Raw genomic sequence first — 56,407 nt, 5'->3', positions numbered from 1 at the left:
GTGCGGACGCCGGAAAATTCCTGCAAGGCCAGTTGACCTGCAATATCAATTACCTGAGTGACTCCCGCGCCAGCCTCGGCGCCCGCTGCACGCAGAAAGGCCGGATGCAGTCGAGCTTCCGTATCCTGCTGGAAGGTGACGGTGTGGTGATGGCGATGGCCAGCGCGTTGCTCGAGCCACAACTGGCCGACCTGAAAAAGTACGCAGTGTTCTCCAAATCGAAACTGACCGATGAAAGCGCCGCCTGGGTGCGCTTCGGCCTGGAGCATGGCGACGCAGCGCTGACAAGCCTCGGTCTATCCCTGCCCGCCGAAACCGACAGCGTTGTGCGCAATGAAGGCCTGATTGCAATTCGCGTCTCCCCCGAGCGCGCCGAACTCTGGGTGCCAGCCGCTCAGGCGCAAAACATCCAGAGCCAATTGTCCTCGACGCTGCCTGAGGCCGAGCTGAATCAATGGCTGCTGGGCCAGATCCGCGCCGGTATCGGTCAGGTCATGCCGAGCACTCGCGAGCTGTTCATCCCGCAGATGCTCAATCTGCAGGCGGTTGGCGGCGTGAGTTTCAAGAAAGGCTGCTACACCGGCCAGGAAATCGTTGCGCGCATGCAGTACCTGGGCAAGCTCAAGCGTCGCCTGTACCGCTTGCGCCTCGACGCGGCCGAATTGCCAGAGCCCGGCACTCAATTGTTCGCGCCCAGCCACAACAGCTCGATCGGCGAAGTGGTGCTGGCGGCCAATGCCGAGGGAAACATTGAACTCCTGGCCGTGTTGCAGGCCGAAGCTGCCGAAGCCGGTGATTTGCATCTGGGCGCCCCCGAAGGCCCCGCGTTGCACGTGCTCGACCTGCCTTACGAACTGGATCGCGACCGCGAAATCCAGCGCTGATCGCAGCATTGTTGCAACACCCTAGAGAGTCCAAATGAGCGAACTGGCGGAAAAGGTCCAACAGGATTTGGTTGCGGCCATCGATAACGATGACCTGGTTCTGCCAACGTTGCCGGAAGTGGCCCTGCAGATTCGCAAGGCCGCCGAGGATCCGGAAATCAGCGTCAGCGATCTGAGCAAAGTCATCGGCCGCGACACTGCACTCTCGGCGCGCCTGATCAAAGTGGTCAACAGCCCACTGCTGCGCGCCGCGCAGGAAGTCACCGACCTGCACACCGCCATCACTCGCCTGGGCATCAACTACAGCAGCAACCTGGCAATCGGTCTGGTCATGGAGCAGATCTTCAATGCCCGCTCCGAAGTAGTCGAACAGAAGATGCGCGACGTCTGGCGCAGCAGCCTGGAGATCGCCGGCGTCAGTTATGCCTTGTGCCGTCGTTACACCCAACTCAAGCCCGATCAGGCGGCACTCGGCGGGCTCGTGCATCAGATAGGTGTGTTGCCGATTCTGACTTACGCCGAAGATCACAATGAACTGCTCTCGGATGCGGTCAGCCTGACCCATGTGATCGAGCAGATTCATCCATTATTGGGCGAGAAGTTGCTGCGGGTCTGGGAGTTTCCCGAGCGCCTGGTGCAATTGCCATTGCTGTACGAGGACTTTCAGCGCGACTCGGCCAAAATCGATTACGTCGATTTGGTGCAAGTCGCGAACCTTTATTGCCGCAAGGGTACCGACCATCCCTTCGCGCGGATTGATCCGCTGAGTGTTCCGGCGTTCAGAAAGCTGGGGATTGATCCGGAGAACAAGCAATTTTGCGCCGATCTGGAAGAATCGCGGTCGATGTTTTACTGATCCGGGACCGCGAAGCGGCCCGCCCAGCCACCACAATCACCCCGCGATAAAACTCACCCGCACCTTCAACCCCGCCTGCTCGCCATCGTGCAAGGTGATCTGCGCCAGATGCGCCCGGCAGATCTCGCCGACAATCGCCAGGCCCAGGCCTGAACCGGCGACTTGCTGATTGCGCCGATAAAACCGCTCGAACACCCGGTCGCGCTCTTCCAGCGGAATACCCGGCCCGTCGTCCTCAACCTCAAGCACCGCCGGTGCCGTCACCCGCAAAATCACATTGCCCCCCGGTGGCGTATGCGCCAGCGCATTGTCGACCAGATTGCTCAGCAGCTCGTTGAGCAACGTCGGTTCCCCGCGCAGCCACACCGGCTCATCCGCCTCCAGGGCCAGCGCCACGCCACGCTTGTGCGCCAGTGGCGCCATGGCCATGCCTAGCTCTCGAGCCAACTGACTCAGATCGAGCAGCTGCGCGCCGCCCTCGGCAATCGCCCGCGCACCGTTTTCGACGCGGGCCAACGACAGCAACTGATTGGCCAGATGGGTCAGGCGATCGGTACTTTGCGCGGATGACTCCAGAGTCGTGCGCCAAGTCTCGGGCTCATTCGAACGCAAGCCCAGTTCCAGCCGCGCTTTTAGCGCCGCCAACGGTGTGCGCAATTCGTGGGCGGCATCGGCGATGAACTGCGCCTGGCGCTCGAACTGGCCCCGCAGGCGCTCGGTGAAATGGTTGAGCGCGCGAACCAACGGCCCCAGCTCATGCTGGACTTCCACCAGCGGCAGAGGCCGCAAGTCGTCCGGCTGACGCTCTTCGACGGCGGTGCGCAAGCGCTCCAGCGGGCGCAGCGCCGCGCTCACCGCAAACCACACCAGCAACAACGCACCGACGGCCAGCATGCCCAGACGCAGCAACGTATCCGCCGCCAGACTGCGCGCCATGCTGACGCGCGCTTCGTCGGTTTCGGCCACGCGAATCTCCGCCATGCCGTTCATGTTCGGCTCACTCACGGCTTTGAGCAGGCTGACCACGCGTACGTTCTGGCCGTTGTACTTCGCGTTATAAAAGCGCGCAAGGGCCGGATAGCTGTCAGTTCGCGGCGTACCGGGTGGTGGACCGGGGAGGTTTTCGTAGCCGGAAATCAGCTTCTGGTGGATGTCGTTGACCTGATAGTAAATGCGCCCGGCGCTGTCGTAGGCGAAGGTGTCCAGTGCCACGTAAGGCACGTCGGCGCTGAGGCTGCCATCGCGCTGCGACAACCCGGCCGCAATGGTCCGTGCCGAGGCCAACAGCGTGCGGTCATACGCGGTGTCGGCGGCTTCGCGACCATTCCAGTAAGCGCTCAAACCACTGGCGAGCATCAACACCACCAGCAACCAACCGAGGTTCCACAGCAACCGCCAGCGCAGGCTGCTGGGCTTATGCATCGCGGCTTTCCAGCAGGTAGCCGAGGCCGCGGAAGGTGACGATGGCCACGGGCTGGCCGTCGAGTTTTTTGCGCAAGCGGTGCACGTAGATTTCGATGGCGTCGGGGCTGGCTTCCTCGTCGAGGCCGAACACCTGCGCGGCCAATTGCTCTTTGCTCATCACCCGCCCCGGCCGCGCGATCAGCGCTTCGAGGACGGCTTGCTCGCGCGAGGTCAGAGTCAGCAGTTCTTCGCCAAGGGTGAAGCGTCGGGTGTCGAGGTCATAGGCCAACACGCCACAGCGCTGCTGGCGCTCGCCGCCCAGCACACTGCGGCGCAGCAAGGCTTTCACCCGTGCTTCCAGTTCCGTCAGTTCAAACGGCTTGGCCAGGTAATCGTCAGCACCGAGATTGAGGCCATGCACGCGGTCTTTCACGTCACTGCGCGCGGTCAGCATCAGCACTGGCAGATTTTTGCCGCGGGCACGCAGCCGCGCCAGCACCTCGAAACCGTCCAGGCGCGGCAGGCCGACATCGAGGATCGCCACGGCGTATTCCTCACTGCCCAGCGCCAGGTCGGCGGCCACGCCATCGTGCAACACATCCACGGTCAGACCGGTGCTCTTGAGCGCCTGAGCCACGCTTTCGGCCAGTTGCAAATGGTCTTCGACGAGCAGGACACGCATGGATTGTTACCTCGTTCAGGGTTGGCCGACGCCGCGCTTTGCCGCGGAGTTTACAGCCGCAACCGCCGCTGTGAAGCCTGAAAACCGTGAAAGACAACTGAAAGGTTGCTGAAAGGTTAGCCGGTTAGAGTCCGCCCACGGACAGTTTCGACTGTCATCGCTGCTGCCACACAGCGCAACGCAAAACGCCACGAAGCGTTTTCGACCAATAAGAACAATAATCGGAGTACATCCGCATGTCGTCCATGCACGCTCAGGCTTTCTCACAGGCCGACACCCTGCGCTACAACCCCGCCCTCGCCGGTTCTTCCGTGACGGGCCACGCCGTTTTTCCTTCCGATATTCCAGTCAATGCGTCCGCGCAACGAACACTTGCGCCCGCTGCTGAGCAAAGCGTTGCCCTTTGGTAATTCTGCACGTCCATAACAACAACTCCCAAGGAGACTCAGATGAACTTATCACTGCGTAAAGTTGCGCTCGCCGCTGGGGCGATGCTGTTTGCCGGCCAACTGATGGCCGAACCGAAACGCCCGGAATGTATTGCTCCGGCCTCCCCCGGCGGTGGTTTCGACCTGACCTGCAAACTGGTGCAGAGCGCACTGGTCAACCAGAAGCTGTTGAGCAAACCGATGCGCGTGACCTACATGCCCGGCGGTGTCGGCGCGGTGGCGTACAACGCAGTGGTTGCGCAACGTCCGGCGGATGCCGGCACACTGGTCGCCTGGTCCAGCGGTTCGCTGCTGAACCTGGCTCAGGGCAAGTTCGGTCGCTTCGATGAAACCAACGTGCGCTGGCTCGCGGCGGTCGGCACCAGCTACGGCGCCATCGCGGTGAAAAGCGATTCGCCCTACAAGACCCTCGACGATCTCGTTCAAGCACTGAAGAAAGATCCGGGCTCGGTGGTCATCGGCTCAGGCGGCACCGTCGGCAGTCAGGACTGGATGCAAACTGCATTGATCGCCAAGGCTGCCGGGATCAACCCGCGCGAACTGCGTTACGTGGCACTCGAAGGCGGCGGCGAAATCGCCACTGCCCTGCTCGGCGGTCATATCCAGGTCGGCAGTACCGACATTTCCGACTCCATGCCGCATATCCAGAGCGGCGACATGCGTCTGCTCGCAGTATTCGCCGACAAGCGTCTCGACGAGCCGGAAATGAAGGACATCCCGACCGCTCGCGAGCAAGGCTACGACATCGTCTGGCCGGTGGTGCGCGGCTTCTACCTCGGGCCAAAAGTCAGCGATGAAGACTACGCCTGGTGGAAAGACTCGTTCGACAAGCTGCTGGCCTCCGACGAGTTCGCCACGCTGCGCGATCAGCGTGAACTGTTCCCGTTCGCCATGACCGGCCCGGAACTCGACACCTATGTGAAGAAGCAGGTCGCGGACTACAAAGTGCTGGCCAAAGAGTTCGGCCTGATCCAGTGATCGTCTCTGTCTAGTGGCCGCGCTTCCCGCTTCGGGGGCGCGGCACAGGAGTTCTCATGCTTATTCAACGCATTTTCGCCTCGGTGTTGCTGCTGGTGTGTGCCGGTCTGGCACTGATGGCGTGGCCGTACCAGGCGGCTTTTTCCTATGAACCGGTCGGCCCGCGCGCCTTCCCGCTGCTGATGCTTGGCCTGATGGGCCTGGCGCTGCTGTACATGGTGTTTCGCCCGGCGCCGATCAAACACAGTGAAGACGAGCCGCCGCTGGACCGCGAAACCCTGACCAAGATTGCTATTTGCGTCGCGCTGTTGCTGGTGTTCGCCGGCCTGTTCGAACCACTGGGTTTCATCCTCAGCAGCATGGTCATCGGCATTCCGATGGCGCGTCTGTACGGCGGCCGCTGGGTGCCGAGCATCGTCGTCACGACGCTGATGGCCATTGGTCTGTACCTGTTGTTCGATCGGGTGATGGAAGTCCCGCTGCCCCTTGGCCTGCTCGACGTGCTGGAGAACTGATATGGATACCCTCGGTTATTTGGGTCAAGGCTTCGGCGTCGCGCTGAGCCCGTACAACCTGGTCACGGCGCTGACCGGCACCTTGATCGGCACCGTCGTCGGCCTGCTGCCGGGCCTCGGCCCGATCAACGGCGTGGCGCTGCTGATCCCGATTGCGTTCGCACTCGGTTTGCCGCCGGAGTCGGCGCTTATCCTGCTCGCGGCGGTGTATCTGGGCTGCGAATATGGCGGCCGGATCAGCTCGATCCTGCTGAACATTCCCGGCGAAGCTTCCACCGTAATGACCACGCTCGACGGCTACCCGATGGCCCGCAAAGGCATGGCCGGTGTCGCGTTGTCGCTGTCGGCGTGGAGTTCGTTCATCGGCGCGTTCATCGCCACCTGCGGCATGGTCTTGTTTGCGCCGCTGCTGGCGAAGTGGGCGATTGCCTTTGGACCTGCGGAATACTTCGTGTTGATGGTGTTTGCGATCGTCTGTCTCGGCGGCATGGCCGGTGATCGACCGTTGAAGACCTTTATTGCGGCGTTGATCGGTCTGTTCCTGTCCAGCGTCGGCATCGACGCCAACAGCGGCGTGTACCGTTTTACCGGCGACAACATTCACCTGACCGACGGCATTCAATTCGTGGTGCTGGTGCTGGGTCTGTTCTCGATCAGCGAAATCCTCCTGTTGCTGGAGAAAACCCATCGCGGCCAGGAAGCGGTAAAAGCGACCGGGCGCATGATGTTCAACTTCAAGGAAGCGGCTTCGGTGTTCGTGGTGAACATTCGTTGCGGCCTGCTCGGTTTCATCATGGGCGTGTTGCCGGGTGCGGGCGCGACACTGGCCAGTGCCGTGGCCTACATGACCGAGAAGCGCATCGCCGGGGCCAGCGGCAAGTTCGGCCAGGGCGACGCCCGTGGCCTGGCTGCACCGGAAACCGCCATTGGCGCTTCGGCCTGTGGCGCGCTGGTGCCGATGCTGACGCTGGGCGTACCGGGTTCGGGCACCACGGCGGTGATGATCGGCGCGCTGTCGCTGTACAACATCACCCCAGGCCCGCTGCTGTTCCAGCAACAACCTGACATCGTCTGGGGCCTGATCGCGTCGTTGTTCATCGCCAACATCATGCTGGTGATCCTCAACATCCCGATGATCCGCATTTTCACGCGCATCCTCGCCGTGCCGAACTGGGCACTGGTGCCGGTCATCGCGATCATCACCGGGATTGGCGTCTACGCCGTTCATGCCACCACTTTCGACCTGTTCCTGATGGTCGGCATCGGCATCTTCGGCTACATCCTGCGCAAGCTCGACTTCCCGTTGTCGCCAGTATTGCTGGGCTTCATCCTCGGCGGTCTGATGGAGCAGAACCTGCGTCGCGCGCTGTCGATCTCCAACGGTGCGCTGGAAATACTCTGGTCGAGCCCGATCACTTTCGGTGTGTGGGTGCTGACGGCGCTGATGCTGGTGTTCCCGCTGATTCGCATCTGGCGCAAACGCGCGGTCGCTCGTCGCGCCATCGCCGATGTCTGATCGCTCGTCCCTGAAAGCCTGGTGGGGCACCCCGCTGGTCGGTCTGCTTGGCGGTTTCATCGCCAGCCAGATCGGCTGGCCGCTGCCGTGGATGGTCGGCTCGCTGCTGGCGATCATCCTCGTGCGCTGCCTGACCCCGTGGCAACTGGCGGAAATCCCTGGCGGCCGCAAGTGCGGCCAGTGGATCGTCGGCATCGGTATCGGCCTGCACTTCACCCCGCTGGTGATGGAGCAGGTGCTCAGTCATTTCGGTCTGATCTTCTTCGGAGCGCTGGTCACCAGCCTGTCGGCGGTAGTTGGCGTGTGGCTGATGCGCCGCACCGGCGAGGATCGCGCCACTGCATTTTTCTCCAGCATGCCCGGTGGTTCCGGGGAGATGGTCAACCTCGGCGCGCGCAACGGTGCTTTGCTCAGCCATGTCGCGGCGGGGCAAAGTCTTCGCGTATTGGTGGTGGTGTTATGCGTGCCGGCGGCGTTCAAGTATCTGCTCGGTGACGGCACGCCGATTTCTCACGCCGGCAGCGTCGATTGGCGCTGGCTGGCGATTCTGTTTCCGGCGGGCGCCCTGCTCGCCTGGCTCTGGCAGCGTCTGCGCCAACCCAATCCGTGGCTGTTCGGGCCTTTGCTGGTGAGTGCGGCGGTGAGCATCACTTGGGATTTGCACATCGGCTTGCCCAATGGGGGCAGTCAGATCGGCCAGTGGCTGATCGGTAGCGGCCTGGGCTGTCACTTCAACCGGCAGTTCTTCCGCCGCGCGCCGTCGTTCATGGGGCGGACGTTGATCGGCACGGCGCTGACCATGTTGATCGCGTCACTGGCGGCGCTGGGCTTGAGTGCGCTGACCCATCTGGATCTGCGTTCGCTGACCCTGGGCATGATGCCGGGGGGGATTGCCGAGATGAGCCTGACGGCAGAGACCCTGCAATTGTCGGTGCCACTGGTGACGGCGATGCAGGTGATGCGGTTGTTGTTTGTGCTGTTTCTGGCAGAGCCGTTGTTCAGGTACTGGAATCGTAATCCAGCATGAGTCTTGAGACCGAGTCGCCCCTTTCGCGAGCAAGCTCGCTCCCACAGGGGGTTTGTGGCTTGCACACAATTCCTGTGGGAGCGAGCCTGCTCGCGAAGGGGCCAACCCAGTCGACACATCAAATCGATGGAAGGCGCCAGTCGATCGGTGTTTCGCCATTCTGTTCGAGAAACTTGTTGGTCCGGCTGAAATGCCCACAGCCCAAAAACCCGCGATAGGCCGACAACGGCGACGGATGCACCGACGTCAGCACCAGGTGCTTGGTGGCGTCAATCAGCTTCTGCTTGCTCTGCGCATGGGCGCCCCAGAGCATGAACACCAGATGCGGCTGCCGTTCGCTGACCACCTCGATGATGCGGTCGGTGAAGTGTTGCCAGCCTTTGTCCTTGTGCGCATTGGCGTTGGCGCGCTCGACGGTCATGGTGGTGTTGAGCAGCAGCACGCCCTGATCGGCCCAGCTCTGCAGGTAGCCGTGGTTGGGAATGTCGATGTTGAGGTCGCGCTTCAGCTCTTTATAGATGTTCACCAGCGACGGCGGCGCCGGCACGCCCGGTTGCACCGAGAAGCACAGACCGTGGGCCTGGCCCGGGCCGTGATACGGATCCTGACCGAGAATCACCACTTTCACCTTGTCCAGGGGCGTGGAGTTCAGCGCATTGAAAATCAACGGCCCGGGCGGGTAGATCTCCTTGCCGGCCGCCCGCTCCTGCTGCAGAAAGCTGCGCAACTCTGCCATATAAGGCTGGTCGAACTCAGCACGCAGTGCCTCCTTCCAGCTCGGTTCGAGTTTGATACGGTCGTCAGCAGTCATGGTCATATCCGGCAAAAGCAATGGGGCGAACCCTAGGAAAGCCGACCACGCTTGTCAATTGATCTGATGCAGATCCGGCACTTTCCCACGCAACGATCATACTGATCGTTCAAATTCCTGATCGAGGTCACGATGAATCTGCACTTCGAAGAACTCACCGGCACTGACGGCGCGCGCATCGGCATCGCCAGCCTGGATGCCGAAAAGTCGCTGAACTCGCTGTCCCTGCCGATGATCAACGCCCTCAGCGACAAATTGAAAGTCTGGGCCGATGATCCGCAAATCGTCTGCGTATTGCTGCGCGGCAACGGTGCCAAGGCCTTCTGCGCCGGTGGCGAGGTGCGCAGCCTGGTCGAAGCCTGCCGCGCTCATCCCGGCGAAGTACCGCCACTGGCTGCGCAGTTTTTCAGCGCGGAATATCGTCTGGATTACAGCCTGCATACCTATCCGAAACCGCTGATCTGCTGGGGCCACGGTTACGTGCTGGGCGGCGGCATGGGCCTGTTGCAAGGCGCGAGCACGCGGATCGTCACGCCGAGCAGCCGTCTGGCGATGCCGGAAATCGCCATCGGTCTGTATCCCGATGTTGGCGCCAGTTGGTTCCTCGCCCGGCTGCCGGGCAAGCTCGGCGTGTTCCTCGGCCTGACCGGCGCGCACATCAACGCTCGCGATGCGCTGGATCTGGATCTGGCCGACCGCTTCCTGCTCGACGAACAGCAACCGCAATTGATTGAAGGCTTGCTGCAACTCAACTGGCAGGAACAGACCGCCATGCAGCTCAACAGCCTGCTCAAGGCTCTGCAACAGGAAGCCATGGCCCAAATGCCCGAAGCGCAGTGGTTGCCGCGTCGCCAGCAGATCGACGAATTGCTCGATGTCAGCGACGTCACCTGCGCCTGGAAAGCCATCAGCCTGCACCGCGACAGCAGCGATCCGTTGATTGCCCGCGCGGCGAAAACCATGGCCGAGGGCTCACCGCTGACCGCGCATCTGGTCTGGGAACAGATCATCCGCGCGCGCCATATGTCGCTGGCCGAAGTATTTCAGATGGAATACACCCTGAGCCTCAACTGCTGCCGCCACCCGGAATTCAGCGAAGGCGTGCGCGCACGTTTGATCGACAAGGATCAGAAGCCACACTGGCACTGGCCGGATATCAATAACGTGCCGGATGCGGTGGTCGAAGCGCACTTTCATAAAGTCTGGGAGGGGCGACATCCGTTGGCGGATCTGACCCAGTATTGAGGTGGCGCGAGGCCCGCGATGGCGCCTGGATTTCATCGCGGGCCGGCTCAATCGGTCGTCTTATTACTCAGACGTTCAGTTCGTAGAACTCGATTATTTCCATCATCGCCCGCTGCGCTTCATCGTCCCCCTTTATCAAAATATCCTCGACATCCCTCAGTGGCGGAAGAGGATGCAGACGTTCAGCAATGTGCGTCGCGGTGTAGTCTTGAGTCGCTGTTCCTGCGCTGACTCTTATGAAGCCGATAGCGTTCTCACCTCCGGGAAAATGACTGGAAACCCGAATCTTCGGAGCCATACCGTAATCCACTACGATCACCAGATCATCGCGCTCACGATGAAATTTCAAGTTATCGATCGTCAGCCTGCGTGCGGAAAAATCGATTCCATCCAGGCCACCTCCGCTGTTGATGATCACATCTCTGCCGAGGCCATCGTATCGGTAGATATCATTTCCAGCGCCGCCGGATAGCGTGTCGTTGCCCGGCCCGCCCAACAGCAGATCATCACCGGGGCTGCCCGTGAGCAGGTCATCTCCTTGCATGCCTCGGATCTCCCCCGCGCCGCTTATCGTGTCATTGCCTCGACCACCGACTAACGGCAGCGCCCGTCCGTCTCGCAGAGACGTGAAACGCGTTGAATTGTTAACGGTTACGCCAGTATGAAAAGTGTCGGGCGCGGGGCTCAGCTGACTTGATTCCAAGAGTTGCTTCAAACTTACGACCGCCCCATCGGCGAACTTTACGAGCTCAATCCCGGCCCCCTCGAGTTCACCGTTGAGGGGCAAGACGATGCGGACTTTCTGCGTCCCGCCCCATTGGATATCGAGCGTTGGACAGAGCATTTTCGCCCTCGGCGGATTGCGGTAAGCCCCGCGATCTGGGTTGGGTTCCAGTTCGACATGGCTGGTTTCTATCAACGCAGCACCCCAGCTCAGTTGCAGTGCATCGCGCTGCGCTTGTGCTGGCAGGACGACGGTGTCCTGGTCTATCAGTCCGAACTCGTCCTTCCACCCCGCTGCGCCAACTTCTGCTCGGTGGAAAACCGGGTTCGGTACATCCGCAATCGTGGTGGTCGCTGCGGCGTGCGCCTGGACGATGTAGGTGTCGGCGCCGTCTTCGCCGTACAGCCAATCGTTGCCTGAGCCGCTGAGCAGATAGTCGGCGCCCTCGGAGCCCAGCAAGGTGTCGTCACCTGCCCCCGCGGATAAAAATGCGCCCGGTGTTCTGTCACCGACAGTGCCGTAGTCGAGTGGGGAACCTGCATAAGCGACGATCAGATCATCTCCCGCACCGCCGTGAAAAACGTTCTCCACTTCGATATTGACTCGCCCACCGACGTCGTCGTCTTGGACGATTTTGTTTTTGATCGTTGTGCTTTCGACATCCCAGCGCAATTCCTTGCGCACCGTTCCGGCCGAACCGAAGCTTGCCGCCGGATAGACGTACCAGCCTTCAAGCGCGCCGGATTCCTTTCGGTCTTCAACCAATACATCGCCCGTATTGAATGAAAACCCGTTGGCCGAGCCGGATCGATAATAGCGAGGCGCCTGACTTGAAGAGGCTATCGCTCCCTCGGCTTTCACCTGTTTATGTTCGACCCGCGTTGTGGTTTTCGACTGCCTTTCACTGACCACGGCTTGCCCGCCATCAGCTTTCATCCACTGCGGCGTTTCAGACAGTGTCCCTGCTTCGACGCTGTGATCGATCAGCTCAGTGTGGGTGGTGTAACCGGTGTCGCTGGTGGTGATATGACTGCGAACCCAGACCCCTTGCTCATTCAAGGTAAAACCAGTGGCGTGTTTGCGGGCGGAGCGCTTTGACTTGCTTTGCGCGAGGAATTCCTCGGTCCAGTCAACCGCTTGAACAGATGCCACTGCGCGTTGCGCCGAAGCGGTTACATCGTCTGGCTGAACCGGATCCTCAACTTTGCTTTCAGGGGTTCCTGGGGCGGTTTCAGGTTCAGGTACGGGTGACTCGGGCACATCCATCGGCGGCAATGTCTTGCGCAAGACATCGTCATAACCCAATACCACGCCGTCGCTGAAACTGAAGGTGGAGTCCTTCCACTTCTCGTGATTCTTGATGAGTATCGCGTCGCCCGAGCCATTGGCCAGTCGCAACACCGGGCCGACGGAAACTTCGATAACGTCGGCCTTCAGGCTTTGCGCGGAAAACCCTGCACCGAATCTGATGATGTTGCTGCCACCCGAATCGGTCACGATATCCAGGCCATCGCCAGCACCGAAATAATAGATGTCAGCACCGTCCAGCCCGTCCAACACGTCATCACCGGGTCCGCCATCAAACACGTTGTCGCCGGAATCGCCGCGAAGGTAGTCCGCCCCTTCCCCGCCCATCAAGGTGTCGTTGCCACCGCCTCCGAGCAGCGTGTCGTTGCCTGAACCACCGTCCAGATAATCGATATTTTGCTCGGTCTCAGCGCTGTTTTCGTAATCGCCGGCAAGAATGTCGTCCCCAGCGCCGCCGTACAGTGTGTCGGCACCGAAGCCACCCTGTAACGTATCGCTTCCTTCACCACCCTGAAGCACGTCATTGTTGATTCCGCCCGTTTGCAGGTCGGACACGTCGCCATCCAGAAAATCGGCCCCTGCGCCACCCGCCAGCGTATCCGCACCGCCCATGCCGCGCAGGGTGTCATCCCCCGCACCGCCATCGAGAAAGTCGTTACCGTGATAACCAACAGGATGGTCAGGGCTATCGCCAACCAGATCATCATTGCCTTCGCCGCCGAAGAGCAGATCATCGCCACCGCCGCCCCAGAGCCGGTCGTCGCCGGCACCACCGTCCAACAGATCATCGCCAAAAAAATGCGCGGCATTACCGTCGACGCCGTCCACTACGTCGTCATCACCCTGCAAGATGTCGTTGCCGGGGCCGCCATACAGTGCGTCACTGCCACCGTTACCGGCGAGCCAGTCGGCACCGTTGCCGCCGTCCAGCACATCGTTGCCATGGTGTCTGCTGGGCAGGCCACCGGCCCAATCGAGGTTGTCACCGAGCATCGTGTCGTTGCCGCTGCCACCGGCCAGGGTGTCGTTCCCTTGCTCGCCATTGAGCAAATCGTCATCAGCTCCACCGTCAAGCAGGTCTTCCCCCCAGCCGCCGTTGATGAAGTCCTTGCCGCCCTGCCCATACAGCACGTCATCACCGCCCTCGGACGCACTGTTTGTCGAGGCCTTTGAATAGACCGTTCGATGACTGGTGACACCGCCAGCTATGGGGACGTCAGCGCGCCTGACCGCCCAACCCTGCTCCAGCGCACCGGTGGTTTCATCTCCGGATAAAACGTCGTCGCCAGCGCCACCGATCAAGGTATCCCGGTCATTGCCACCGAGCAGAACGTCTCGCGATGCCGTGCCGATGAGCAAATCGTCACCTTGCCCGCCATCGAGCCAGTCGCCGCGACTTGCCTTGCCCTTGGCATCACCGTCGGCCATGGCCCTTTCGAGCGTCGTCTCTTTGTCGCCGAATAATCGATCGTCTCCAGCCTTGCCGAACAATCGATCAGAACCACCCAAGCCAAGAATGACGTCGTCGGCGGCGGAACCGTAAAGTAGGTCGGCCTTGTTGCGCTGTTTTACCTTGGGCAGCAGCACAACGTTGCCCAGCTCATCAAAGGAAGGTTGATCGCCTGGGACAGTGGGATCAGCGTCTTTGGCTTTCCAGTCGCCCTGGAGCGTGAGATTCGCAACGGTGAGCGGCTTTCCCTCATATTCAGGGAGGCGGATGCCAAGCATCCCCGGCTGGAAGTTCTTGATCACCACCAGATCGCTCTGGCCGTATTTGATGTTGAGCGTATTTTCAATAAGCGTCAGGGTGACGGACTGATCCTCGGTAGACCAGATATTGCTCAAAGGCGTACGGCGCTTTAGCGAGGGAATCGGCGCGCCGTTGATCCACAGCTGCCCGTTTACGTTGGCATCGAAAATCTCATCGATGCCATCGCCGCTGGAGAACTCGTAGCGATCGCTGCCCTCGCCTCCGAACAAAGTGTCGTTGCCCTTTCCTCCGATCAGCACATCATCACCGGCCATTGCGTACAGCGCATCATTGTCGTCGCCTCCGCTCAGCGAGTCATTACCGCGACCGCCTTCAATGACATCGTTACCCGCCAAGCCGTCGATCGAGTCGTTGCCCACGCCGCCATACAGATGATCGGCATTGGTGCCGCCGGCGAAAGAGCGCCCGCCGTCATCACCGAACATGGCCAACGGGTTCAACACTCCGGTGGTCATCGGCGCCTGTCTGCCTGAGGCGAGATCGGAGTAGGAAAACTTCTGCAGCGAGTGTTCGCCAAACGAGCCCTGGGTCCGGGCAATCAACCGCGCCAGCATCTGCGCACGATCCGCCAGCCACTGCGTGGTGATAAACCCTTCGCCAGTGTGCGAATCGTAAAGTTCGAGGTTGCGGTCGGGATAACCGTCGGCTCGTTCTATGACGACTTCACTGAGTTGCTGCAAAGAGTTGCGCAACGCCACGCCGAGCGGCGTCGCCTCGCCTGCCAGTTTCGCCCATGCATTGGCATTGCCGAACTCGCCTATTGTCCGGGTGACGATGCTTTGCGACTGCTCTGGGGAGAATGCCGAGAAGAAGGCGTAAGCGTTGCTGGCGAAGGTGTCGTTGGTGGTGGGTATCGCAGCAGAATTGCCGTCATAGGTGCGCCTGAACATGTCGAGAAATTCGTTCTGGCCGTAGCGCAAGATCAGCTCGACCACGGCGGCAACAGGCGTGCCTTTGACTACATGCTGAATCAGCGGATTCACACTGCCACTGGCCAGCGCGATGTTGATTTGTTCCGGCACCACTGAAAGCAGACTTTGCAGTGGATTGACGCCGAAATTGCTGATCGCCGCTCGCAGGCCGATGCTGTAGGAATCGATGGCGAAAAGAATGTTTTTATAGTCGTCGAGGCGGTTGGGTTTTACCTGAGGGGGTGGTCCGTCATCTTCCCCGTTCGAATCACCAGCGGAGATCAACCGCCAGGTTTCATAGGGAGGCTTTCCACCTAACAGGCTGAAACCGATCGTTCCAGACCAGCCGGCGTTACGACTCACGGCGGTATCGTCCTTTCCGCAATCACCACTGAACAGCGCCTTGCCAATTGCGCTGGCATCGATCTCTGCGATCTGGCTGATAGTGGGAACGGTCCAGGGCGCTAGTTGACCGGCGAGGGATCCGTCGACCAAAGTGTTGATGAAATTGGCGGCGACCTGATTGGATGAAAGCTGCATCAAGTCTTCACCGAAGATTTTATTGAGTCTGAGCTCGCCTTGACGCGAGGTGTAGCCGCGAATCAGCGCGGAGTAGGCGCCTTTCCCACCATTGGCGTCGATAGCCACAGCCAGCCAAAGCCTGGCGCTTTTCAAAATTTCCCCAGCCTCTTCGTCTACAGCAAAAACTTCGGAAACCTTTCCATCGATAATATCGAATAGCTTTTGATACAGGGGTGCGCAGCTAGCCCCCGCTAGCTCCAGCGCAAGATACTCGAGATCTTTTGAATTAAATGCCATACCTCTACACATATTGGCTGCATTTAAAATTTCTGACTTTTCAATATCACTAAAAACATGACTCATCGTTACTTCCTTGTAATAACAGAGTGTGAAAGGTAATTACCGAGAAACTTGAGCATCTCAGGTGCTTCGCGCAATGACGATGTATCGAGTCCTACACGACCGTGTCCCCCGGCAAAGTCAAAACTATGTAACTCCACAGTGCAAAAAAAATTCAAGCCGCCCAAATCCAGGTTTTCCAGTTCGGTTCTGCTGAACCTTGCCAGCTTCTCGCCATTCAATCCTTCCTCTGAAGCTGGGCGAATCAATCCGTCGCATTTTATCAATCGAGGAGTTCCATCACGCCGTGGCCAGCCCGTGAGGACAAACGTTCGAACCGAATCTCTATTCTTGAAATGCGGTGGCGGAGCATCCAGCCAGATTTCCAGCCCCGGATAATTCTTCAGCTTTACAATCAACTCATCCGGCCAGTTGACGTGCCGGTAACCCCGCTCATGGGGCTCGCTGGTTTCCTTTCTTGTATAGAGTCCGGCATTCAATTCATACAGACGCCAACTTCGCGGAATCGACTTCAGGCTTTGATCCTGATACCGGCGAAAACCCGTTCCGGTCCACCAGACAAGCCCCTTGAGCGTGTTGGCCAGACACGCTTTTTTATTCACCATTTCAGGCATGCCAACGTAAAACTCGGGGACAAGCGTCTTATCGACAGAGGCGCCGCCTAATATCGGCACTTGCTTCATGCTCGCCAGCTTGTTCTGACAGGCTTTCTCGTCTGCCTGGTGAATAGCCGCCGACTGGGCCGACTGTTCTTTGCGAATATAAAATTCCGCTACGCAATAACAGACGTAAATGAACAACCCATACGTCAATAACCTTTTAAACCACTTGATCGCCTGCTTACGCGACTTGCTGGACATTTCAAACCTCCCGACCAAGCTGCGGGACGGTTGATTTATCGCTATGCCCGGACATCGCGCTTTCAAAAATCTCAAAGTATCGGCTCACGCCCGATCGCACACTAAACCGACTTGCTGTCAACTTCGCAGCGTCGGCAAGAGCTTCGTACTCTCCCGCCGACTTCGAAACCTTGCATACACTTCTGGCAATTCCTTGATGGTCGAAGAAATCCACCAACACGCCATTAACTCCATCAACGACCACTTCCGTTACCGGAGCCGTATCCGACGCAACGACCACACATCCAGACGCCATCGCCTCCAGTAACGACCACGACAAGACAAACGGATACGTCAAATAAACATGGACTTTCGAGCACTCAAGAACCGCCCGGTAAGTCTGGTAAGGAAGTTTCCCCGTGAAATGCACGCTGGAGTGATCGAAACTGACCTCCGCCTCCATCCTGCTACGCCAATCCGGATACCCGATCGGCTTGCTGCCATAACTGACGTCATCACCGCCAACCACGATGATCTGCGCATCCGGGCACTCAGCCTGAATATGCGGGATCGCTCGCATAAAACTGTGAAACCCGCGATAAGGCTCGAGGTTTCTGGCGACATAGGTAACGATCGGTTGTCCGGCGCTCAGCTCGACTCCATTGGGCAACCTGACAGCCCCGATGTTCGTCAGGTCTGAACTTTGAATGACACCTTCGTGAATGACCCGGATTGCCGACCGGTAAGCCGCCGGGAAAAGGCTGCGCTGCCACTGCGTAGGCGCGATGGCGATATCGCATTGCTCAAGATTCAAAAGATGCAGCGAATTGAGCACTCGCAGCCTTGCTGACTCCCTCGTGGCTCGAGGGAATTCAGGGTCGAAGCCGGAATCGGCGCCCTGCGCTCGATAGTAATACTCACAATAGTGAATCAGCGGCGTATCGGGATAGACGTCCTTGGCGAACAACGTTTCTCCCCATCCGGGATGAGCAAGAATGACATCTGGCTGATACCCCGAACGTTTCAGCCTGCTCAGAATTTCAAAAACCTTCTGCCCGTCGATCACTGCTTGTTCGTAGCGGATCAGATAGGGGTGAATATTGCCGGGCGCTCGGCTTGTCGCTCGATATCGATGGATTTTCACCACGGCGACTCCCGGCGCCGCGTCCCGGCCTATCGCCACAACCTCGTCACGCCGGGCCAGCGCCGCCAGCACCACATGGCGGAACTGCCCCGGAAAATTTTGGTGAATAACCAGAAGCTTCATAGCGCTGACGTCCATTTTTCGCCGCTATTGAGCTGAGGTGTTCTCGCGTCGTTCGGCATCCACAAACGCTAACAAATGCCAGCAAATGAAAATGTAGGACGCTTCCGGGAATGTCTTGGGAGAAGGCAAACGGAACGACTTTTCGACGGGCAAAAAAAAGCGGCGCTCTAAGCGCCGCTTGTTCGTTGCGGTGATTTACCAGCGGTTGCCGCGGCCGTTGTAATCACGGCGACCGCTGTGGCGGTCGTAGTTGCCGCGACCGCGATGATCGTTGTCCCAACCGCCACGACGGTGGCCGTCCCAGCGTCCGCGATCGTTGCCGTGCCAGCGACGGCTTTCGTAATAACGCGGGGCCGGTTGATAGTGACGCGGTGCCTGGTAATAACGCGGTTGCTGGTAGTAGCGCGGCGCTGGCTGGTAGTAGCGCGGCTGGGTGTAATAGGTGCCGCCGCTGCGGTAATAAGAGCCGCCACCGCTGTAATAGGCCGGTGCGGGTGATGTGTAGACCTCTGACCTGTAGTAGCTGTCTCCGTATGAATAGGGGACGCATCCGCCAAGGGAAAAAAGCATCACGGCAAGCAGTACGATTCGGCGATACATGGCGGCCTCCTGGACCGCGGGTTGGCCAAACCAGCGACGCTGGCAGGCGACAGTCACTAATTCGGTGACTGTCGAAAAATCAGACAGCGATTTCCGAATCTGGTGCGTTCCTGCAACAAGTTGAAACAAGTGATTATGAAATCCTGTTTACCCCTCGAATGACCGCTCGGTTCGACACCCGCCACGCTGCATGACGGTGCAATCGCGCACCACTCCGATGCGTGGTCGACCGCCCCACTCGCGTCCGCAACCCGGCAGATCCCCGCGCCAGAGGGCTCGGCCCGACTTGGCACGCCTCTCGCTTTAACAAACCCGTGCAGGAGTCATCACAGGTTCGCGGCACCACAATTTGCAATGGCTGACTAGGGTTCCGGCTCGCAAGCGCGAGTGGCTGGTCCGAGAGTTGGCGACCTCCAGTTGAGGTTACACGGCGGGACAAAAGCCCGGGAGACAAGCCACCGTTCGCGGTGCCGCGTTGCCTTCCTGTCCGCCCTCGATCAACTGGAGAATCCGCAATGATCCGACTACGTTTCCCCGCCCTGCTCGCCGCCGCCTTCGCCGCGCTCATCAGCACGCAATCTTCCGCCGCTCAGAAAGACCACTTTAGCGTGTGCTGGACGATCTACGCCGGCTGGATGCCATGGGAATACGCCGGCAGCCAGGGCATCGTCGACAAATGGGCGCAAAAATACGGGATCAAGATCGACGTCGTGCAGCTCAACGATTACGTCGAATCGATCAACCAGTACACCGCCGGCCAGTTCGACGGCTGCACCATGACCAACATGGATGCGCTGACCATTCCCGCTGCCGGCGGGGTCGACAGCACCGCGCTGATCGTCAGCGACTTCTCCAACGGCAACGACGGCATCGTGCTCAAGGGCGAAGGTAAAAAAGTCGCCGATCTGAAAGGCATGGACGTCAATCTGGTCGAGCTGTCGGTCTCGCATTACCTGCTGGCTCGCGCGCTGGACTCGGTGGACCTGACCGAGAAAGACCTGAAAGTGGTCAACACCTCCGACGCCGACATTGCCGCCGCATTCAACACCGACGACGTCAACGCCGTGACCACCTGGAACCCGATGCTCTCGGATATCAAGGCCAGACCCGGCGTCACCGAAGTGTTCAATTCCAGCCAGATCCCTGGCGAGATCATGGACATGATGGTGGTCAACAGCGCCACCCTCAAAGACAACCCGGCACTGGGCAAAGCGCTGACCGGGGCGTGGTTCGAAGTGGTCGCTTTGATGAACGCGAAAAATGCCGCGAGCAAAGCTGCGCTGGAACACATGGCCAAGGCCTCTGGCACCGATCTCGCCGGCTTCCAGGCGCAACTGGACACCACAAAACTGTTCGCCACGCCGAGCGAAGCGCTGAGTTTCGCCACCAGCAAACAACTGCCCGACACCATGCGCAAGGTCGCCGAATTTTCCTTCGAACACGGCCTGCTCGGCGAAGGCGCGAAAGACCCGAGCGCGGTCGGCATGTCCTTCGCCAACGGCGTGACCAGCGGCGACACCGCCAATCTGAAGCTGCGTTTCGACCCGACTTACGTGCAGATGGCCGCCGACGCCAAGCTGTAAGCTACGGAGGATTTGGCCATGCGCCTGATCAATCGCCACCCCGATCGCCCGAGTCGCCTGTTGCTGGTGATCCTGCCGTTCGCGCTTGTGCTGTTCGCCTACTTCACCGGCTCGGCCGAGCGCCTGGCGGACAACCCCAACGACAAACTGCTGCCCAGCGCCGTACAGATGAGCGACGCAGTGAAACGCCTGGCCTTCAACGCCGACAGCCGCACCGGTGAATACCTGTTGTGGCAAGACACCGCGTCGAGTCTGCGCCGCTTGGCCATCGGCCTTGGCATCGCCGCGCTGGCGGGTCTTTGCCTCGGTATTGCGGCAGGCACCCTGCCGCTGTTCGGCGCGCCGTTGTCGCCACTGCTGACGGTGCTGTCGATGGTGCCGCCGCTGGCGATCCTGCCGATTCTGTTCATCGTCTTCGGCCTGGGCGAGTTGTCGAAGGTCATGCTGATCGTCATCGGCATCACCCCGGCGCTGGCGCGGGACCTGGAACAGCGTGCCCGCGACATTCCGGTCGAACTGTTGATCAAGGCGCAGACCCTCGGCGCCTCGACCTGGACGCTGATGCTGCGCGTGGTCCTGCCGCAGTTGTTGCCGCGCTTGCTGATCTCGCTGCGTTTGATGCTTGGCTCAGCGTGGCTGTTCCTGATTGCCGCCGAAGCGATCGCCTCGACCGACGGCCTCGGCTATCGAATTTTTCTGGTGCGGCGCTACCTGGCGATGGACGTGATCCTGCCCTACGTGGTGTGGATCACCCTGCTCGCCTGGCTGATGGACTGGGGTTTGAAACAGCTGACCCATCGCGCTTTCCCTTGGTACGAGGGAGCGGCGAAATGAGCTTCATCACGGTGAAAAACGTCTGGCAGCAATACGCCGATCAAGTGGTTCTGGAAGGCTTGAACCTGAGCGTCAACGAAGGCGAGTTCTGCACTTTGGTCGGCGCCTCCGGGTGTGGCAAATCGACCTTCCTGCGCCTGCTGCTCGGCCAGGAAACCGCCAGTCGCGGGGAGATTCTGCTCGACGGGCAGCCCTTGGCCGGCGAACCGGATGCCAGCCGAGGGGTAGTGTTCCAGCGCTACTCGGTGTTCCCGCATCTGAGCGTGCTCGACAACGTCGCCCTCGGTCTCGAATTGCCGCGGGCGCCGTTGCTTGGCCGGCTGTTCGGCAGCGCTAAACGCGAGGCCCGCGAACAGGCAGGGGCGCTGCTGAGCAAAGTCGGCCTCGGCCATGCGCTGGACAAGTATCCGGCGCAGCTGTCCGGCGGCATGCAGCAACGTTTGGCCATTGCCCAGGCGCTGATCATGAAGCCGCGCGTGTTGCTGCTCGACGAGCCGTTCGGCGCGCTCGATCCGGGCATTCGCAAAGACATGCACGCGCTGCTGCTGGAGCTCTGGCGCGAGACGCAACTGACGGTGTTCATGGTCACCCACGACCTGTCCGAAGGCTTCAGCCTGGGCACGCGCCTGCTGGTGTTCGACAAGGTGCGCCTCGACCCGCACGCCCCCGGCGCCTATGGCGCCCGCATCACCTACGACATTCCGTTGAACAGCGACCGCCGCGCCCAGCGCGCCGCCGTCGAGGCCTTGCCGCTGCCGCTGGCGGGCACCCTTCGCACTGCTTGAGAGGACTGCTTTGATGAACACGCCGATGACCGATTCGACCCAACTGTTTCCACCCTTCGCCGAAGAATTGCTGCCGGGCGGCGGCCACCGTTCGTTCGTGCTCAAGCGCGGCCAATTGCTGCGCCTGACCGACCTGCGCGGCGGCGCCAATGTCAGCCTGACCTTGCTCAATGCCAATGAAAAAACCGAACGGCTGAACCTGCCCGACAGCCTCAAATGCCAACACACCGCCAAGCTCACTGCCGGCCACTGCCTGTACTCGGACATGGGCCGCGTACTCGCCGCGATCACCGCCGACACCTGCGGTTGGAGCGACAGCCTCGGCGGTGTGCTCTGCGCACAGGAAGTCGCAGAAAAGTACGGTCAGGGCCGCTACCAGGAACTGCGCAACGGCTTCTTTCGCAATGGCACCGACAACCTGCTGGTGGAGCTCGGCAAGTGGGGCCTGGGCCTGTCCGACCTGCTGATGACCCTCAATCTGTTCAGCCGCGTGAGCGTCGATGAGGCCGGACGTTTCCACTTTGTCGAAGGCAATTCGAAGGCCGGCGACTACATCGAGTTGTACGCGCCGATGGACACCCTGGTGGTGCTCACCGCCCTGCAACATCCGATGGACCCGTCCCCTGAATACGCTCCGAAACCCTTGAAGCTGAGCTGGATGAACGCCGACGCCAGCGTCGCCGAACACTGCCGCACCTCGCGCCCGGAGAACGAGCGCGGCTTCATCAACACCGACCGTTTGTTCGCCTGAGGATCGCTGCCATGTCACTCGCAATCGCCACTTCGCATAAGCAACCCGACAGCGCGATCTACCGCGCGACCATTCCCGCCGGTGAACCCTGGCTGATGGAGGTCAAGGCCGGGCAGACCCTGCGCATTCTCGACCTGGAAGGCAATCAGGCGATCGATACCTTGTTCTATAGCCTCGACAACCCGAAGGAACGCTACGACGTGCAGCGCACCTTGCGCCGACAGAACAGCGTCTACCTGAGCACCGGCAGCGTGCTGTATTCCAACCTCGGCCAGCCGATGCTGACCATCGTCGCCGACACCTGCGGACGCCACGACACCCTCGGCGGCGCCTGCGCGCAGGAAAGCAACACCGTGCGCTACGCCCTGGAAAAACGCTACATGCACAGCTGCCGCGACAACTACCTGCGCGCCTGCGCCCACGACGGACGTTTGAGCAAGAGCGACATCGGCCCAAACATCAACTTCTTCATGAACGTGCCGGTGACGGCGGATGGCGGGCTGACCTTCGAGGACGGCATTTCCGCGCCGGGCAAGTACGTCGACTTGCGCGCGGAGATGGACGTGATCGTGCTGATTTCCAACTGCCCGCAGCTTAACAACCCGTGCAATGCCTACAACCCGACCCCGGCGGAGTTGCTGATATGGAACTGACCCTGAGCCGTTTACGCCGTTGGCTTTTTGCGCTGTGCCAGGCGCGTTCCGGGCAGTGCCTGAAATCCACCAGACAACCCTGAACTCTGTGGGAGCGAGCCTGCTCGCGAATGCGCAGTGTCATTCAGCATTGATGTGGCTGATCCAACGCCTTCGCGAGCAGGCTCGCTCCCACAGGGGGTTTGTGGTGGGTTGGAGTGAAGTGTGTTTTTTCCATCCGGGACGGCCCGGATGTCTGTCGAAAAACAGCGGGACGGCCCGCTCCCCCTTCAGGGGTTATGCCATGTTCGAAAAAATCCTTATCGCCAACCGAGGCGCGATCGCCTGTCGCATCCTGCGCACGATCAACGTGTTGAAGGCCAAAGGCGTCGCGGTGTACTCAGAGGCTGACGCCGCCAGCCTGCATATTTCCCAGGCCGCTGAAGCGTACAGCCTCGGCGAAGGCGCGGCCTCGGCGACCTATCTGGCGGTCGACAAGATTCTCGCCATCGCTCAACAGAGCGGCGCCACTGCGATTCACCCTGGCTACGGATTTCTCTCCGAAAACGCGGCGTTCGCCGAAGCCTGCGAAGCGCGGGGCATTGCCTTTATCGGCCCGACGCCGGAGCAATTGCGCGTATTCGGACTCAAGCACACCGCACGCGCGCTGGCCAGACAGCACGGCGTACCGATGCTGGAAGGTACCGACCTGCTCGACAGCCTCGACGCCGCATTGGCTGCTGCCGACCAGGTCGGCTACCCGGTGATGCTGAAAAGCACCGCTGGCGGCGGTGGCATCGGCATGCGCGTGTGCCGCAGCGCCAGCGAATTGAGCGAGTCGTTCGAAGCGGTCAAGCGCCTTGGGCAGAACAATTTCAGCGACGCCGGCGTGTTCATCGAAAAGTACATCGAACGCGCGCGGCATTTGGAAGTGCAAGTGTTCGGCGACGGTCGCGGTGAGGTCATCGCCCTCGGTGTGCGCGACTGTTCGGTGCAGCGGCGCAATCAGAAAGTCCTCGAAGAAACCCCGGCGCCGAACCTGCCCGAAGGCATGGCCGATGAGCTGTACGCTGCGGCGATCAAACTGGCGCAAGCGGTGAATTACCGCAGCGCCGGTACTGTCGAATTCGTCTTCGACAGCGAGGCCCAACGCTTCTATTTTCTTGAAGTGAACACGCGCTTGCAGGTCGAACACGGCGTCACCGAACAGGTGTGGGACGTGGATCTGGTGCGCTGGATGATCGAACTGGCCGCCGGTGATCTGCCGCCGCTGAACGAGTTGTATCAGGGCCTCGAACCGCAGGGCCATGCGATTCAGGCACGTTTGTACGCGGAAGATCCGGGGCGCGATTTCCAGCCGAGCCCGGGCCTGCTGACCGTTGTGCAATTCCCGCCGGCCAATGGCGTTGAATTGCGCATCGACACCTGGGTCGAGGCCGGCGTCGAGATCCCGCCCTACTTCGATCCGATGATCGCCAAGCTCATCACCTGGGCGCCGAGTCGCGAACAGGCTTGCGCCGAACTGCATAAGGCACTGGGCGACAGCCTGCTGTATGGCGTCGAAACCAACCGCGATTACCTGCGACAGATTTTGCTCGATGCGCCGTTCGCCAGCGGCCAGCCTTGGACCCGTTGTCTGGAAAATCTGCTGTATCGCGCCAATACCTTCAAAGTCCTCAGCGCCGGCACGCAAACCAGCGTACAAGACTATCCCGGACGCCTCGGTTACTGGGCCGTCGGCGTGCCACCCTCGGGTCCGATGGACAGCCGAGCGCTGCGTCTGGGCAATCGCCTGCTCGGCAATGAACAAGGCGCAGCCGCACTGGAAATCACCATGAGCGGGCCGATCCTGCGCTTCAATTGCGATGCCGTCGTCGCAGTGACCGGCGCGCCGATTGCCTTGACCCTTGACGCTGAACAGGTGCCGATGAACACCGCACTGCTGATCCCGGCCGGCGCCACATTGCAGCTGGGCAGCATCAGTGGCGTCGGTGCGCGCAGTTATCTGTGCCTGCGCGGCGGCGTGCAGGTGCCGGATTATCTGGGCAGCAAAAGCACCTTCACCCTCGGCCAGTTCGGTGGGCATGGCGGGCGCGCGTTGAGGGCCGGTGACGTCTTGCATGTGCCGGCATTGACCGACCGCAGCGCCGGCCGGCAACTGGCCGAACAGCACATCACTGCGCTGCCGAGCGTGCGCCAGATCCGGGTGATCTACGGGCCGCACGGTGCGCCGGAATACTTCAGTGAAAACTACATCGCCACGTTCTTCGCAACCCGGTGGGAAGTGCATTTCAACTCCAGCCGCACCGGCGTGCGTCTGATCGGGCCAAAGCCTGAGTGGGTGCGTGAGGATGGCGGTGAAGCGGGCCTGCATCCGTCGAACATTCATGACAATCCGTACGCGATTGGCGCGGTGGATTTCACTGGCGACATGCCGGTGATTCTCGGCCCGGATGGCCCGAGCCTGGGCGGTTTTGTCTGCCCGGTGACGGTGATCGAGGCGGATCTGTGGCAGCTGGGGCAGCTCAAGGCCGGCGATAAAATCCAGTTCATCCCCGTCGACCTCGGCACCGCCCGCGATCTCGCCCTGAAATGGGATCAATGTAGGAGTGAGCCTGCTCGCGATGAAGTTGATGCGGTGTCTGATCTGGCCTCATCGCGAGCAGGCTCACTCCTACAAGGGATTGTGTCGCCTGTGGTTCTTGAGTTGGGTCAGGGGGATCGGCGGCTTGTCGGGCGGGTTTCTGGCGACACTCATCTGCTGCTGGAAATCGGCGAGCCCGAGCTCGATCTGGTCCTGCGCTTTCGCGCCCACGCGCTGATGCAGGCGCTGGAAAGCCAAGCCCTGCAGGGTGTGATCGACCTCACCCCAGGCATACGCTCGCTGCAAGTGCACTACCAACCGGAGCAACTGCCGCTGGCCGATCTGCTCGGCATCATCGCTGGCGAATGGGACGCGGTGTGCGCCGCCAAGGACTTGCAAGTGCCGTCGCGCATCGTGCACTTGCCGCTGTCGTGGGACGACCCGGCCTGCCAGTTGGCCATCGACAAATACATGACCACCGTGCGCAAGGACGCGCCGTGGTGCCCGAGCAATCTGGAGTTCATCCGGCGCATCAACGACCTGCCGAATCTCGATGAGGTGCAGCGCACGGTGTTCGATGCCAGCTATCTGGTGATGGGCCTCGGCGATGTCTATCTCGGCGCACCGGTGGCCACGCCGCTCGACCCGCGTCATCGTCTGGTGACCACCAAGTACAACCCGGCACGCACCTGGACCGCCGAGAACTCGGTAGGCATCGGCGGCGCCTACATGTGCGTGTACGGCATGGAAGGCCCTGGCGGTTACCAGTTTGTCGGGCGCACCTTGCAGATGTGGAATCGCTATCGCGAAGTCGCCGCGTTCGACGGCAAACCGTGGTTGCTGCGCTTCTTCGATCAGATCCGTTTCTACCCGGTCAGCGCCGAAGAACTGCTGCGCATTCGCCGCGACTTCCCGCTGGGGCGCTTCGATCTGAATATCGAACACAGCCAGCTCAACCTCGCCGACTATCAGGCATTTCTCCGTCAGGAAGCCGAGGGCATCAGCGCTTTCCGTGCGCAGCAACAGGGTGCGTTCAAGGCTGAACGCGAGCGCTGGATTGCCAGCGGCCAGGCGCATTTCGACAGCGAAGAAGCCGGGCCGGAGGCTGGCGAAGACGCCCCGCTCGAGAACGGTCAGCAAAGCGTCGACAGCCACATCGCCGGCAATCTCTGGCAAGTACAAGTGGAGGCTGGCCAGCGTGTCGCGGCGGGCGATGTGCTGGTGATTCTCGAGTCGATGAAGATGGAAATCCCGGTGCTCGCGCCGCTGGCCGGCGTGGTGCGAGAGATCCGCGTGCAGCCCGGTTCAGCGGTGCGCGCCGGACAACGGGTCGTGGTGCTGGAACTCGACTGAAGCCATTTTTTGATAAGGATCAACCGATGAATCTGCAACTCGATGCACTGCGCCAGGCCTATCGCAACGGCGTCACCACACCGCGCCAACTGCTACTGCAACTTCGGGAAAAAGCCGCTGCGCTGAACCCCGACTATCACCTGTTCATTCACTTGCTCAGCATCGATGACCTGGAGCCGTATCTGGCCGCTCTCGACGGTCGCGACCTCGAGAGTTTGCCGCTGTATGGCGTACCGTTCGCGATCAAGGACAACATCGATCTGGCCGGCATTCCCACTACCGCCGCGTGCCCGGCGTTTGCTTATGTGCCGCAGCAGTCGGCGACTATCGTCGAGCAACTGTTGGCGCTGGGGGCGATTCCGCTGGGCAAGACCAATCTTGATCAATTCGCCACCGGCCTCAATGGCAGCCGCTCGCCTTATGGTGCGTGCCCGAACAGCGTTTTGGCGGAATATCCGTCCGGCGGTTCCAGCGCCGGTTCGTCACTGGCAGTGGCGCTGGGCGTGGCCAGTTTTGCCTTGGGCACCGACACCGCAGGCTCCGGCCGGGTCCCGGCGGCGTTGAATAATCTGGTCGGTTTGAAGGCGAGCAAAGGCCTGATTTCCACCGCCGGCGTGCTGCCCGCCTGCCGTACGCTGGACTGCGTGACCACTTTCACCGCCACCGCCCGCGAGGCCAGTCAGTTGCTGGCATTGACGGCGAAACACGATCCGCGTGATGAATACAGCCGATGCAATCCAGCGTGGAATGACGGCTCGGCGTTCGGTGCGCCACGGCCGTTCCGCTTCGGCGTGCCACGGCCGCAAGACCTGGAGTTTTTCGGCTGCAACCAGGGGCCGAAATTGTTTGAAGCGGCCATCGAACGACTCAAGGCCTTGGGTGGCGAAGCGGTCGAGTTCGACCTGTCGCCGTTTCTTGAAGCAGCGCGTCTGCTCTACGACGGGCCGTGGGTCGCCGAGCGTTACAGCGTCGCCGGTGAGCTGATGGAGCAGAATCCCGAAGCAGTGCTGCCGGTGATCCGTGCGGTGCTGGCCAAGGCACCGGCGGCGACCGGCGTGCAAACCTTTCGTGCGCAATATCGATTGCAGGCGCTCAAAGCCTTCTGCGACCAGGCTTTGGAAAATCTTGACTGCGTGCTGACGCCGACCATCGGCCGTCCAGTGACGCTGGCCGAGCTTGAGGCCGAGCCGGTGCTGCGCAATTCCGAACTCGGCTATTACACCAACTTCATGAACCTGCTCGACTACGCCGCCGTCGCCGTGCCGACTGCATTCATGAGCAACGGTTTACCCTGGGGTGTGACGTTGTTCGGGCGGGTGTTTACCGATCAGTATCTGTTGAGCGTGGCGGATGCGTTGCAACGCCAGCAGGACAGCGCCCTGCCAACTCCGGCGAACGCCGCGCGCAACGACCGCGCACGATTGGTGGTGTGTGGTGCGCATCTGCAAGGACTGGCATTGAACTGGCAACTGACTGAGCGTGGCGGGCGCTTGCTGGAAACCACGTTCAGCTCGCCGGACTATCGACTGCACGCCCTGGCCGGCGGCCCACCGCTGCGTCCGGGGATGGTACGAGTCAAGGACGGCGGCGTGGCGATTGCCGTGGAGGTTTGGGAGTTGCCGAGCACTGAGCTGGGCTCGTTTCTCACCGGGATTGCGGCGCCGCTGGGACTGGGCAAGGTGCAACTGGCGGATGGGCGCTGGGAAAGCGGGTTTATTTGCGAAGCGTATGGGCTGGAGGGTGCTTTGGATATCAGCCACCTGGGGGGATGGCGGGCGTATCTTCAAACGTTGGCCTGACCCTTGCCTTTGTAGGAGTGAGCCTGCTCGCGATGGCGGTGTATCAGTCACAGTTTCGGTGACTGCTACACCGCCATCGCGAGCAGGCTCACTCCTACAGGACTTGCATCGTGTCAGTGCATACAGGAACGCCCCGACGCCGCACAGGGAGCAGTTATTTGCGCGCAGTGCCACTAGAATGCATCCCATCGGGCCACTGCCAACGGATCTGCCATGCCGCTTCGCTCTCCCTTGTACTCGCAACGTTCCCTGGTGCTCACCCTCGTCGCCCTGCTCGGCGCCGGGTTCCTGGCCACATCGCTGTTGAGCTATTTCGCCTCCCGCGCGTCGATCCGCGACAATATCGTCAACACCGAACTGCCGCTGACCTCCGACACGGTCTATTCGGAAATCCAGAAAGACCTGGTCCGGCCGATCCTGATTTCTTCGATGATGTCCCGCGACACGTTCATGCGCGACTGGGTGGTCAACGGTGAACAGAACCCCGAGCAGATGACCCGTTACCTCGACGAAGTCATGACCCATTACGGCGCCTACACCGCGTTCTTCGTTTCCAATGCCACGCTCACCTACTACCACGCCAAAGGCGTGCTCAAGCAGGTCAGAATCGAAGTGCCGCGCGATGCCTGGTATTTCCGCGTGCGCGACATGCAGGACCCGTACGAGATCAACGTCGACCCGGATCTGGCCAACAAGGACAACCTGACGTTCTTCATCAACTACAAGGTCTACGACTACCACAACCGCTTCATCGGTGCGGCGGGCGTAGGCCTGACCGTGGACGCGGTGATCAAGCTGATCGACAAGTATCAACAGCGCTATCAACGCAGCGTGTACTTCGTCGACACTTTCGGCCGCCTCGTGTTGACCGGTGCCGAGGGCGGCCCGGAAGGCGCGCACATCGGCCAGAGCCTCGGCGAACTGGAAAGCATGAAAAGTCTGGTGAGCCAGTTGCCCAAGCCACACAGCGGCAGCTACGAATATTCCACCCACGGCCAGGGACATTTTCTCAACGTGCGGTTTATCCCCGAGTTGAACTGGTACCTGTTCGTCGATAAACGTGAGGACGGCGCGCTGAGCGAGATCCGCCAGTCGCTGTATCTCAACCTGCTGATCTGCCTGCTGGTGACGCTGGTAGTGCTGGCGCTGCTCAATCGGGTGATCAAGCGATTCCAGGCGAAGATCCAGGCGCATGCCACCCTCGACAGTCTCACCGAACTGCCGAATCGACGCGGCTTCGACATTCTTGCCGCGCAAGCACTGCACGAGGCTCAACGCGAAACCAGGCCGCTGACCGCGCTGTTGCTCGACCTCGACCACTTCAAGGCGTTGAACGACACCTACGGGCACATGGCCGGCGATCAGGTGTTGATCGGCTTCGCCCGCGACCTGCAAAGTTGCCTGCGCCACGCCGATATCGTCTGTCGCTGGGGTGGTGAAGAATTCATCGTTCTGTTGAAAGACACCGACGGCGAGACTGCGCAGAAAATCGCCGAAAAAATCCGTCAGCACGTCGAGCAACAGGAATATGCCTACGACGGCCACAGCCTGCATCTGACCGTGAGCATCGGCGCCACCACCGTGCAACGCGATGACACCTTGCACAGCCTGCTGTCCCGGGCCGATCATGCGATGTACCGCGCCAAGCAAGCCGGGCGCAACCGCACCTGCATGGAAATGCCGCACTCCACCTATGCCTGATAACGACGTCAAACCCGACCATTGCCCGGCCTGCGGCGCCCGCAACGACTGCAGCCTCGCCGACCCGCGCACCGCCGATCGCGAATGCTGGTGCTTCGGCGTAACCATCGATCCGGCAGTGCTCGAGGCGCTGCCGGCCGAGCTGCGCAATCAATCCTGTCTGTGCCCGCGTTGCGCGCAGGTCGACGCGCAACTGCAAGCAGTCCGGCGGATGATCCCGTAAGATGCGCGGCCCTTTATCCGTTGAAATCTGACCATGCGCGTCGACCGGTTCCTCAGCAATCTGCCCCGCTACAACCGTCAGCAGGTTCGCCTGTTGCTGGTGGAAAAGCGCGTGCGCATTGACGGAAAAATCGTCAGCGACCCGCACAGTGAGGTGCTGGAGTTCAGCAGGGTCGAAGTTGACGATGAGGTGCTGCAAAGCGGTAAACCGGCGCGCTATTTCATGCTGCACAAACCGCCAGGCTGCGTCAGCGCCACCCGCGATCCGCAACATGCGACCGTGCTCGACCTGCTCGATGAACCGGACAAGGAAGAACTGCACATCGCCGGTCGCCTTGATTTCAACACCACCGGGCTGATGCTGATCACCAACGACGGCGCCTGGTCGCGGCGCCTGACGCAGCCGCAAACCAAACTGCCGAAGGTCTATTACGTCGAAACCGAACAGGACATCGACGCCGGCTACGCGCGGAAATTTGCCGAGGGCATCTACTTCGCTTTCGAAGATCTGACCACGCAACCGGCGCAGCTGGAGCTGCTCGGTCCACGCGCGGCAAGGCTGAGCATCGTCGAAGGCCGCTACCATCAGGTCAAGCGCATGTTTGGCTACTTCAACAACAAAGTCCTGCGCCTGCACCGCGAATCCATGGGCGAACTGCCCCTCGATCACGCGCTAAAACCGGGCGAGTACCGCGCTTTGCGCACCGAAGAGATTCATTTGTTCTGAGCCCGCGACCGCTCAGCCGAAGTTGTCGAACAATTTACCGACGGCACTTGCGTGATGTGAAGTCCCCTGCTTGAATCAGGACGTCGGCCGAAATGTGACCGATGAGTCACCACATACTTCCAAGAAACTTTTTGTCGGTCGTCTGCCCTCAAGGGCTGCGCCTCAGCCGGCAATCTGCCCGCCAATAACAACACCCGTCGACCTGCCGTACCGGATCGACATGGGCCAGCACATTCCAGGCGTATGCCTACCTGTCACAAAGCTCGTGCAATCTCGATTGCGCGCATACCCGCTTGCTTGCCAGGAGTCTTATGACATGAGGCCAGAAATCGCTGTGCTGGATATACAGGGTCAGTATCGGGTTTACACGGAGTTCTATCGCGCAGACGCCGCAGAAAAGACCATCATTCTGGTCAACGGCTCGATGGCCACGACTGCGTCGTTTGCACAGACCGTGAAAAACCTGCACCCGCAATTCAACGTGGTCTGCTACGACCAGCCCTACGCGGGCCGGTCAAAAGCCCACAACCGGCATGAGAAACATCTGACAAAGGAAGTTGAAGGGCAGATTCTGCTGGAGCTGATCGACCACTTTGCTGCCGAGCACGTGCTGTCGTTCTCATGGGGCGGTGCGGCAACACTGGTCGCCCTCGCCCAGCAGCCCCGGCGTATCGAAAAAGCCGTGATCAGCTCGTTTTCACCGGTGATCAATGCGCACATGCTCGATTACCTCGAGCGCGGCGTCGATTACCTCGGCAGCCGCGACGGCGACCGGGTCGGTCATCTGGTCAACAACACCATCGGCAAACACCTGCCGTCGCTGTTCAAACGTTTCAACTATCGCCACGTCAGCAGCCTCGCCGAGCATGAATACGGGCAGATGCACTTTCACATCAACGACGTGCTGCACAGCGACCGACAGTGCTATCTGAACGCGGCGAAAAAGATCAACGTGCCGGTGCTGTTTCTCAACGGCGAATGGGACGAATACACTGCCGCCGAGGACGCGCGCCTGTTCGGCAATCACGTCGCGCACAGCAGCTTCACCACATTGCAAGCCACCGGGCACTTTCTCGACATGGAACACAAGGCCGCCTGCCGCGACAGCCAGAACGCCCTGCTGGGCTTCCTGAAACCTGCGCCGCAAGCCAGCCGAACGCGCTACTCGTTTGTGCAGGATCAACATGCACTGGCCATTTGAAACCGCGTCATCGCGGGCAAGGCTGCAAGCCTGAGGTGCCTTACTGCACCGGCGCAGCACTTGCTCGCGATCGACCGATTTCTGCGTGGCAAAGCCATCGCGGAGAAAAGAAAACTTCAAATCCGTGGCCGAGTCTGGTACAAAGTCAGCCGCTCTGAGCGGGTATAGTTTAGTGGTAGAACGAAAGCTTCCCAAGCTTTAGATGAGGGTTCGATTCCCTCTACCCGCTCCACCGAATATTGATCTCGCGTTGGGCTGTCTGACGGGGGATGCAGGAATGAAAAACCGGCCTTGATGGCCGGTTTTTTTGTGCGCGGGATTTGGTGGAAGACAATTTCCGAGTAAACCTTTCAGCTCTAAAAGAAAACATTCCGAAAGAATTAAATCCACTATTTTGTGTTTTATCAGGGTTTTTGGCCTGTAGCATATGTTTTTTTGGATTTAACCTATACTTCAGACATTCGTTGTCAATATGAGACTTTGTCATGCTCGACCTTGATCTCAGTACAGCCGCCGAAATCGTCAAACGCATCTGCGGTCGGCTTCGTACAGAACGGCTCGCTCTGGAAATGACCCAGGCTGATGTGGCCGCACGCGCCGGTATCGGAGTAAACACCGTATCGAATCTGGAGTCTGGACGTAACGTCGGGTTCGAAAACCTGGTGCGCGTTGCGATGGTGCTTGGCCGAGGAAAAGAATTCGAAGTCCTTTTCCAGCCGAAGCTCGAAACCCTGGAAGATATCCTGCGTTACGAAAACAGCGCCAAGCGTCAGCGCATCAAAAGGAAACCTGACAATGCTTGAAAGAGTTGAGGTTTATTACGACGGTTGGGGGGAGCGTTGGCTGTGGGGCTCGCTTGTTTCCACCACAGCCTTGACCGGGCGCCCGCTGGTAGTGTTTGAGTACAGCGATGAGGCAAAGAAAAAAGCCCTGGAACTGTCTTCCCTTCGCCTCCCGTTAGCGGGTGGGAAACTACGGCGAGATTTTCCATCACATCAAATGGGTCTGCCAAGCCCGGTCTATGACGCGTTGCCGGATGGTTGGGGCATGCTTCTGATGGATCGTTTGTTCAAACGTCGCGGCCTCAACGCCGCACGCATCGGCCCCTTGGAGCGTTTGGCCTATGTCGGTGATCATGCGATGGGAGCCATGTCGTTTGAGCCTGTCGCTCCTGAGCTACTGGTTCCGCCTACCCACGGCCCGATTGAACTGCTGGCGGCGGAAGTTCGCGAAGTGCTCAACGGTGACGGTGCAGAGTTGCTGCAGAAATTATTGTTGGTGGGTGGCTCGCCGCAAGGTGCCAGACCCAAGGCTTTGGTATATCGCGATCCCGAAACCGGGACGTTTACCACGGCGCCTGCTTCTGGACTCGAAGCCTGGCTAGTGAAATTCCCCGGACAGGGCGAGCATCCCGAAGTCTGCGCAGTCGAAATGGCCTACTCAGAATGTCTGCGTTTGTGCAGCATTGAGACGCCTGATAGCCAACACTTCCGCCTGCCTGACGGGATGGCCGCTTTCGCCAGCCAACGCTTCGATCGACAAGACGGACTGCGCATCCCCATGCAGAGTTTGGCAGCCTTCACGGGCGCCGACTTTCGATCCCCAGGCGCATTGGATTACGTGAACTTTCTCCGCGCTACCCATCACTGCACTAATGACGTCCGCGAGAAATCGCTGGCCTTCGAACGTGCGATTTTCAACGTCGCGTTCAACAACCGGGATGATCATCCGAAGAATTTTGCCTATCTCATGTCGTCTGCCGGCGAGTGGAAGTTGTCGCCTGCCTTCGACGTGACCTTCTGCGAAGGGCCCGGCGGTTATCATCAAATGGATGTTATGGGTGAAGCTTTGGAAATCGGCCGTAAAGAGGTGCTGAAGCTTGCGCAGGAAGCGGAAGTCTCGAGAGATAAAGCGGAGGACCTGATTGATCGAATTTGCGCTGTTGCCAGTCGGTTTTCGACGATTGCTGCCGAGCTGCTGCCGAACGAGATAACCCCAGAGACTTTGCAAATCATCCAGAGAAGGATCGATATCAACGTCGCCCTCCTTCGTTGAAGCGGCGGCCACGTTCGCTCATCCAGTCGCAATGACTGGTTGAGCGATGCGCTGCCGTTTTGCCGCGTTAAACCTCATGGCAAAACACTGCAACACAACCATCTGTCCTAGAAATATGCACGGCCTAGACTGGATTGGCTGCACGGTGGAAAGTCTATTGATCTACGAAGTTCAGTAGGTATAGTAACCACCAAGCACACCACAAGGAGGTGTTGTGAATAGCCGTTTTTTAATCGGACAAATCGTGGCAGACGGGTGGTTTCTGGTGCGCATCCGGGGCAGCCATCATCACTTCAAGCATCCAACCAAACCTGGACTGGTAACAGTGCCGCATCCGAAAAAGGATCTGCTCAAAAAAAACGGCCGTCAGTATTTTGCAACAGGCCATGCTCTGAATCCGTTCTCAGCATTGCCATGGAGGATCACGAACATGCTTTACCCGATTGCGATTTCAATAGGCGACGAGGAACACGCCTGGGGAGTTGAGGTGCCGGACCTTCCCGGTTGTTTTTCTGCCGGCGAAGACCTTGATGACGCCGTCGCCATGGCGCGCGAGGCGATCGAAGGTCATTTCGAAATTCTGGCTGACGACGGTGCGCCGATTCCACCGGCCAGCAAATTGAGCCTGCATGTCGTCAATCCGAAGTACGCCGGATGTGCGTGGGCGGTAGTGGATATCGACGTGGTCAAATACCTGGGCAAAGCACAGAAGCTCAACATCACTCTGCCGGGGCACTTGCTCAATCGCATCGATGAGTACGTCTTGCATCATCCGGAGGAGAAGAGCCGCTCAGGGTTTCTGGCTTCGGCGGCGTTGAAGGTTTTGCAGCAAGGTTAAAACCATGCTTACCAACCGGCTCTCTGTAGCCGGTTTTTTGCGTGTGAAGTTTGCGCCAGCACATGTCTTGCATTCAATGTTGAACGCCCGTCCGCAATGCGCATTCAAGATTGCCCTTCGTTGGGCTCACGCTCAAAACGACCAGATCAACGCGGAGACCGTTTAATGAACATCAAACCCATTCGTAGTCCGGAAGACCTGAGCGCAGCATTGCTGCGCATGGAACAGCTGTGGGTGCAGAAATCGACTCGCCGGATGGCGATGAGTTGGAAATTCTCGCTCTGCTGATCGAAAAGTATGAGGAGCAGCATTTTCCGATGCAGCCTTCTGATCCCATTGAAGCCATCAAATTTCGTATGGATCAGCAAGGCTTGACGCCGCGGGATCTTTAGCCCTTTATCGGCACAAGCGGCCGTGTTTCGGAAGTGTTGAACCGTAAGCGCAAGCTGAGTCTGGCGATGATCAAACGTCTGCACGATGGCTTGCGTATTCCTTATGAATGCCTGCTCGCCAGTGTCTGAAAAATATATCGCACGAAAAACCGGTCGCTACGACCGGTTTTTTTTGCCCGGAAATCAGCGCTGGCTAACCCACCGGCACCACATTATCCAGCACCTGATTCACCGCCAGCTCGCCCAGCATGACGACCTGGGCGATGCCGAGCAGGGTTTTGCGCTGGCTGCCGTCGAGCAAGGCGGCGAAGTCGCCGAGCATGACGCTGGCCGAGCCGAGGGATTCGCTGGCATTGACCAATAGCGACTCGGTGTCGGTGCTCGGGTTGACCTGAAACATGCTGCTGGTCTGGTACGGCGGTGAAGTGGTTTTCGGTGGAATGAGGTAGTGGTCGAGGGCGCGTTCGGCGGCTTCGTGGAGTTTTTTTGAATCGAGGGATTCGTACGGAGAGACCGGATCGGTTTCCGGCGGATTTGGCGTTACTTTGAACACGGGGGCGGTACCTTTAATTTGAGCCACATCCACCACGCTACTAAACGGGAGGGTGGCGGCTGTACGCAAGTTAGTAGACCGGACCCATCCCCCATCCGGCGCACCCGAAGGCGCCATGCGCACAGCCACCATAAAATACAGGCACGCGCCTGATTCAACGGAACTCGTGCAACCGTTACAAGGAGGACATTTCCGGGCTACTAAACCCGATCACTGGAAATCAGTGACGCGAACCAAGTTACCGACCGCCCTCCAAGCGCACAAGCCGGCGGATTCTGGCGTACCGGTAGGCAGCGGCGCAAGGATTTGTAGGCATCGGGACGTAACGTGATTCGACTTTAAACAGCCATGGCGCAACCCGTGTAAAAGCGCTGAAAACCGCGAGACCTTTCCGACGAATTCAGCGTGAACGAGTTGAAAGGATGCCGCGACCATGCCGCAGCTGGCGCTGGTCCAAGATCGCCACAGGACGATGATGGTGGCGGTAGCGATGATCGGGTTTCGTGCTTCAAGAGGCCCCTCACCCTAGCCCTCTCCCGAGGGAGAGGGGACCGATCGGGTTGTTCTTGCGAGTTACGCCGACCTGAAAGAATGCGTCGAACTCAGGATATAAAAGCGAGACCGCTGCGGGAGCACTTCAGCGAGTCGCAACAATAAACAAGCGTGGAAACGGTAACAGCACCGAGCCGTCAGCCAATGCTGGATAAGCCTTTGCAATTTCCGCCAGATACTGCTGCAGATACTGCGCCCGCTCATCCTCGGTCAACGGGCTCAGGAACGGAATCAACCCGCTACCCTTGAACCACTCAACCACCCCCGCCGCTCCGTCCGCCAGTGGATGATGATAAGTCGTGCGCCACACATCGACCCGCGTGCAGTGCGGCCGCAGCATCGAGAAATACTCGCTGGCACTGGCCATGTCGGTACGTTGCCCCGCAGCGTCTGCCAGCTTGCTCGCCCAAGGGCCATTCGCGGCGACTTCACGCATCAAGCGGTGGGACGGTTCATTGAGGTTGTCCGGCATCTGGATCGCCAGGCTGCCGCCGTCGGAAAGCTTGCTCGCCAGGGCTGGCAGCAACGAAGCGTGATCAGGCACCCACTGCAGCACAGCGTTGGCGAAGATCACATCGAACGGACCTTGGTCAGCCCATTTGTCGATCTCGGCCACCTGAAACTGCAAATCTGGCAAGCGCTTGCGCGCGGCGGCGATCATGTCCGGCGAACTGTCGAGGCCACTGACCGTTGCCTCAGGAAACCGCTGCACCAGCAACTCGGTGGAATTGCCCGGCCCGCAACCAATGTCCACCACCGCCCTCGCCTGCGCCGTGGGTATCGCCGCCAACAGATCCCGGGCCGGGCGGGTGCGTTCATCTTCGAAAGCGACGTATTGTTTGGCTGACCAACTCATTGCGTTCTCCTGTCGGGGCGTTCAATTGCTGTTCACGATACAGGCAGCATGAAAAGCAATTCCAGTGCGAACTCTGCAAGAGGTGTCTGAGTGAACGGTCCACTCTCCATCAATCGTAATAGCCGACGGTTTTTTTCAGATGATCCGAGAACTCATAGATGTCATCCACCGAATTGATCGCATGACGGGTCTCGTTTTTTTCTTCATCGAAGATGCCGAGATACTTTTGTGATCGATTGAAATGCAAACGGCAGATCGGTTTGCGATTGTTGTCGTCCAGCAAGATACCGAAATAGCTCTGCGTATCGCGCTGAACAATGCGCTTGGCATCAACGACAGAGCGAACCAACGCCCGAACGATGTGATAGCCCTCCAGCTCTTCCAGCGTTGTTAAAACCTTGTCATCTGATTCGTCACGCGGATCTACCGGATCAGTTCCGGCAGGAACTGACGGCAGGGAGGCCAGCGCTGGCTGGATAGCGCCGCTCATGGCCGATTTGAGCCGATCATTGATCTGGTCATTCAAGAATTGCCCGACAGCTTTTCTGGTTAGCTCGTGAAACTGGTCGCGCACTTTCTGTGTGATCACGCCGTCATAAACCCGAGAAGCGAAAACCTTTACAAAATCATCGTCCGGCTTGCTGACCTGCGCGGCGAGGACCTTCTTGATTTGGCTGACATATTTCAACTCCCCCGCTGCATTGATGATGGAGTCAACGTCAAAAGCCGACTTGGTCAACTTAACCAGCTCAGGGACCGAATATTCATCGATGTCCAGCAGATCCAATTCAAGGAAGGGCTTCTCGTCCATTTTGTTCGGCGCATCCAGATCGGTAAAAAATTTATAGACCTGGCCGTTGGTGAGAATGGAGATCCGAGCGCTGGTGACATGGAAGTAGCGAAACAACTGCGAGGCATGGTTGATGTGCAACGATTCACCGATTTTTTTGCATTCAATCAAAATCTGCACCTCCCCCTCTTTCATGATCGCGTAGTCGATCTTCTCGCCTTTCTTGGTGCCGATATCGCAGACGAACTCGGGGGTCACCTCGGTCGGGTCAAAAACGTCGTAACCCAGAACCGTACTGATAAAAGGCATGACGAATGCATTTTTCGTTGCTTCCTCAGTCTGGATCGCAGCGCTCTGCAAGCGGACTTTTGCGGCTAGGCTGGCTAACTTTTCGAAGAATTCCATGAGGCGCCTCGTACGGGTTTCTATCCGTGGAATGAGATGATGGCAGTTTGACTGCCACTTGATACTAGACCTAAACCTCCACAATGAAAGGTGTCCATATAGAAGCCTTGGATTGGCGAGTCCTGCCCGAGGTATTGAGTGAATGAGGAAGTTGTAAACAGAATTTTCAGCGCAACGCCGGTGTCTGAATTTCAAGCTCCCAAAACAAGGACTTCCATCATGAAATTCGCCAAGATTGCCCAGAAACTTGCCCTGTGGGCCGGTAGCCCGAAGACGTTCATGGGGGCGTTGATTCTGATCGGGTTGTGGGGTTTGAGCGGGCCGATTTTTGGCTACAACGACACCTGGCAACTGATCATCAATACCTCGACGACGATCATCACGTTCCTGATGGTGTTCCTGATTCAGAACACGCAAAACCGCGATACCGACATTCTGCATTTGAAACTTGATGAACTGTTGCGCGTGAACAAGGAAGCGCAAAACGCGATGCTCGGGCTGGAGGCGCTGGATTTGAAGCAGCTTGAAGCGCTGCGCCGGCATTACCGTGCACTCGGCGAAAATCAGGTGTTTGATCTTGAGGGTTTGGGTGACAAGAGCAAGCCGAAGCAGGATTTGAACGAGTGCTGAACAGACTCGGCCGCGCCTGCATTACTCCATGCGGGGCGGCCGAATTCTGAAGATTGCTGAATATTAGCGACTGGCCTGCAACGCGCGGGCCTTCTCCAGATGGCTTTGCAGTTTCGGCAAAGTCTCATCGGCAAAGGCTTTGATTTCCGGGACGTCGGTGGTCTGTGCCTGTTGTTCGATCTGGGTAATCGCCTCTTCCGTGGCTTTCACCTGACTCGCGGCGTAGGCCTGATCAAAGGTCGCACCGTCCTTCACTTCCGGCATCAACTCTTTGGCCTTGTCGGCGAGTTCTTCGCGGGGTGCGACAGGCAGGTCGAGTTTCTTGGCGATTTTCGCCAGATGCTGGTTGGCCGTGGTGCGGTCGTTGATGACGACGATGGTGTAATCCTTGACCTCTTTGGATTCGGTCTTGCCGTGGGCCAGACGGCTGGCTTCGATGTCGGCCATGCCTTTGGCGGAGGCATCGTTGATGAATTCGGCAGGCGACTGGGCGAACGCAGTGCTGGCGCACAGGCCCAGCAGGGTTGCAAAACTGACGTTACGTAAACGGGTGGCCATCCGGCTCATGGTCGCGCCCTCCTTCGTTGAAAATTCAAGCGGGCAGTGTTTACCCGCTGCTCAAAATAATCGCGGCAGACAAGCGACCGCCTCAGTTAGGAATGCTTTGACGGTCAAAGGTTTAGAAAAACCGTCCTAGGGGCGACGAACGGTGCTTCCTCAGCATCAGCCGTTGTTCGGCATCAACCCCGGTAGCGCGTGCGCCAGCGCATTGATGGCAAAACCGATAAACATCACGCCGCACAAACGGGTGATCAGCAGTTCATGACGCTGATACACGGTGCGCACTCGCTGCGCGCCAACTACGCCGATGAGAATGGCGTAGGCCATCGCCCCGCCGATGAAACTCAGGGCGATCAGCGCCGGCAGCATCGACCAGTTGAGCAACTCGGCACGACTCGACAGCAGCGCGGTAAACGTCGCCACCGCTACCGGGTAGGCCTTGGGATTGGTCAGGCCGAAGACGATGCCGTGCCAGAACGGCTGGCGCGCCGCGCCTTGCGCCTCGTCGCCATTGCGCCGCTGGGCACGCACCGCACGCCAGCCGAGCCAGAACAGGTACACCGCGCTGAGCACGCCGAGCACATCGAACGCGGTGCTGCCGATTTCCCGCGCGCCGACGATCGCCACCAGCGCCGTGCTGCACCAGATCACATCACCGAGCAGATGCCCGCAGAGAAACCCCGCCCCGGCCCGCCGGCCATGGGCCGCGCCAATGCCGAACACTGCCAGCACACCCGGTCCGGGCGTGATCCCGTAAATGAAACCCGAAGCCAGAACGGCCAACAGCAATGATGGAGTCATGGAAAGCCTGCAAGCGCCGGAATACGTGGCGGCCAGTCTATCTCAGCCGATCGTGCCCGATCACTGCGCGTCGTAAAAACGCATGCCGGGGTACGGTTTCTGCCGACACGCCGCCAGCCGCGATTGCAAATCGCCGACATGGACTTCCAGCTTGTGCCCGTCGGGATCGAGAAAGTAGAACGACGCGCCCTCGCTGCGGTTGTCTCGCCACTCCGCCACCTTAGCCAATTTCAGCGTTTCAACCAGCAAAGTGAAGTCTGCCGCGCTCACGCTGAAAGCGTAATGGGTATAGTCCACGCCCGGCTCACCCTCGCGTTGCGGATCTTCTGACAGACACAACCACAATCCGGGCAATGACAAATAGGCACCTCTATCCCACGTCGCTTCGACGCGCAATTGCAGCACATCGCGATAGAACGCCAGGCTACGCTGCAGATCACGGACGGCGAGGGTCAGGTGGTTGAGGCCGGTCAGCATCGAATCAGTAACCTCTGAGGTCTTCAGGAACAACGTATTGCTGACCATCGTAGATCAGGGTGACTTGGGTGTGCTTCAGATTGGTGGTTTTAGAAACGCATTGTTTGCCTGACGTGAAAGACTCCATCAACCAACCGCTGGAACTGACGATCAGATCAGCAAACCCGTTGTGGCTGGATGAGCCGACCTCGATAGTCCTGCGAATGCGTGTGTCTCGCGTATTGCACTCCCCGGTCCCTTCACCGAAATCCTTGCGCACCACCAGGCCTTCCAGCACTGGGCGTAAGCGACTGCCTTCGCGAACATACAAAGCCAGGTCGGTCTTCGAGTACGGATTCGCTCTGGAACCGTGGCTCATGAATCGGGACCGCAGCCCGAATGCACGGACATCCGCCGCCAAGCGGTAACGCGCCGTATCGATGATCAGGTCATCGAAGCTGATCGCATCGGAGTTGTACGCGCCGGGTTTGCGGTAGGTGGCGATCGGTCTGGCGTTGCTGGCATTGACGATTGCCAGGTCAAGATCGAACACCCCGATGTCTTCATCATCCGAGTCCGCGAGATACGTGGATTTGACGCCAATCGCCTGATTCTGCACGGCAGGCCAGACCTTGCAGCGCGACAGGGACTTGCCATCGAAGGCTTTGTTTTCGCAAGCCGCGTGGGCTTCAACGCTCAAAGCCAAAGCGCTGAGAACGGCAAAAAGTCGGAGACGCAGATTCATGATTCTTCCTTGAAAAATTCGTATCGGTGACGCCAGTCACATGCCTTTGAAACCTTGCGGCAAAACGTAGGTTTTCCCGTCATAGCGCAACGTGGTCAGCACTGGCTTTTCGTGGGTGGTCTTCGATTCGCAGCTGTCAGGTGGTCCCTCACCGGCCAGGCCCGTGGTGACTGAGCGGACAATGATATCGGCATAACCATGGGAACCGGTTTTGCCCATCTCGAGCGTGCGCATCGTCTCCGAGCGCTCGCCCGCGCAGTTGCCATCCCATTCACCGCTGAAGCTGTAGACGACCAAGCGATCCAGCACCGGGCGCAACTTGTCGCCCTCTTTCACATAGAGCGACAGCAACGATTCATCCAGCGGATTGACGCGTGAGGAGCCTTTGAAATGGGCGCGGACACCGAAGGCACGGAGGTCGGGCGTGAGTTTATAACGCGCCGTATCCAGTTCCAGACTCTCCAGCGCGATGGCATCGGAGAGAAACGCCGACGGCTGATGATAGGTCGCCAGCGGCTTGGGGCTGCCAGCCGTAGTGACGGCCAGAGCCAGATCGTATGAACCCACCCTGCCGCCCTCGCCATAGACGGGATCGGGCACGAATGTCGATAGCGCAGTGATCGTAAGCGGCGGATAAGCCGGCCAGTCCTTGCACAGGGAAAAATCCACTTCTGCGCTGACCGCAGGCGGCGTGCAATCAGCCCACGCCTGCCCAGCCATCAACCACCCGCAGAGCGCTGCAGCGCTGATCCACGTGGACTTCATTGTCAATTCCTGCTCCTTGAAGATATTTCCAGGCGAGCACTATCCCTTTCTGCATCGGAGGATTCAACATATCAGGCCAGCCAATCTTCTCATGCGTCTGAAGTCGGAATTCGCGAGCAGGCTCGCTACCACAGGAAAGCCGCATTCCAAATGTGGGAGCGAGCCTGCTCGCGAAGGCGTCATCACAGACGCCGCCAATCTCAATACTTGTCCAGCGTGCGCAACTTCTGCGGCAAGCCCCACAGCAGCAACGCTGCCGCGATCAGCGCGGCGACGCCGATGACATAGAGCGCCGGGGTGGTGCTGCCGGTGAGGTCCTTGATGCGTCCGACCATGACCGGGCTGACGATTCCGCCGAACTGCCCCAGGGTGTTGATCACCGCGATCCCGCCTGCCGCCCCGGCACCGGCGCCTGCGAGCAACTTCGGTGGCAGGGTCCAGAAGCTCGGAATCGAAGCGATGATGCCCGCGCCGAGCAAACCGAGCGCGACGATCAGAAATGTCGTGTGGCTGGCGAAGATCCCCGCGCTGAAGAAGCCGATCGCGCCGACGATCACCAGCCCGGCAACGAACTTGCGCCGCTCACCGGTGGCGTCTGACAAGCGCCCGATCACGACCATGCTGATCGCCCCGCAGATGTACGGGATGGCGGTCAGCAGGCCGATCATCACCGGGCTTTCGGTGCCGGCGCTGCGGATCAATTGCGGCGCCCAGAAGTTCAGGCCGTAGGACGCGACCTGGATCAGGAAGTAGATCAAACCCAACGTCAGGAAACCGGGAATTTTCAGTGCCGCGAGCAATGAGCCGCCGGTCTTGTGCGGCTCGTGATGGGCGATGCGGCTGGAAAGCAGTTTCTTCTCGTCCGCGGTCAGCCAGTGCGCGTCCTCGATGCGGTCTTTGAGCTGGGTCAGCACGAGAAAACCGAGCGCAATACACGGCACGCCACCGAGCAAAAACAACCAGTGCCAACCACGCATCTGCAACACGCCGTCGAGGTGTTGCAGCACCAGCCCGGAGAACGGCGCGCCGACCAGTCCGGCGAACGCCGAGGCGAGAAACAGCATCGACGTGATGCGGCCACGGAAGTGCTGCGGAAACCACAGGGTCAGGTAATACAGAACGCCCGGGGCGAACCCGGCTTCCATCGCGCCGATGACAAAGCGCAGCGCGTAGAACTGCCATTCGCTGTTGACGAAGACCATCGCCGCCGTCGCCACGCCCCACGACATCATGATCCGCGCAATCCAGCGCCGCGCGCCGACCTTGTACAGCATCATGTTGCTCGGCACTTCGAACAGCACGTAACCGACCACGAACAGCCCGGCGCCGAGGCCGTACGCGGTGTCGCTCAGGCTCAAATCGGTCTGCAACTGGAATTTGGCGAAGCTGATGTTGATGCGATCAAAAAAGGCGAACAGGTAGCAGACCATGATCAGTGGCATCAGGCGCCAGGCGACTTTGCTGACCAGGGCTTTTTCGGCGTCGTGATCGACGGACGGGCTGACGCCCGCCTCCATTACATTGAGGCTCATGGTTTTTCTCCAGGCGGACTGCCGAGGGGCGTCCGATTGTTTTTGTTGTCTGGTATGCGGTTTCAACTGTAGGAGTGAGCCTGCTCGCGATGGCGGTTTGGCAGGCAACATTTGCGGTGACTGATACACCGCTATCGCGAGCAGGCTCACTCCTACAAGGGATGGGTGTGTGTCAGGTGGGGATCCGGTGCAGGTCGCAGTTGCGCCCGGCCTTGGCCAGTTGGCCGGGGACTTCGTGGCCTAACAGTGCCGGCAAGCCGCGCGAAAGTTTCAGCAATAGGGGCAAATCTATCCCGGTGGCAATGCCGACTTCCTCGCACAGGTTCACCAGGTCTTCGGTGCAGATATTGCCCGACGCACCCGGCGCAAACGGACAGCCACCGAGGCCACCGAGCGCCGCATCGAAGCGCCGTGCGCCGGCCTCGTAAGCGGCCAGCACGTTGCACAAACCGAGGCCACGAGTGTTATGGAAATGCAGGGTCAGATCGGCCGGCGAAACCCGCTGCAAAACACGCCGTACCAAACGATCCACCTGACGCGGATTGGCCATGCCGGTGGTATCGGCGAGGCTGATGCCCTGAATGCCGAGCTCCTGATAAGCGTCGACGATCTGCAGCACGCGATCCTCGTCAATTTTGCCTTCGAACGGACAACCGAAGGTGGTGGCGATACTGCCGTTGAGGCGTACACCCGAGCCGCTGACAAACGCGACGATGTCAGCGAACGCGGCCAGCGAATCCTCGCAACGCATGCGCATATTGGCGAGGTTATGGGTCTGGCTGGCGGACATCACCAGATTCAACTCATCGGCCTTCGCCGCCAGTGCCCGTTGCGCACCCTTGAGGTTGGGAATCAACGCCACGTAAATCACCCCCGGCTGACGCTCGATGCCGTTGAACACCTGCTCGCCGTCACGCAAGGCCGGGATGGCTTTGGGCGAGACGAACGAGCCCGCTTCGATGCGGCTGAATCCGGCCTGTGACAATTGATTGATCAGGGTGATCTTGTCAGCGGTTTCCACCCAGGTCGGCTCGATCTGCAAACCGTCGCGGGGCGAAACTTCCTGGACGATCAGGGTCTGCGAATAGTCAGTGATCATTGCACCACCCCTTGGCTTTTCAGGCGTTCGATGTCGAGTTCAGTCAGGCCCAGCCCGACCAGAATATCGTCGGTGTGCTGGCCCAGTTTCGGCCCGGACCAATTCACCCCGCCGGGGGTCTCCGAAAGCTTGGGGACGATGCCGGGCATTTTTACCGTTGCGCCGCCGGGCAACTCGGCATTGAGCAGCATGTCCCGCGCCTGATAGTGCGGATCGGCGACGATGTCGGCTACGGAATAAATGCGCCCGGCCGGCACTTCGGCGGCTTCGAGGGCGGCCAGTACGTGGTCGATCGGCAGGCTGCTGGTCCAGTGGGTGATGGCGGCATCGAGCAATCCGCTCTTGGCGGCGCGGCCGTCGTTGTGGGCGAATTCTTCTGCGTCGGCCAGATCAGCGCGGCCGATGGTGTGCATCAGGCGCTTGTAGATCGGGTCGCTGTTACCGGCGATCACAACGTAGGCACCGTCGGCAGTGAGGTAAGTGTTGGAGGGCGCGATACCCGGCAAGGCGCCGCCGCTGCGTTCGCGGACATGACCAAGCATGTCGTATTCCGGCACCAGGCTTTCCATGACGTTGAACACGCTTTCGGCCAGCGACACATCGACGATCTGTCCACCACCCTGCCCGGTCTTGACCCGCAGCAGCGACATCAGCGCGCCGATCACCGCGTGCAACGAGGCCAGCGAATCGCCGAGGCTGACGCCGACTCGCGCCGGTGGCGAATCGGGATTGCCGGTGGTGTAGCGAATGCCGCCCATGGCCTCGCCAATCGCACCGAAACCGGGACGGTCGCGGTACGGGCCGGTCTGGCCGTAGCCAGAGATACGTACGAGGGTCAGGTTCGGATTCAGGGCATGCAACACGTCCCAGCCCAGACCAAGCTTTTCCAGCGCACCGGGGCGCAAGTTTTCGATGATCACGTCGGCGTCGCCGGCCAGTTGCTTGACCAGTTCGATGCCTTCAGCGGATTTGAGATTGAGCGCCAGGGATTTCTTGTTGCGCGATTGCAGGTACCACCACAGCGATGTGCCTTCGTGCAGCTTGCGCCACTTGCGCAGCGGGTCGCCCTGGCCCATGGCTTCGATCTTGATCACCTCGGCGCCGAACTCGGCGAGCATGCGCGCGGCAAACGGCGCGGCGATCAGGGTGCCGATCTCGATCACTTTGATCGCACTCAAAGGGGCAGTCATCGCGGGGTACCTCTTGTTCTTGGAATAGGTCGCCAAGGCTAGAGGAACGATGTTTGGACAATCCAGCCGTCTCTCGGCAATGAGCGTTCGCGAAATGCGAATGCTCCAGCAAGATTTGGGTGAACTCAGGTCAGCTATCGCGAGCAGGCTCACTCCTACAGGTTTTGCGTCGCCCACAAATTTGAGTTCACCCAGATCCCCTGTAGGAGTGAGCCTGCTCGCGATGAGGCCGGCCCATTCAATAGAGATTCAGGTGCCCTGCGCACGCAAATGCTCAAACAACATCCGGCTCACCGGCGACAACCCCGCCTCATCGCGCACCACCACAATCAGCGCGCGATCCGACCAGCCATCGATCAGCGGCACCGCCCGCAAGCCCAGCGCCTGACCAAACAACTCATAGGCACGCTGCGGCAGAATGCCGATGCCCATGTTCGCCTGAACCATACGGCAGACCGCATCGAACCCCGGCACATGAATGCGGATACGCAGAACTTTGCCGGCCTGCCGCGCCGCCGCGTGGGTACGCATGTTGATCGAACTGGCCGCGTGCAACCCGACGTAGTCGCTGTCGAGGGTTTCATCGAAGGCGACCGATTCGCGCATGGCCAACGGATGCTCCGGCAGCATCACCACCACCAGTTTGTCCTGCCGGTACAACACGCTGTGCAGGCCTTTGGTGTCGCTGTCCTCAGAGCAGATGCCGAGGTCCGCGACGCCATCGAGGACGCCCTGAATCACCCCGGCGCTGGGCCGTTCTTCTAGGTCGGTCTTGACCTGCGCATGCTGCGCAGAGAAATCGCGCAAGTCTTCGGGCAGAAACTGAATGATCGCCGACAGATTGGCCAGCATGCGCACGTAACCGCGCACACCGTGGCTGTGCTCGCCCAGTTCCAGGCCCATTTTCTCCACGTTGAAAAGCATCTGTCGCGCATGGTGCAACAGGGTTTCACCGGCCGGGGTGAGGACCATGCCTTTGGCTTGGCGCACGAACAGTGCAATGCCCAGCGCCTCCTCCAATTCCATCAAGCGCTTGCTCGCGGCCGACACCGCGATGGCTTCGCGCGCAGCCGCACGGGTCAGCGTGCCCTCTTCGTGGACGGCGACGAACAGTTGCAGGGTGATCAGGTCGAGGCGGCGGATCAGGCTTTTTTGCAGCATGGGAGACTCGGCGGTGTGGCGCGAACGAACGGCGAGGATAACGCCGTTCGTCACCGCTGTGCCCTTCTCAAAACGCGTTGCGGAAAATCTCCTCGATCTGGCGCTGGTCCGCTGCTCGTGGATTGGTCAGTCCGCAGGCGTCCTTCAAGGCGTTGGCGGCGAGCACCGGGATGTCGCTGAGTTTCGCGCCCAGCTCACGCAATCCGCCGGGAATCTCGACGTCTTTGGCCAGGCTGCGAATGGCATGGATCGCCGCCTGTGCGCCTTCCTCTGCGCTGAAACCGCGAATATCCGCGCCCATGGCGTGGGCGACGTCCCTGAGTCGGTCAGCGCAGACCAGCGCATTGAAACTCTGCACATGCGGCAACAGTACGGCGTTGCACACGCCGTGGGGCAAGTCGTAGTAGCCGCCCAGCTGATGCGCCATGGCGTGGACAAAACCGAGCGAGGCATTGTTGAACGCCATGCCGGCAAGAAACTGCGCGTAAGCCATGTTCTCCCGCGCCGCGAGGTCACTGCCGTCGCGCACGGCCAGGCGCAGATTGCTGCTGATCAGGCTCATGGCCTTCAGGGCGCAGGCATCGGTGATCGGATTGGCCGCCGTGGAAACGTAGGCTTCGATGGCGTGGGTCAGTGCGTCCATGCCGGTGGCGGCGGTCAGGCTTTTGGGCATCGCGACCATCAGTTGCGGGTCATTGACGGACAGCAGCGGTGTGACGTTGCGGTCGACGATGGCCATTTTCACGTGACGCGATTCGTCGGTGATGATGCAGAAGCGGGTCATTTCGCTGGCAGTGCCGGCGGTGGTATTGATGGCGATCAGCGGCAATTGCGGCTTGCTCGAGCGGTCGACGCCTTCGTAATCGCCGATCTGCCCGCCATTGGTCGCGCACAGGGCGATGCCCTTGGCGCAATCGTGTGGCGAGCCGCCGCCCAGTGACACGACGAAATCGCAGTGGCTTTCCTTCAACAGCCCCAGACCCGATTCGACATTGGCCGTGGTCGGGTTCGGCCTGGCGCCGTCGAAGATCACCGCATCGATGTCCTGCATCGCCAGCTTCTCGGCAATCATCGCGGCCACGCCAGCCTTGGCCAGCCCGGCGTCGGTGACAATCAGCGCCTTGCGAAAACCATAATTGCGAATCGCGACCATGGCTTCGTCGAGGCAGCCGCTGCCCATGATGTTGACCGCCGGAATGAAAAAGGTGCTGCTCATCGTGTGTCTCCTGACTGGGCCGGATCGACCGCCTCGATTCGGCGGATACCCACAGGATCGACCGATCGGTCACCGCCAATGTTGATCTGGCTCAATGTCCGCTCGTGATAAAGTCACCGTCCATCTGCCCCTTGTTTTGAGACCGCCCACGCAATGACCGATTTTCTGAATGTCGACGCCACCCTCGAAGACTGGAACGCCCTGCGCGCTGCGACCGATTTCAGCGGTTTGCTGGTGGGCAACGGCGCCAGCCGCGCGGTGTGGGATGACTTCGGCTACGACTCGCTGTTCGAAAACGCCCGTACGGTCGAAGAGAAACCGCTGAGCCCTTCGGAACTGGCGGTGTTCGATGCACTGCAAACCCGCAGCTTCGAGCAAGTGCTCGGCGCACTGAAAACCACCAGCCGGGTAAACAAGGCGCTGGCAGTCAGCTCGGCGGCACCGCGCAATCGCTATTACGCGATCAAGGAAGCGCTGATCAACACTGTGCACGCGGTGCACATTCCGTGGCGGCTGGTGCAGCCTTCGACGCTGACGGTGCTCAATGCTGAACTGGCGCGCTATCGGACGGTGTTCACCAGCAACTACGACCTGCTCAACTATTGGGCGCTACAGCACCCGGGCGAAGCCATCGACGATTTGTTCAACGGCCCCGACGCCAGTTTCGACCTGAGCCAGAGTGCCACGGAAAAACCGCGCCTGTTGTATCTGCACGGCGGTCTGCATCTGGTGCGCAATCAGGACGGCACCGCACGCAAACTGACCTCGACCGAGGGCACCCTGCTCGGCAGTTTCGCGATCAACAATACGATCAAGACGCTGGATGACGTGCCGCTGTTCGTCACCGAAGGACCGAGCGCCGACAAGCTCAAGACTATTCGCAGCTCGGATTATCTGTCGTTCTGCTATGAGCAGTTATTGGCCCATGGCGACAGTCTGTGCGTCTTCGGCCATGCCTTGGGCGAGCAGGATGCGCATCTGGTGCGCGCGCTGCGGTTGGCTAACCCGAAGTGCGTGGCGATCTCGATTTACCCGCGCAGCGCGGCGTTCATCCAGCATCAGAAGCGTCACTACGCCAAAGTATTTGAAGGTACCGGGGTTGAGTTGCGCTTCTTTGATGCCAAGAGCCATGCCCTCGGTGATCCGAAATTGTCGGTACCGGTCGAGGTTTGAAGCAAGATCAAAAGATCGCAGCCTGCGGCAGCTCCTACATGAGAATGCGTTCCAACTGTAGGAGCTGCCGAAGGCTGCGATCTTTTGTTTTCAAAGGCTCATGCTCTGAGCTCAGAGGACAGGCAGGGTCTTGTCCTTGATGACTTTGGTCGGGCCGTTGGCCTTCACGCTGGCAATGCCCTTGTCACAAGCGCCGTCCGATGAATACGACTCGCTGCTGCCGATGACCTGATGATTGGCCGCTTTGAGGTTGAAATACGGATTGCCATCCCTGGTCGACTTTTTCTCGTAGCGCTCATCCAGCGGGCTGTTGGCCTGCACCGAGGCGATGCCGCCGTCGGCACCGGCGCGGGTGCTGTAGAGCTCGCTGGTCAGAATCGTTTCGGCGTTCGCCGCTTTCAATACGAACCTGAATTGGCCATTACTGCTTTTGCTCACTTCGTACCATCCGGACATGCCTGTTCCTCCGTGGGGGCGATTGAAAGATCTCGCGCTTCAGAGTAAAGACCAGCACTCGCGGTCTGTCGCCTGCGCCGACTACAAGCTGCCCCTCACTGCATATAGCCGTCGGCGCGCAGCAGGGTTTCCAGGCAGTGTTCGCTGATGTGGTAGAAGGCTTTCAGCTCTGCGATCTTCGCCAGCAACTGCGCAGGATCGACCGGCTCGGCGCGTTTCACCGCGAGAATCATCTTGTTCTTGTTGGTGTGTTCCAGCGAGATAAATTCGAACACCTTGGTCTCGTAACCGCAGGCTTCGAGGAACAACGCACGCAAGCTGTCGGTGACCATTTCCGCCTGCTGGCCGAGGTGCAGACCGTATTGCAGCATCGGCTTGAGCAGCGCCGGGCTCTGGATCTGCAGGCGGATCTGTTTGTGGCAGCATGGCGAGCACATGATGATCGACGCGCCCGAGCGGATGCCGGTGTGGATCGCGTAATCGGTGGCGATGTCGCAGGCATGCAGGGCGATCATCACGTCCAGCTCACTCGGCGCCACCGTGCGCACGTCACCGCATTTGAACACCAGCCCCGGATGCTCGAGCTTCGCCGCTGCGGCATTGCACAGGTTGACCATTTCTTCGCGCAGCTCGACGCCGGTGACTTCGCCCTCGGCCTTCAGGGTGTTGCGCAGGTAGTCGTGAATGGCGAACGTCAGGTAGCCCTTGCCCGAACCGAAATCGGCGACCCGCACCGGTTTGTCCAGCGCCAGCGGCGACGAGGTCAGGGCATGGCTGAACACTTCGATGAACTTGTTGATCTGCTTCCACTTGCGCGACATCGCCGGGATCAGTTCGTGCTGAGCGTTGGTCACGCCCAGGTCCTTGAGGAACGGTCGGCTCAGTTCGAGGAAGCGGTTTTTCTCGCGGTTGTGCTCGGCGGACGGCGCTTCGCGCAATTGCTGAGGCTTGCTCTTGAACAGCGAACTCTTGCCCTTTTTGCTGTATTCCAGCTGCGCTTCGTCGGTCAATGCCAGCAAGTGCGCATTCTTGAACGAGCTCGGCAACAGCCCGGCAATCAGCGCCACGCCCTCGCTCAGCGGCAGGTTCTTGGTGATGTCGCGGGTCTTGTAGCGATAAACGAAAGACAGACACGGCTGCGCCTTGACCATCACCGGTTTGACAATGACCCGCTGCAGATCCGCCTCTTCACCGACGTACTTGGCCAGCACCAGTTTGATGAAGCCGCTGTCGTCGAGGCTGGTTTGCAGCAGTTCGAGGAACTGGGCGTGGTGATCGGCGGCCGGTTTGGCGGACGGCGCGGAAGAAGCGGAAACGGACATGGACAAACGGCCTCGGACGGGCGGAATCGGGAATGGCGGGTATTTTAGGGGGGATGGGGATTGGGGACACCCTCTTATTTACCCAACGGTCCAGAAGCCCCTCACCCCAGCCCTCTCCCGGAGGGAGAGGGGGCCGATCGAGGTGTCTTGCGCTCGACATCGACCTGAACGACCGAGTCGACTATGGCTGTCAGGATTTGAGTTCGACTCGGCATTTCAGGTCGGCGGAACTCGACAGAACACCTCGGTCGGCTCCCTCTCCCTCTGGGAGAGGGCTGGGGTGAGGGTCTAGATCTCAAGCGAGAAGGAATATCAGCCCAACACCACCAACCGATTCGGCAATTCGTTCCGCACCTGCGTCACCGGCACATGCACCTTCAACAACTCGCCACACGCCTCGACGCACGTGACAAACCCCTCCAGCGTGCGGCCATGCCGGACCTGCTCGGTAAACGCTGCAACAATGGCATCCCAGTTGCTGTTATCCAGCCGTTTGGAGATCCCCTCATCCACCAGAATCTCCACATATCGCTCAGCCTCGCAGACGAAAATCAGCATGCCCGTACTGCCCACGGTGTGGTGCAGGTTCTGCTCAAGAAACTGCCGCCGCGCCAGGTTGGAGGCGCGCCAGTGGCGCACGCGGCGCGGCACCAGATGGGTGGTGATCTTCGGCAGACGAAACAGCAGGCACAGGACGATGAACATGCCCCACTGCACCAGCAACAGACTGCGCAGGGTCAGCCAGCCCGTGAGGTAGTGGACGATGCCCGGCAACACCAGCGCCAGCAAGCTGGCCCAGAGCAGCGGGATGTACGCATAGTCATCGGCGCAGGCAGCCAGCACCGTGACCAGTTCGGCGTCGGTGTCACGTTCGACCCGGGCAATGGCCTCGGCGACTTTGCGTTGTTCGTGTTCAGTCAGTAATGCCATGTCGAAAAGTGCCTGCTCATTATTCTTTTGATCTCACCAGCCGCCGGACGAACCGCCGCCGCCGAAACTGCCCCCGCCACCGCTGAAGCCACCGCCTCCACCGCCGCCACCAAATCCACCGCCACCGCCGAAGCCGCCCCCTCCTCCGGAGCCGCCCCGACCGGCGGGCAGGATACCGAGCATCTGGCAGACAAACACCGTCAGGATGAACAACATCACCAGAAACATGAACAGCGCCGGGTGCCGCGAGATGAAATCATCCGCCGGGTCGCCGCTGGATTCGTACACGGTGGACGGTTCATCGAGCGGATTGCCGCCCAATACCACCAGCATCGCCGCAACGCCATCGCTGATGCCTTTGCTGAAGTTGCCGGTCTTGAACGCCGGGGTGATGACCTGATGGATGATCACCGACGACTGCGCATCGGTCAGGCGATCCTCCAGGCCATAGCCGACTTCGATGCGCAGTTTGCGCTCGTCACGGGCGACGATCAGCAAGGCGCCGTTGTTCTTGTCCTTCTGGCCGATGCCCCAGTGCCGGCCGAGCTGAACGCTGAAGTCCTCGATGGTGGTGCCCTGCAGATCGGGCAAGGTCACCACCACCAATTGCTCGCCGGTGGCCTGTTCGTGGGCCTGCAATTGCTGGCTGAGTTGCGCGCGCACCGTTGGCTCGAGCATTTGTGCCTGATCGACCACGCGTCCGCTCAGCGGCGGAAACGTCAAGTCGGCCCGGGCGCTGACGGCGAACAGCCACAGCATCAGCACCAGGCCCAGTTTCAACACACGCATGGGCAACCTCGAATCAGAATTTCACTTCCGGGGCCTTTTCCGCGCCGGGCGTGGTGGCTTCGAAGGTTTCGCGCATCGGCAGATCGCTGTACATCACGCTGTGCCACAGGCGACCGGGGAAGGTGCGGATCTCGGTGTTGTATTTCTGCACCGCCAGAATGAAATCGCGACGGGCGACGGCGATGCGGTTTTCCGTGCCTTCGAGTTGCGATTGCAGGGCGAGGAAGTTCTGGTTGGCTTTCAGATCCGGGTAGCGCTCGGAGACCACCATCAAACGGCTCAACGCGCCGGTCAGTTGATCCTGCGCCTGCTGGAACTGCTTGAGCTTCTCGGGATTGTCGAGGGTGCTGGCATCGACCTGAATCGACGTCGCCTTGGCCCGTGCCTCGATCACTGCGGTCAGGGTTTCCTGTTCGTGGGCGGCGTAGCCCTTCACGGTTTCCACCAGATTGGGAATCAGGTCGGCGCGGCGCTGGTACTGGTTCTGCACCTGGCCCCATGCGGCTTTCGCCTGTTCGTCGAGGGTCGGGATATTGTTGATGCCGCACGCAGTCAACAGCGTGGCGAACACCAGCAAAGTGGCGACCTGTAGCCGTGAACGATAGGTTGGGCTGATATTCATTGCAGTGATGCTCCATGACACATTTGATTTAAAAACCGAGCGCTGGGCATTCCCGGCCAGCGGTTGGGGCATAATCGGCGCCGCCACTGGCATGCGACGGGTTAATCGGCTAAAAAGTGCCCCTCGCGTTCACGTTGCCGCTGTCGGCGCGGTTTTCCGGCTCAGGTTTTGAGCTGGCACCCGAACAACAATAGTCGCTCCCTACATTTTGGCTGGCCGGTGTTGCATCACCGTTTGGGCCCTTGAGAAAAAATTCATGAAGAAGCTGTGTTTGCTGGGTCTGTTCGTCAGCCTGGCCAGTCATCAGGTACTGGCCGCCACGACCCCGGTACCTCTGGAGAACAAGGACGCTTTCATCAGCAATCTGATGAAACAAATGACCCTCGACGAGAAGATCGGCCAGTTGCGCCTGATCAGCATCGGCCCGGAAATGCCCCGCGAGCTGATTCGCAAGGAGATCGCCGGCGGCAACATCGGTGGCACGTTCAACTCGATCACCCGCGCGGAAAACCGTCCGATGCAGGACGCGGCCATGCGCAGCCGCCTGAAGATTCCGATGTTTTTCGCGTACGACGTCATCCACGGTCATCGTACGATTTTCCCGATTCCGCTGGCCCTCGCGTCGAGCTGGGACATGGACGCCATCGGTCAGTCCGGACGTGTTGCGGCAAAAGAAGCCGCCGCCGACAGCCTCGACATCACCTTCGCGCCGATGGTCGATATCTCCCGCGACCCGCGCTGGGGCCGCAGTTCCGAAGGTTTCGGTGAAGACACCTACCTGACTTCGCGCATCGCCAAAGTCATGGTCAAGGCCTATCAGGGCGAGACCCCGAGTGCCGCCGACAGCATCATGGCCAGCGTCAAGCACTTCGCCCTGTACGGCGCGGTCGAGGGCGGTCGCGACTACAACACCGTCGACATGAGCCCGGTGAAGATGTACCAGGATTACCTGCCGCCCTACCGTGCCGCGATCGATGCCGGCGCCGGTGGTGTGATGGTGGCGTTGAACTCGATCAACGGTATTCCGGCCACGGCCAACACCTGGCTGATGAACGACCTGCTGCGCAAGGACTGGGGCTTCAAGGGCCTGGCGGTCAGCGACCACGGTGCGATCTTCGAACTGATCAAGCACGGCGTTGCTCGCGACGGTCGCGAAGCGGCGAAGCTGGCGATCAAGGCCGGCATCGACATGAGCATGAACGACACGCTCTACGGCAAAGAGCTGCCGGGGTTGCTCAAGTCCGGCGAAATCGAACAGAAAGACATCGATAACGCCGTGCGCGAAGTGCTCGCGGCCAAGTACGACATGGGCCTGTTCAAGGACCCGTACCTACGCATCGGCAAGGCTGAAGATGACCCGGCCGACACCTACGCCGACAGCCGCCTGCACCGCGCCGAGGCCCGTGAGGTGGCGCGTCGCAGTCTGGTGCTGCTGAAGAATCAGAACGAAACCCTGCCGCTGAAGAAAGACGCGAAAATCGCGCTGGTCGGCCCGCTGGCCAAAGCGCCAATCGATATGATGGGCAGCTGGGCCGCCGCCGGGCGTCCGGCGCAATCAGTCACTTTGTTTGACGGCATGAGTTCAGTGATCGGCGACAGGGCCAATCTGATCTATGCCCGTGGCGCCAACATCACTGGCGACAAGAAGGTCCTCGACTACCTGAACTTCCTCAACTT

At 59.9% G+C, this 56,407-nt stretch carries 50 protein-coding genes, 1 tRNA gene, 2 pseudogenes and 1 riboswitch (2 of these 54 cut by a window edge); of the genes and pseudogenes, 28 read left to right on the top strand and 25 right to left on the bottom strand.

The window, feature by feature from the left end; genetic code table 11:
• Both ygfZ and J2Y90_RS12620 read left to right on the top strand, forming a co-directional pair.
• Window positions 1–884, top strand: partial view of a CAF17-like 4Fe-4S cluster assembly/insertion protein YgfZ gene (ygfZ, locus tag J2Y90_RS12625; RefSeq protein WP_253500076.1) — the 3' portion only. It extends 58 nt beyond the left edge of the window; the window shows 884 of its 942 coding nt (coding positions 59–942); the start codon falls outside the window, past its left edge; its stop codon occupies window positions 882–884.
• A gap of 34 nt (window positions 885–918) precedes the next feature.
• Complete coding sequence (locus tag J2Y90_RS12620; RefSeq protein WP_253500073.1) at window positions 919–1,740, top strand: HDOD domain-containing protein; 822 nt, start codon at window positions 919–921, stop codon at window positions 1,738–1,740.
• A gap of 36 nt (window positions 1,741–1,776) precedes the next feature.
• Here J2Y90_RS12620 and J2Y90_RS12615 read toward each other — a convergent pair whose 3' ends face one another.
• Both J2Y90_RS12615 and J2Y90_RS12610 read right to left on the bottom strand, forming a co-directional pair.
• Complete coding sequence (locus J2Y90_RS12615) at window positions 1,777–3,162, bottom strand: sensor histidine kinase (RefSeq protein WP_253500070.1); 1,386 nt, start codon at window positions 3,160–3,162, stop codon at window positions 1,777–1,779.
• Window positions 3,155–3,826: a response regulator gene (locus J2Y90_RS12610; protein WP_253500067.1), complete on the bottom strand. Its 672-nt coding sequence runs from the start codon at window positions 3,824–3,826 to the stop codon at window positions 3,155–3,157. Before J2Y90_RS12610 ends, J2Y90_RS12615 begins: the two co-directional genes overlap by 8 nt.
• 236 nt (window positions 3,827–4,062) lie before the next feature.
• On the opposite strand from J2Y90_RS12610, the gene J2Y90_RS12605 reads away from it, so the two are divergent.
• Genes J2Y90_RS12605 through J2Y90_RS12585 form a run of 5 tightly spaced genes read left to right on the top strand, consistent with a single transcriptional unit; the run spans window position 4,063 to window position 8,311 of the window.
• Window positions 4,063–4,236, top strand: coding sequence for a hypothetical protein (locus J2Y90_RS12605; RefSeq protein WP_253500065.1), 174 nt, complete (start codon window positions 4,063–4,065; stop codon window positions 4,234–4,236).
• A 39-nt stretch (window positions 4,237–4,275) separates the two neighbouring features.
• Entirely contained in the window at window positions 4,276–5,253 is a 978-nt protein-coding gene (locus J2Y90_RS12600) for a Bug family tripartite tricarboxylate transporter substrate binding protein (RefSeq protein WP_186532216.1), read from the top strand.
• 56 nt (window positions 5,254–5,309) lie between these two features.
• Window positions 5,310–5,768 (top strand): tripartite tricarboxylate transporter TctB family protein, encoded by a 459-nt coding sequence (locus J2Y90_RS12595; protein ID WP_253500063.1) that lies wholly within the window; start codon window positions 5,310–5,312, stop codon window positions 5,766–5,768.
• Window position 5,769: 1 nt separating this feature from the next.
• The gene (locus tag J2Y90_RS12590) at window positions 5,770–7,284 is read left to right on the top strand and encodes a tripartite tricarboxylate transporter permease (RefSeq protein WP_253500059.1); all 1,515 of its coding nucleotides are present in this window, start codon (window positions 5,770–5,772) and stop codon (window positions 7,282–7,284) included.
• A complete protein-coding gene (locus J2Y90_RS12585) occupies window positions 7,277–8,311 on the top strand; it encodes an AbrB family transcriptional regulator (protein WP_253500056.1) in 1,035 nt (344 codons plus the stop codon). Before J2Y90_RS12590 ends, J2Y90_RS12585 begins: the two co-directional genes overlap by 8 nt.
• A 118-nt stretch (window positions 8,312–8,429) precedes the next feature.
• On the opposite strand, the gene ung is transcribed toward J2Y90_RS12585, so the two are convergent.
• On the bottom strand, window positions 8,430–9,122 hold the full coding sequence (gene ung / locus J2Y90_RS12580; RefSeq protein WP_253500053.1) for a uracil-DNA glycosylase: 693 nt from the start codon (window positions 9,120–9,122) through the stop codon (window positions 8,430–8,432).
• A 132-nt stretch (window positions 9,123–9,254) separates the two neighbouring features.
• On the opposite strand from ung, the gene J2Y90_RS12575 reads away from it, so the two are divergent.
• Window positions 9,255–10,367 carry an enoyl-CoA hydratase/isomerase family protein gene (locus J2Y90_RS12575; protein ID WP_253500050.1) on the top strand — a complete coding sequence of 371 codons (1,113 nt, stop codon included), beginning with the start codon at window positions 9,255–9,257 and terminating at the stop codon, window positions 10,365–10,367.
• A 67-nt stretch (window positions 10,368–10,434) separates the two neighbouring features.
• Here the strand turns inward: J2Y90_RS12575 and J2Y90_RS26515 are convergent, their stop codons facing one another.
• The 4 genes from J2Y90_RS26515 to J2Y90_RS12550 form a co-directional block, all read right to left on the bottom strand.
• Window positions 10,435–15,966 (bottom strand): calcium-binding protein, encoded by a 5,532-nt coding sequence (locus J2Y90_RS26515; RefSeq protein ID WP_301291652.1) that lies wholly within the window; start codon window positions 15,964–15,966, stop codon window positions 10,435–10,437.
• Window positions 15,967–15,968: 2 nt separating this feature from the next.
• Window positions 15,969–16,823 carry a hypothetical protein gene (locus tag J2Y90_RS12560; protein ID WP_253500047.1) on the bottom strand — a complete coding sequence of 285 codons (855 nt, stop codon included), beginning with the start codon at window positions 16,821–16,823 and terminating at the stop codon, window positions 15,969–15,971.
• Window position 16,824: 1 nt separating this feature from the next.
• Window positions 16,825–18,069 carry a glycosyltransferase family 4 protein gene (locus J2Y90_RS12555; RefSeq protein WP_253500045.1) on the bottom strand — a complete coding sequence of 415 codons (1,245 nt, stop codon included), beginning with the start codon at window positions 18,067–18,069 and terminating at the stop codon, window positions 16,825–16,827.
• A 195-nt stretch (window positions 18,070–18,264) separates the two neighbouring features.
• Complete coding sequence (locus J2Y90_RS12550; RefSeq protein WP_039760873.1) at window positions 18,265–18,669, bottom strand: hypothetical protein; 405 nt, start codon at window positions 18,667–18,669, stop codon at window positions 18,265–18,267.
• A gap of 351 nt (window positions 18,670–19,020) precedes the next feature.
• Window positions 19,021–19,121: riboswitch (guanidine-I (ykkC/yxkD leader) on the top strand.
• A gap of 63 nt (window positions 19,122–19,184) precedes the next feature.
• On the opposite strand from J2Y90_RS12550, the gene J2Y90_RS12545 reads away from it, so the two are divergent.
• The 17 genes and pseudogenes from J2Y90_RS12545 (at window position 19,185) to J2Y90_RS12470 (ending at window position 36,255) form a co-directional block, all read left to right on the top strand.
• Window positions 19,185–20,252 carry a putative urea ABC transporter substrate-binding protein gene (locus tag J2Y90_RS12545; RefSeq protein ID WP_253500042.1) on the top strand — a complete coding sequence of 356 codons (1,068 nt, stop codon included), beginning with the start codon at window positions 19,185–19,187 and terminating at the stop codon, window positions 20,250–20,252.
• 18 nt (window positions 20,253–20,270) lie between these two features.
• On the top strand, window positions 20,271–21,086 hold the full coding sequence (locus J2Y90_RS12540) for an ABC transporter permease (RefSeq protein WP_253500039.1): 816 nt from the start codon (window positions 20,271–20,273) through the stop codon (window positions 21,084–21,086).
• On the top strand, window positions 21,083–21,871 hold the full coding sequence (locus J2Y90_RS12535; protein WP_253500036.1) for an ABC transporter ATP-binding protein: 789 nt from the start codon (window positions 21,083–21,085) through the stop codon (window positions 21,869–21,871). The genes J2Y90_RS12540 and J2Y90_RS12535 overlap by 4 nt, the downstream gene beginning before the upstream one ends.
• A gap of 25 nt (window positions 21,872–21,896) precedes the next feature.
• A complete protein-coding gene (locus J2Y90_RS12530) occupies window positions 21,897–22,622 on the top strand; it encodes an urea amidolyase associated protein UAAP1 (RefSeq protein WP_253505150.1) in 726 nt (241 codons plus the stop codon).
• Window positions 22,623–22,633: 11 nt separating this feature from the next.
• On the top strand, window positions 22,634–23,275 hold the full coding sequence (locus J2Y90_RS12525) for an urea amidolyase associated protein UAAP2 (protein WP_253500033.1): 642 nt from the start codon (window positions 22,634–22,636) through the stop codon (window positions 23,273–23,275).
• Window positions 23,276–23,558: 283 nt separating this feature from the next.
• Window positions 23,559–27,191 (top strand): urea carboxylase, encoded by a 3,633-nt coding sequence (uca, locus tag J2Y90_RS12520; protein WP_253500030.1) that lies wholly within the window; start codon window positions 23,559–23,561, stop codon window positions 27,189–27,191.
• 26 nt (window positions 27,192–27,217) lie between these two features.
• Window positions 27,218–28,990, top strand: coding sequence for an allophanate hydrolase (gene atzF / locus J2Y90_RS12515; RefSeq protein WP_253500027.1), 1,773 nt, complete (start codon window positions 27,218–27,220; stop codon window positions 28,988–28,990).
• Window positions 28,991–29,203: 213 nt separating this feature from the next.
• A complete protein-coding gene (locus tag J2Y90_RS12510) occupies window positions 29,204–30,691 on the top strand; it encodes a sensor domain-containing diguanylate cyclase (RefSeq protein WP_253500024.1) in 1,488 nt (495 codons plus the stop codon).
• Entirely contained in the window at window positions 30,684–30,914 is a 231-nt protein-coding gene (locus tag J2Y90_RS12505) for a cysteine-rich CWC family protein (RefSeq protein WP_253500021.1), read from the top strand. The genes J2Y90_RS12510 and J2Y90_RS12505 overlap by 8 nt, the downstream gene beginning before the upstream one ends.
• 33 nt (window positions 30,915–30,947) lie before the next feature.
• Window positions 30,948–31,640: a pseudouridine synthase gene (locus J2Y90_RS12500; RefSeq protein WP_253500018.1), complete on the top strand. Its 693-nt coding sequence runs from the start codon at window positions 30,948–30,950 to the stop codon at window positions 31,638–31,640.
• A gap of 316 nt (window positions 31,641–31,956) precedes the next feature.
• The gene (locus J2Y90_RS12495) at window positions 31,957–32,841 is read left to right on the top strand and encodes an alpha/beta fold hydrolase (protein ID WP_041478884.1); all 885 of its coding nucleotides are present in this window, start codon (window positions 31,957–31,959) and stop codon (window positions 32,839–32,841) included.
• Between the two features lie 158 nt (window positions 32,842–32,999).
• Window positions 33,000–33,073, top strand: a tRNA-Gly gene (locus J2Y90_RS12490).
• A 253-nt stretch (window positions 33,074–33,326) separates the two neighbouring features.
• Window positions 33,327–33,644 (top strand): helix-turn-helix domain-containing protein, encoded by a 318-nt coding sequence (locus J2Y90_RS12485; RefSeq protein WP_253500014.1) that lies wholly within the window; start codon window positions 33,327–33,329, stop codon window positions 33,642–33,644.
• Complete coding sequence (locus J2Y90_RS12480) at window positions 33,637–34,896, top strand: type II toxin-antitoxin system HipA family toxin (protein WP_253500011.1); 1,260 nt, start codon at window positions 33,637–33,639, stop codon at window positions 34,894–34,896. The genes J2Y90_RS12485 and J2Y90_RS12480 overlap by 8 nt, the downstream gene beginning before the upstream one ends.
• A 214-nt stretch (window positions 34,897–35,110) precedes the next feature.
• Window positions 35,111–35,239 (top strand): annotated as a pseudogene (locus J2Y90_RS26510) (type II toxin-antitoxin system HicA family toxin); the annotation flags it as partial.
• 87 nt (window positions 35,240–35,326) lie between these two features.
• Entirely contained in the window at window positions 35,327–35,734 is a 408-nt protein-coding gene (locus J2Y90_RS12475; protein ID WP_253505147.1) for a type II toxin-antitoxin system HicB family antitoxin, read from the top strand.
• Window positions 35,735–35,899: 165 nt separating this feature from the next.
• Window positions 35,900–36,255, top strand: a pseudogene (locus J2Y90_RS12470) (helix-turn-helix domain-containing protein).
• A 64-nt stretch (window positions 36,256–36,319) separates the two neighbouring features.
• Here J2Y90_RS12470 and J2Y90_RS12465 read toward each other — a convergent pair.
• From J2Y90_RS12465 to J2Y90_RS12455, 3 genes are all read right to left on the bottom strand, one after another.
• A complete protein-coding gene (locus J2Y90_RS12465; RefSeq protein WP_253500008.1) occupies window positions 36,320–36,679 on the bottom strand; it encodes a DUF6124 family protein in 360 nt (119 codons plus the stop codon).
• Window positions 36,680–37,316: 637 nt separating this feature from the next.
• A complete protein-coding gene (gene tam, locus J2Y90_RS12460; RefSeq protein WP_253500005.1) occupies window positions 37,317–38,087 on the bottom strand; it encodes a trans-aconitate 2-methyltransferase in 771 nt (256 codons plus the stop codon).
• A 109-nt stretch (window positions 38,088–38,196) separates the two neighbouring features.
• Window positions 38,197–39,282, bottom strand: a complete 1,086-nt coding sequence (locus J2Y90_RS12455; RefSeq protein ID WP_253500002.1) for a type I restriction endonuclease — start codon at window positions 39,280–39,282, stop codon at window positions 38,197–38,199.
• 219 nt (window positions 39,283–39,501) lie between these two features.
• On the opposite strand from J2Y90_RS12455, the gene J2Y90_RS12450 reads away from it, so the two are divergent.
• Entirely contained in the window at window positions 39,502–39,912 is a 411-nt protein-coding gene (locus tag J2Y90_RS12450) for a low affinity iron permease family protein (RefSeq protein WP_016771301.1), read from the top strand.
• 63 nt (window positions 39,913–39,975) lie between these two features.
• Here J2Y90_RS12450 and J2Y90_RS12445 read toward each other — a convergent pair whose 3' ends face one another.
• The 10 genes from J2Y90_RS12445 to yiaY form a co-directional block, all read right to left on the bottom strand.
• Window positions 39,976–40,479, bottom strand: a complete 504-nt coding sequence (locus tag J2Y90_RS12445; RefSeq protein ID WP_042608160.1) for a DUF4142 domain-containing protein — start codon at window positions 40,477–40,479, stop codon at window positions 39,976–39,978.
• Between the two features lie 156 nt (window positions 40,480–40,635).
• The gene (locus tag J2Y90_RS12440) at window positions 40,636–41,274 is read right to left on the bottom strand and encodes a LysE family translocator (RefSeq protein WP_253500000.1); all 639 of its coding nucleotides are present in this window, start codon (window positions 41,272–41,274) and stop codon (window positions 40,636–40,638) included.
• 60 nt (window positions 41,275–41,334) lie between these two features.
• Entirely contained in the window at window positions 41,335–41,751 is a 417-nt protein-coding gene (fos, locus tag J2Y90_RS12435) for a fosfomycin resistance glutathione transferase (RefSeq protein WP_253499998.1), read from the bottom strand.
• Between the two features lie 4 nt (window positions 41,752–41,755).
• Window positions 41,756–42,475 (bottom strand): hypothetical protein, encoded by a 720-nt coding sequence (locus J2Y90_RS12430; RefSeq protein WP_253499996.1) that lies wholly within the window; start codon window positions 42,473–42,475, stop codon window positions 41,756–41,758.
• 36 nt (window positions 42,476–42,511) lie between these two features.
• Window positions 42,512–43,246: a hypothetical protein gene (locus J2Y90_RS12425; protein ID WP_253499994.1), complete on the bottom strand. Its 735-nt coding sequence runs from the start codon at window positions 43,244–43,246 to the stop codon at window positions 42,512–42,514.
• Between the two features lie 194 nt (window positions 43,247–43,440).
• On the bottom strand, window positions 43,441–44,772 hold the full coding sequence (locus tag J2Y90_RS12420; RefSeq protein ID WP_253499992.1) for an MFS transporter: 1,332 nt from the start codon (window positions 44,770–44,772) through the stop codon (window positions 43,441–43,443).
• A gap of 172 nt (window positions 44,773–44,944) precedes the next feature.
• Window positions 44,945–45,871, bottom strand: a complete 927-nt coding sequence (locus J2Y90_RS12415; protein ID WP_253499991.1) for a hydroxymethylglutaryl-CoA lyase — start codon at window positions 45,869–45,871, stop codon at window positions 44,945–44,947.
• Window positions 45,868–47,061 (bottom strand): CaiB/BaiF CoA transferase family protein, encoded by a 1,194-nt coding sequence (locus J2Y90_RS12410; protein ID WP_253499989.1) that lies wholly within the window; start codon window positions 47,059–47,061, stop codon window positions 45,868–45,870. Before J2Y90_RS12410 ends, J2Y90_RS12415 begins: the two co-directional genes overlap by 4 nt.
• Window positions 47,062–47,310: 249 nt before the next feature.
• Window positions 47,311–48,222 (bottom strand): LysR family transcriptional regulator, encoded by a 912-nt coding sequence (locus tag J2Y90_RS12405; RefSeq protein ID WP_253499986.1) that lies wholly within the window; start codon window positions 48,220–48,222, stop codon window positions 47,311–47,313.
• Window positions 48,223–48,289: 67 nt separating this feature from the next.
• Complete coding sequence (yiaY, locus tag J2Y90_RS12400) at window positions 48,290–49,438, bottom strand: L-threonine dehydrogenase (protein ID WP_253499983.1); 1,149 nt, start codon at window positions 49,436–49,438, stop codon at window positions 48,290–48,292.
• A gap of 153 nt (window positions 49,439–49,591) precedes the next feature.
• Between yiaY and J2Y90_RS12395 the strand changes: the two genes are divergently transcribed.
• A complete protein-coding gene (locus J2Y90_RS12395; RefSeq protein WP_253499980.1) occupies window positions 49,592–50,611 on the top strand; it encodes a DUF4917 family protein in 1,020 nt (339 codons plus the stop codon).
• Between the two features lie 111 nt (window positions 50,612–50,722).
• Here J2Y90_RS12395 and J2Y90_RS12390 read toward each other — a convergent pair whose 3' ends face one another.
• The 5 genes from J2Y90_RS12390 to J2Y90_RS12370 form a co-directional block, all read right to left on the bottom strand.
• Complete coding sequence (locus J2Y90_RS12390; RefSeq protein WP_253499977.1) at window positions 50,723–51,067, bottom strand: YegP family protein; 345 nt, start codon at window positions 51,065–51,067, stop codon at window positions 50,723–50,725.
• Between the two features lie 95 nt (window positions 51,068–51,162).
• Entirely contained in the window at window positions 51,163–52,389 is a 1,227-nt protein-coding gene (locus J2Y90_RS12385; RefSeq protein ID WP_253499973.1) for a class I SAM-dependent methyltransferase, read from the bottom strand.
• A gap of 312 nt (window positions 52,390–52,701) precedes the next feature.
• Window positions 52,702–53,319 carry a TPM domain-containing protein gene (locus J2Y90_RS12380; RefSeq protein ID WP_253499970.1) on the bottom strand — a complete coding sequence of 206 codons (618 nt, stop codon included), beginning with the start codon at window positions 53,317–53,319 and terminating at the stop codon, window positions 52,702–52,704.
• Window positions 53,320–53,352: 33 nt separating this feature from the next.
• The gene (locus tag J2Y90_RS12375; RefSeq protein WP_253499967.1) at window positions 53,353–54,108 is read right to left on the bottom strand and encodes a TPM domain-containing protein; all 756 of its coding nucleotides are present in this window, start codon (window positions 54,106–54,108) and stop codon (window positions 53,353–53,355) included.
• Between the two features lie 13 nt (window positions 54,109–54,121).
• The gene (locus tag J2Y90_RS12370; protein ID WP_253499964.1) at window positions 54,122–54,730 is read right to left on the bottom strand and encodes a LemA family protein; all 609 of its coding nucleotides are present in this window, start codon (window positions 54,728–54,730) and stop codon (window positions 54,122–54,124) included.
• A 256-nt stretch (window positions 54,731–54,986) separates the two neighbouring features.
• Here J2Y90_RS12370 and bglX point away from each other — a divergent pair, with 256 nt between their 5' ends.
• On the top strand, window positions 54,987–56,407 hold the 5' portion of the coding sequence (gene bglX, locus J2Y90_RS12365; protein ID WP_253499961.1) for a beta-glucosidase BglX. 871 nt of this gene lie beyond the right edge of the window; the window shows 1,421 of its 2,292 coding nt (coding positions 1–1,421); its start codon is at window positions 54,987–54,989; the stop codon falls past the right edge of the window.

Source organism: Pseudomonas koreensis, from assembly GCF_024169245.1.
GTDB lineage: Bacteria > Pseudomonadota > Gammaproteobacteria > Pseudomonadales > Pseudomonadaceae > Aquipseudomonas > Aquipseudomonas koreensis_F.
This window is presented reverse-complemented; position numbering and strand designations above follow the sequence as displayed.

What these genes read in the sequence shown, in the direction of transcription:
- J2Y90_RS12620 (WP_253500073.1), top strand. Translation starts at nt 919, where the DNA reads ATGAGCGAACTGGCGGAAAAGGTCCAACAGGATTTGGTTGCGGCCATC.
- J2Y90_RS12615 (WP_253500070.1), bottom strand. Translation starts at nt 3,162, where the DNA reads ATGCATAAGCCCAGCAGCCTGCGCTGGCGGTTGCTGTGGAACCTCGGT.
- J2Y90_RS12610 (WP_253500067.1), bottom strand. Translation starts at nt 3,826, where the DNA reads ATGCGTGTCCTGCTCGTCGAAGACCATTTGCAACTGGCCGAAAGCGTG.
- J2Y90_RS12605 (WP_253500065.1), top strand. Translation starts at nt 4,063, where the DNA reads ATGTCGTCCATGCACGCTCAGGCTTTCTCACAGGCCGACACCCTGCGC.
- J2Y90_RS12600 (WP_186532216.1), top strand. Translation starts at nt 4,276, where the DNA reads ATGAACTTATCACTGCGTAAAGTTGCGCTCGCCGCTGGGGCGATGCTG.
- J2Y90_RS12595 (WP_253500063.1), top strand. Translation starts at nt 5,310, where the DNA reads ATGCTTATTCAACGCATTTTCGCCTCGGTGTTGCTGCTGGTGTGTGCC.
- J2Y90_RS12590 (WP_253500059.1), top strand. Translation starts at nt 5,770, where the DNA reads ATGGATACCCTCGGTTATTTGGGTCAAGGCTTCGGCGTCGCGCTGAGC.
- J2Y90_RS12585 (WP_253500056.1), top strand. Translation starts at nt 7,277, where the DNA reads ATGTCTGATCGCTCGTCCCTGAAAGCCTGGTGGGGCACCCCGCTGGTC.
- ung (WP_253500053.1), bottom strand. Translation starts at nt 9,122, where the DNA reads ATGACTGCTGACGACCGTATCAAACTCGAACCGAGCTGGAAGGAGGCA.
- J2Y90_RS12575 (WP_253500050.1), top strand. Translation starts at nt 9,255, where the DNA reads ATGAATCTGCACTTCGAAGAACTCACCGGCACTGACGGCGCGCGCATC.
- J2Y90_RS26515 (WP_301291652.1), bottom strand. Translation starts at nt 15,966, where the DNA reads ATGAGTCATGTTTTTAGTGATATTGAAAAGTCAGAAATTTTAAATGCA.
- J2Y90_RS12560 (WP_253500047.1), bottom strand. Translation starts at nt 16,823, where the DNA reads ATGTCCAGCAAGTCGCGTAAGCAGGCGATCAAGTGGTTTAAAAGGTTA.
- J2Y90_RS12555 (WP_253500045.1), bottom strand. Translation starts at nt 18,069, where the DNA reads ATGAAGCTTCTGGTTATTCACCAAAATTTTCCGGGGCAGTTCCGCCAT.
- J2Y90_RS12550 (WP_039760873.1), bottom strand. Translation starts at nt 18,669, where the DNA reads ATGTATCGCCGAATCGTACTGCTTGCCGTGATGCTTTTTTCCCTTGGC.
- J2Y90_RS12545 (WP_253500042.1), top strand. Translation starts at nt 19,185, where the DNA reads ATGATCCGACTACGTTTCCCCGCCCTGCTCGCCGCCGCCTTCGCCGCG.
- J2Y90_RS12540 (WP_253500039.1), top strand. Translation starts at nt 20,271, where the DNA reads ATGCGCCTGATCAATCGCCACCCCGATCGCCCGAGTCGCCTGTTGCTG.
- J2Y90_RS12535 (WP_253500036.1), top strand. Translation starts at nt 21,083, where the DNA reads ATGAGCTTCATCACGGTGAAAAACGTCTGGCAGCAATACGCCGATCAA.
- J2Y90_RS12530 (WP_253505150.1), top strand. Translation starts at nt 21,897, where the DNA reads ATGACCGATTCGACCCAACTGTTTCCACCCTTCGCCGAAGAATTGCTG.
- J2Y90_RS12525 (WP_253500033.1), top strand. Translation starts at nt 22,634, where the DNA reads ATGTCACTCGCAATCGCCACTTCGCATAAGCAACCCGACAGCGCGATC.
- uca (WP_253500030.1), top strand. Translation starts at nt 23,559, where the DNA reads ATGTTCGAAAAAATCCTTATCGCCAACCGAGGCGCGATCGCCTGTCGC.
- atzF (WP_253500027.1), top strand. Translation starts at nt 27,218, where the DNA reads ATGAATCTGCAACTCGATGCACTGCGCCAGGCCTATCGCAACGGCGTC.
- J2Y90_RS12510 (WP_253500024.1), top strand. Translation starts at nt 29,204, where the DNA reads ATGCCGCTTCGCTCTCCCTTGTACTCGCAACGTTCCCTGGTGCTCACC.
- J2Y90_RS12505 (WP_253500021.1), top strand. Translation starts at nt 30,684, where the DNA reads ATGCCTGATAACGACGTCAAACCCGACCATTGCCCGGCCTGCGGCGCC.
- J2Y90_RS12500 (WP_253500018.1), top strand. Translation starts at nt 30,948, where the DNA reads ATGCGCGTCGACCGGTTCCTCAGCAATCTGCCCCGCTACAACCGTCAG.
- J2Y90_RS12495 (WP_041478884.1), top strand. Translation starts at nt 31,957, where the DNA reads ATGAGGCCAGAAATCGCTGTGCTGGATATACAGGGTCAGTATCGGGTT.
- J2Y90_RS12485 (WP_253500014.1), top strand. Translation starts at nt 33,327, where the DNA reads ATGCTCGACCTTGATCTCAGTACAGCCGCCGAAATCGTCAAACGCATC.
- J2Y90_RS12480 (WP_253500011.1), top strand. Translation starts at nt 33,637, where the DNA reads ATGCTTGAAAGAGTTGAGGTTTATTACGACGGTTGGGGGGAGCGTTGG.
- J2Y90_RS12475 (WP_253505147.1), top strand. Translation starts at nt 35,327, where the DNA reads ATGCTTTACCCGATTGCGATTTCAATAGGCGACGAGGAACACGCCTGG.
- tam (WP_253500005.1), bottom strand. Translation starts at nt 38,087, where the DNA reads ATGAGTTGGTCAGCCAAACAATACGTCGCTTTCGAAGATGAACGCACC.
- J2Y90_RS12455 (WP_253500002.1), bottom strand. Translation starts at nt 39,282, where the DNA reads ATGGAATTCTTCGAAAAGTTAGCCAGCCTAGCCGCAAAAGTCCGCTTG.
- J2Y90_RS12450 (WP_016771301.1), top strand. Translation starts at nt 39,502, where the DNA reads ATGAAATTCGCCAAGATTGCCCAGAAACTTGCCCTGTGGGCCGGTAGC.
- J2Y90_RS12445 (WP_042608160.1), bottom strand. Translation starts at nt 40,479, where the DNA reads ATGAGCCGGATGGCCACCCGTTTACGTAACGTCAGTTTTGCAACCCTG.
- J2Y90_RS12440 (WP_253500000.1), bottom strand. Translation starts at nt 41,274, where the DNA reads ATGACTCCATCATTGCTGTTGGCCGTTCTGGCTTCGGGTTTCATTTAC.
- fos (WP_253499998.1), bottom strand. Translation starts at nt 41,751, where the DNA reads ATGCTGACCGGCCTCAACCACCTGACCCTCGCCGTCCGTGATCTGCAG.
- J2Y90_RS12430 (WP_253499996.1), bottom strand. Translation starts at nt 42,475, where the DNA reads ATGAATCTGCGTCTCCGACTTTTTGCCGTTCTCAGCGCTTTGGCTTTG.
- J2Y90_RS12420 (WP_253499992.1), bottom strand. Translation starts at nt 44,772, where the DNA reads ATGAGCCTCAATGTAATGGAGGCGGGCGTCAGCCCGTCCGTCGATCAC.
- J2Y90_RS12415 (WP_253499991.1), bottom strand. Translation starts at nt 45,871, where the DNA reads ATGATCACTGACTATTCGCAGACCCTGATCGTCCAGGAAGTTTCGCCC.
- J2Y90_RS12410 (WP_253499989.1), bottom strand. Translation starts at nt 47,061, where the DNA reads ATGACTGCCCCTTTGAGTGCGATCAAAGTGATCGAGATCGGCACCCTG.
- J2Y90_RS12405 (WP_253499986.1), bottom strand. Translation starts at nt 48,222, where the DNA reads ATGCTGCAAAAAAGCCTGATCCGCCGCCTCGACCTGATCACCCTGCAA.
- yiaY (WP_253499983.1), bottom strand. Translation starts at nt 49,438, where the DNA reads ATGAGCAGCACCTTTTTCATTCCGGCGGTCAACATCATGGGCAGCGGC.
- J2Y90_RS12395 (WP_253499980.1), top strand. Translation starts at nt 49,592, where the DNA reads ATGACCGATTTTCTGAATGTCGACGCCACCCTCGAAGACTGGAACGCC.
- J2Y90_RS12390 (WP_253499977.1), bottom strand. Translation starts at nt 51,067, where the DNA reads ATGTCCGGATGGTACGAAGTGAGCAAAAGCAGTAATGGCCAATTCAGG.
- J2Y90_RS12385 (WP_253499973.1), bottom strand. Translation starts at nt 52,389, where the DNA reads ATGTCCGTTTCCGCTTCTTCCGCGCCGTCCGCCAAACCGGCCGCCGAT.
- J2Y90_RS12380 (WP_253499970.1), bottom strand. Translation starts at nt 53,319, where the DNA reads ATGGCATTACTGACTGAACACGAACAACGCAAAGTCGCCGAGGCCATT.
- J2Y90_RS12375 (WP_253499967.1), bottom strand. Translation starts at nt 54,108, where the DNA reads ATGCGTGTGTTGAAACTGGGCCTGGTGCTGATGCTGTGGCTGTTCGCC.
- J2Y90_RS12370 (WP_253499964.1), bottom strand. Translation starts at nt 54,730, where the DNA reads ATGAATATCAGCCCAACCTATCGTTCACGGCTACAGGTCGCCACTTTG.